The sequence below is a fragment of the Pseudomonas sp. NCIMB 10586 genome, assembly GCF_023127895.1.
GTDB lineage: Bacteria > Pseudomonadota > Gammaproteobacteria > Pseudomonadales > Pseudomonadaceae > Aquipseudomonas > Aquipseudomonas synxantha_A.
This window is the reverse complement of the sequence record NZ_SPKQ01000045.1, coordinates 334,471-390,424: the sequence shown is the minus strand read 5'-3', so window position 1 is coordinate 390,424 and position 55,954 is coordinate 334,471. Positions and strand designations below refer to the sequence as shown.

Genomic DNA, 55,954 nt, shown 5'->3' with positions numbered 1-55,954 from the left:
AAGTCGTTTGCCAACGGCACGGCGGTCAGCGGCGTGATTGAGCGCCCGAAAGAGTCGGTGGCGATCAAGGACGAAAGCAGCATCCAGCGCATCGTTGACCAGTGGGGCGAGAAGTTCTCCGGCGTCGACAACGCGAAAAAGGTCGCAATGCTCCAAGAGGGCATGACCTTCAAACCGCTGTCGATGAGCAACGTCGATGCCGAGCTGCTGGGCATTCTAAAGATTACCGGTACCGACCTGGCCAGGATCTACAAGATCCCGCCGCACATGATTAACGACCTGGAAAAGGCTAGCTACAACAGCCTGGAACAGTTGCTTATCCAGTACGTGATCTTCGCCCTGATGCCTTGGGTCAAGCGCCACGAAGAAGCAATGATGCGCGACTTCTTGCTGCCGGGGGAGCGCCGTCAATACTTCATCGAGTTCAACCTTTCAGGGTTGCTGCGCGGCGACCAGAAGAGCCGCTACGACTCCTACGCCGTTGGCCGTCAGTGGGGCTGGCTGTCAATCAACGACATTCGCCGGCTGGAAAATATGCCGCCGGTGGCCAATGGCGATATTTATCTGCAGCCGCTGAACATGACTGACGTCGCCAACGAGCTGCCCAATATGCACAACCCCAACGTCCGCGCCCAGCTGGAGCAGCAGCGCGACGACATCGTGAGGATGCTTGCCGCATGAAACGACACCTCAGGGCTGCCAGCCTGCTGTTCAATCAGCCGCTGTTAGTCACCCCGGACATGCTCGACTTGGGTATGCGCTGGGCCAACAACACCATGAGCCTGAACATCGTCAATCTGGATATGGGCGCACTGTCGGGCATGTCTGCCGAATCCAAGCTGTTCTATGACGATGATGACTACGAACGCCGAGTGATTGAGCGGGAAGAGCAACGCCGGGCGGCCATTGGGCAAACTGGTGTCGAAGTGATCCCCGTCTCTGGCGTACTGGTCAGTCGCGGCAGCCACCTGGCTGCTTGTGAAACCATGACCAGCTACGAAGATCTGCGGCGAATGATCAACACGGCAGTGGCCGATCCGATGGTCGAGCAGATCGTGCTCGATATCGACAGCCCGGGCGGCAGCGCGGTCGGGGCCTTTGAGTTGGCCGCCGATATCCGTGCGGCCACTCAGATCAAGCCCATCACCGGCCTGGTCAACTTCATGGCTTACTCGGGCGGCTATCTGTTGGCGGCGGCCTGTACGGAAGTGGTGGTTAGCCTGACTTCGGGTGTCGGTTCCATTGGCGTGATCGCCAGTCACATGGACCGTTCCCGCATGTTGGAAGGGGCGGGTGTGAAGGTGACCACCGTGTATGCAGGGGCTCACAAGAATGACATGAGCCCTGATGAGCCGCTCACCGATCAGTCGCTGCAGGTGCTCAACACGTTGGTGCAGGAGAGTTATCAGCTCTTTACCAGCCATGTTGCCGAGTATCGGAACCGCGATGTGGCCGACATCATCGCCACCGAAGCGGCCTGCTACCGAGGTCCGGCCGCGCTCGCTGCTGGTCTCGCGGATCGCTTGCAAACACCGCAACTCACCGTCGACAACCTGTCCCGCGCCGTCGCGGCCAGCCGCAGCCAACGCCAGAGCAGTGTGCAGGCCCGCCAGCGCATCAGCGTCCAGGCCGCCGCCATTAACATCCAGGCGCAGCTCTAACACCGACACACTCTGACCGCGTTCGCGGCAGTGATACCGACCGCCCTAGTGGCGGTTTTTTAATGCCCAGGAGGCAGCATGTCCTTAGTAACCCAACTGCGTAGCGAACGCGCCCAACTCAATGGACAGATCCAGGCCCTGGCCCAGATCGAGGCCGGTGGCGGCTCTCTCACCGCCGAGCAGCTCAGCCAATTCACTCAGCTCAGTGCTGACTTCAACAGCCTCGGTGACAAGATTGCCAGGGCCGAATCCGCCGAGCGTGCAGCGGCCAGTGCGGCAGTAGAGGTTGATGTCAGTGCCCAGGGTATTATCGGCCCACCCAAAACCCATATCAGCGGCCCACATGCCGCCAAGCCAGTGCTCGGCGCTAACATGGCACAGATGGTTCGCGTACTGGCAGCCACTCGTGGCGATCAACATGCGGCAGCCAAGATGGCCCACGACGCCGGTATGAATCCGGAAATTGCCATGGCCCTCAGCACCGTTACACCGGGGGCCGGTGGTGTACTGGTGCCCCAGGGTTTTTCCTCGGAGGTCATTGAACTGTTGCGACCCAAATCGGTGGTGCGCAACCTGGGCGCTGTGTCGCTGCCGCTGCACAACGGCAACCTGACCATTCCGCGTATCAAGGGCGGGGCAGTGGTGGGCTACATTGGCGGCGAAGATGACATGCTGACCACCGGTATGCAGTTCGACGATTTGAAACTGTCGTCGAAAAAACTCGCTGCCCTGGTGCCGATCAGCAATGACCTGCTCAGTTACTCTGGGGTCAACCCGAACGTAGACCGCATGGTGGTCAACGACCTGACCAGTTCTGTCGCCACTGCCGAGGACCTGTCGTTCATTCGTGGGGCGGGCACCGGCAACCTGCCGAAGGGCCTGCGCTTCTGGGCCCCTGCCTTCAACGTGTTTGCGGCGCCGGCCGAGATGACCTTGGCGGCGGTCGAGTTCGCATTGTCCGCGCTGATCCTGCGCTTGGAGAATGCCAACTCAAACATGATCGCCCCAGGTTTCATCATGGCGCCACGCACCAAGCGCTGGTTGGCTGCACTGCGCGACGGTAACGGCGCCAAGGCGTATCCCGAGCTGGACCTGAACATGCTCAAGAGCTTTCCGGTCGGTACCACCACTCAGGTGCCTATCAACCTGGGCACTGATGGCGATGAGTCGGAGATCCACTTTGCTGACTTCGGCGATTGCTTCATCGGCGAAGACGACGCCATGGTCATCGATTTCAGCAAGGAAGCCACCTACAAGGACTCCAGCGGCAACATGGTCAGCGCGTTCCAGCGCGACCAAACGCTGGTGCGTGTTATCGCCAAGCATGACTTCGGGCCGCGTCACGTCGAGTCGGTGGCGGTGATGACCGGCGTTAAGTGGGGCGCCACGCTCTAACACACCTTGGCCTGGGGAACCGGGCCAGTCTTCCATTGTTGTTTAGAGGTTTACTCCCCATGACCAAAGCAATCGTTGCTCTGATAATTGTCCTGTTCACGAAAAACTGGCGGGCTTACGCCGCTGGCGAAACCGCTGGTTTTGACGAGGCAACAGCCGAATCGTTGATCGAGGGCGGATACGCGGTCGAGTACGACGCCGATGCGCAGGCCAATGCGAAAAAGACCAAAACCGTCGCTCCCGCGTCGAAGCAGCCGGCTGTAAAAACAAAGAAACAGACCAAGGCCCCCGAGGCGGCTAAGTCTTCAGTGGTAGATCCCGAAAACCCTCCTGCAGACGATACTGATCTGCCCGAAGATGGAGATAATCCACCGCCTGCGGATGAAGTGCAGCAGGATGAGCCTGAAGAAGAGAAACCCTAGCCATGTCTCTGCTGCTCGCCCATACGGGCCCCGAGCCTCTGACCTACGAGGATGTGGTGATCCAGTGCCACCTCGACCCTGATGATGAGGACACAGCCGAACGCGACTTGATCGAGCGGATCATCATCCCGGCGGCACGCGGGCTGGTCGAACGGACCACGGGGGCTGCGATCCGAAAGGGGCGGTATCGCGATCACTTGCCGGTGATTCCTGCCAGCAACGTGTTTGCAATCACCACGGGCCAGGCTTATGAGCTGGAAAGCATTGTCTTGGGCGTTACACCGGGGGCTCCGGAGCTGGATGCTGCGCTCTGCTACCTGGTCAACATCGGCAAGGAATCGCTGCTTTACACCCAGCAAGGTCAACCGTGGCGAGATTTGGCGGGTAGCAGCCCCCAAGGGATGATGGTCACCTACCTTGCAGGCATCGATATCGACCAGCACCCCTCGGTACGCCATTACCTGTTGCTGGCTGCTGCCTGGGCTTATCGGCACCGTGAGTTGCTGTCCATTGGGCAGACGCTCCACGAATTGCCGGAACGCTATCTGCTGACACTGGTGGATGGCATCACCGTTCCGCCGAGGATCTGACATGGCGATCCGTGAACCAGGTGCCGGTGAACTGAATCGGCGGGTGAGGGTGCGACGCCGTGCAGACCTGCCAGCCGCTGATATGGGGCTGGACTCGGTGTTCTCCGAGCGCAAGGTGCGCTGGGCCAGGATCGAGCCGGTTGGCACGGCGGTGTATGCCGAGGGTGTCCAGACTGACAACAAGCTCACACACCGCATCACCTTGCGGTTCCTGAAGGGTGTCACCGATGCCCATGAAGTGGTGCATGGAAGCACCATCTACCGGGTCAAACGCAGTGCTGACATGAACGGCACCCACCGCTTCACCATGTTGGAAGTTGAGGAACAGGGTGAGTCCCTGGCGGGAGACAGCATCTATGGCTAACTCAGTGGGAGTGGACGGATACATTCATATCGAGGGCTTCGAGAAGTTCGAGCGCGAAGCCTTCGACAAGAAAAAGATCCGCGCCGCCATGCGCAAGGTCGGCAAGCTGGTACGGCAGAAAGCCCAGATGAACGTCGGTCTGGCTCGTGGACAAGACAGTTACCCGGTCAATCGAAGTGGAGCGCTACAGGACTCCATCAACTTCAAGCTTTCCCGTTCTGGCTTTTTGGTGAAGGTCGCGCCGTACTTGACCTCCGCCATGGGTAAGGAGTTTTACCCCGCCTATCTGCATTACGGGGTCCGGCAGGGTAATGCCCTCAAACCGTTAGCGGCCGGCGCGGGTCGGGGCAAGAGTAATCGCCGCGCGCGCGGGGAGCGGGCCAAGCATGTGGTGGCTCGCAAGGCAAACGGATGGCGGATTGAACCTCGGGCGAATTACATGAGCGATGCGCTGCAGGATGCTGGCTCCGATGTGCGGACGATTCTGTCCAGGGCATTTGCTGATGCGCTTGGATAGACGGTTCTTACCCTCTCAAAAACTCGCCGTGGCGAGTTTTTTTATTCTTGGATTTTGCCGATGAAGGTCACCCCGATAGTCGCGCACTTGCGCGAGTACTGCCCCAGTTTCGCCCAGCGCGTGGCGGGCGGGATTGATTTTGAGGCCGTTGCTGCGAGTGCAAAACTGAGTCGGCCTTCGGCTTATGTGATCCCAATCGGAGACAAGGCCGGGAGTAATGATATTCAAACGGGTGTGCGTCAGGACATCAGCGACAAGTTCGATGTAGTGCTGGTTCTCGACACTCAGGATGAGCGCGGCCAGGAAGCTGCCGACCTGGTGCACGTGTTCCGTGCCGAGTTGTGGCGGGCGCTGATCGGCTGGAAACCCGGGCCTGAATACGACTTGATCGAGTACGAAGGCGGCGAGCTGATCTCGATCAACCGCAATCGCACCATCTACCGCTTCACCTTCGCCTCGGACTTCCAGTTGGGGCGTAACAGCTCCGATCAGCCCGCCGAGACCTGGCACGAGTACGAGCTTGACGGCTTACCGCCGTTCACCGGCATGACCATCAACATGGACTGCATCGACCCAGCAGACCCCAACTTGAAATCCCCCGGCCCGGATGGGCGTATCGAAGTGAAATTCTCAGGAGATGTAACACCATGAGCAAGCGCATCACCGTGGTGCCGGCCGATGGCCGGGCCGTACCTGATCCTGAGGCGGGCGACCTGTTGCCGGCTTCGGGGCGGGAAGTTCCAGACAATGCCTGGTGGCGCCGCCGTCTGGCGGATGGCGACGTGACAACCAAGGCCGTGAAAGCGGCGAAACAAGAGGGGGCTAAATAATGTCCATCGGATTCAGCAATATCCCGGCCGATCTGCGCGTGCCGCTGTTCTATGCGGAGATGGACAACTCTGCGGCCAACAGTGCGTCGTCGACTATGCGCCGGCTGATTGTTGGCCAGGTCAATGAAGGGGCCGATAGTGCCGACATTGGTTCCCTGGTGTTGGTGCCCAGTTTGGCCCTGGCCAAGACCATTGGCGGCCAGGGTTCGATGCTGGCGGCGATGTATGAGGCTTGGCGCAAGGTTGATCCTGTGGGTGAGGTCTGGTGCTTGCCGTTGCAGAGTGCCGAGGGCGCAGCAGCCAAGGCCACCGTTACTCTGAGCGGCGCTGCCACGGAGGCAGGTTTGCTGACCCTGTATGTCGCGGGCGTGCGGGTCCAGACAACGATTACCAGTGCCGCAACCGCGACGCAGGCGGCGGCTGCGTTGGCTGTGCGAATCAACGCGACCCCAGATTTGCCTGTCACCGCTGCGGCGGTCGAGGCGGTTGTCACCCTGACCTGTAAATGGAAGGGCGAGAGCGGCAATGACATCAGCTTGCAGCTAAATCGTCTCGGCAAAACCAATGGTGAGGCAGTGCCTGCTGGCCTGACTGCAGTAGTTACCCCTATGGCCACTGGTGCGGGGGGCCCCGATCAGGTAGCGGCGCTTGCTGCCATGGGCGACGAACCTTTCGAGTTCATCTGCATGCCCTGGTCCGACACCACCAGCCTCAACGCCTGGAAGGCAGCGATGGACGACAGCGTGGGCCGCTGGAGCTGGGCCAAGCAGTTGTTCGGCCACGTCTACAATGCCAAACGTGGCACCCTCGGTACGCTGGTGGCGGCGGGCCAGGTGCGCAATGACCAGCACATGACCATCCAGGCCATGGAGGCGGGTGTACCGCAACCGTTCTGGGTACAGGCTGCATCGTTGGCTGCGCGTACGGCGGTTTTTATCTCGGCCGATCCTAGTCGCCCGACCCAGAGCGGCAGTATGCCGGGCCTGGATCCTGCACCGGCCAGTGAGCGTTTCACGTTGACCGAGCGCCAATCGTTGCTCAGTTACGGTATGGCGACGGCGTACTTTGAGGGCGGTTACGTTCGCATCCAGCGGTCTATCACCACCTACCAGAAGAACGCCTATGGGCAGCCGGACAACTCCTATCTGGACAGCGAGACGATGCATCAGTCGGCGTTCATCATTCGCCGGCTCCAAGGTGTGATCACCAGCAAGTACGGCCGCCACAAACTGGCGAACGACGGTACCCGCTTCGGTGCTGGGGCGCCCATCGTGACGCCTAGCACTATCCGTGGCGAACTGATTGCCCAGTACGCCAAGTTGGAGCTGGAGGGGCATGTGGAGAATTCCGAGTTGTTCGCCCAGCACCTGATTGTCGAGCGTGATGGCAACGACCCTAGCCGGGTCAACGTGCTGTTTCCGCCGGACTATATCAACGGCTTGCGTGTCTTCGCGCTGCTCAACCAGTTCCGCCTGCAGTACGACGCTGCGGCGTAACGTTGCCCCTGAACACCAGGCCCGCCCAGCGCGGGCATTTTTATGCGCGGAGATAAACCATGGGACAAAAAGTAGCGGGTACCGCCTACGTCAAAGTAGACGGCTCCCAGTTGACTATCAACGGCGGCGCCGAGGCGCCTCTGATGGAGGTCAAGCGCGAGACAGTGGTGCCTGGATTCTTCAAGGAAGAAGACGTGGCGCCTTGGGTCAAGTTCACGGCGGTGCATACGTCGGACCTGGACATCAAGAAGCTGGTCAACGGCACGGACATGACGGTGACCGTTGAGTTCAAGAACGGCAAGGTCTATGTGCTGGCCGGTGCCTATCTGGTAGACGAGCCCAGTTCCAAGGGCGACGACGGCAGCATTGAGCTGCAATTCGATGGAATCAAGGGGACATGGCAATGAGTGAAGCAATCAAGCTGGACGTACCGATTGAGGCTCACGGCGAACAGTTGACTGAGCTGACTCTACGCCGGCCCACCGTGCAGGAAGTGCGGGCGATCAAGGCCATGCCATACAAACTCGACAAGAACGAAGACGTCTGCCTGGACATGGAGGTCGCCGCTAAATACATCGCCGTATGCGCAGGCATTCCACCGTCCTCGGTCAATCAATTGAGTCTTCCGGATCTCAACCAGCTGGCTTGGACGGTGTTTAGTTTTTTCATGCCATCGGCGTAACCAGGGCCGACGACTTGATAGCCCTCAGCTACGACCTGGCCTGGTTCTGGAAGGTCGATCCCGAACAGATGATGTCCAGGCCGCTGGACCTCATCGTCGAATCGCTGGAGCAAGCACAGCGAATTAACAAAATCCAGCAGGTTCAGTGATGGCAGATAAATTTCAGCTCAAGGCGTTAATCACTGGCGTCGACAAGTTGTCGCCAAAATTAGCCGGCATCCAGAAGAATGTTGGTTCGTTCAGGAAAAATCTCGAAAAAAACGGTTTGGGAAAAATCGGTATCAAGGATCTGGTGACCGGCGGTGCAATGGCCGCCCCATTCGCGGTCGGTATCAAATCGGCGGTTGCCTTTGAGTCTGAGATGGCCAACGTCAACAAGGTCGTTGACTTCAATACCCCAGAGCAATTTAAGCAGATGGGTGAGGACATCACCCGCATGTCCGAAGTGCTGCCCATGGCGGCGGGTGATATCGCCAAGATTGTCGCTGCTGGTGGCCAGGCGGGTTTTGCGCAAAACGAGTTGCTGGGGTTCGCTGAAGCGGCGGTCAAAATGGGCGTTGCCTTTGACCAGACTGCCGATCAAAGCGGCGACATGATGGCCACATGGCGCACGTCATTCAAAATGACTCAGGGCGATGTGATTGGCCTTGCCGATCGCATCAACTATCTGGGCAACACTGGCCCGGCGAATACCAAGAAAATCTCCGATATCGTCACCCGGATCGGCCCTCTCGGTGAGGTGGCCGGCCTCGCTTCGGGGCAGATTGCGGCGTTGGGCGCAACGATGGCTGGGGTGGGGGTGGAACAGGAAGTGGCGGCCACCGGCATCAAGAACTTTATGTTGGCGATGACCAAGGGCTCTTCGGCCACCAAGGCTCAGTCGCAAGCGTTCAAGGCGATCCGCCTGGACTCCAAAGAAGTCGCCAAGTCGATGCAGACAGATGCACAGGGCACGATCCTGAACATCCTTGAGCGGATCGGTAAGGTTGACGCCTCATCGCGGGTGGGGTTGTTAACGCAACTGTTCGGGTCGGAGTCGGTGACCTCGATTGCCTCGCTGCTCACCAACCTCGACTTGCTCAAGGGCAACTTGAACAAGGTAGGTGATGCATCCCTGTATGCGGGCTCAATGGAGAAAGAGTATGCGGCTCGTGCAGCTACCACCGAAAACAATCTGGGGCTGTTGCGCAATGCAACCAGCAACGTATCCAAGGCCATTGGCAATGCGCTTTTGCCTGCGGTCAACGCGGTGGTGGATGTGGTGCGGCCTATGGTGGTGCAGTTTGGCAAGCTGATCGAGGCCAACCCGGATGTGGTTCGTGGCGTGGCGGCAGCGGGTATTGCGTTTACCGCGCTACGGCTTGGGATCGTCTCCACCATCGTGGCGACCAAACTGTTGTCGTTCGCCATGAAAGCCAACCCCATCGGGCTTGCTGCCACCGGCATTGCTCTTGCAGCGGGTCTTATTGTGGCGAACTGGTCCGCAATTGCGCCTTACTTCAACGCCATGTGGGACAAGATTCGAGGCCCCACGCTTGCGGCGTGGGAGGTATTCAAAACCTTTGCCTCGTATACGCCTATTGGGTTGGCCGTAGCCAACTGGGGGCCGCTGACGGAGTTCTTCAAGGCTCTTTGGGGTGTTGTCGTGGCGTTGTCGACCCCGGTGATAGGCTTCCTCAAAACAATGTTTGATTGGTCGCCGTTGGGGTTCATCGTAAAAAACTGGGAGCCGATAAGTGCCTGGTTCAAGAACCTTTGGGAGAGGCTGCGCCCAATCATTGAGCCAATGATGAAGTTCTTCGGCGGTGGCGAAGGCGGTGATGGACTTGTCCAGACAGCTACGGCGAAGGCAAATGAATTCGCTGAAGCGCAGCGGAAACGAAATGCCGGACCCGGAGGTGGCACTGGAGCCTTTGTAATGGCCGGTGCACCGCTGCTCGCTCAAAATCGGCAGGCGCTAAACAACATTGGAACTGGCGTTGATACGGAAAAACTGTTGCGGCGCCCGGATCAGGCCGCGCCAGGAAGTTTGCTTACGACCACTACCCCAGGATCATTGCTGGCCCGGCCTGCGCAGTTGGCAGCGCCCGGCAGCCTGCCTCAGCAAGCGGCCCAAAACAATCGCACGCAGTTGAACGGTGAGATGAACATCCGCTTCACTGACGCACCGCCCGGGTTACGGGTGGACCCACCGAAAACCAATCAGCCCGGCCTGAGCGTCAAGCCCAGTGTGGGCTATCGCACACTGGGCTCTGGAGGAACGCAGTGACAAAGACCTGGCGCGACGACTTGTTGCCTGCATCCTTCAGGGGAATCAAGTTCCTGATCGAGCAGGCAACGGTCCCGGTTGGCCGCAAAGGCCAGTTGCACGAATACCCCCAGCGCGATGAGCCGTTTTTCGAATCGCTGGGCAAGCAATCCCAGGTGCACAAAGTAAGCGCCTTTGTCATCGGCGACGACTGCTTTGAACGCCGTGACAAGTTGCTGGAAGCGCTGGAGAAGGAAGGTCCCGGCGAGTTGGTGCACCCCTGGCTGGGCCGGATGCAGGTCGATGTGGGCGAGTGCGACCTTTCTCACAGCCGGCCCGAAGGCGGTATGGCGCGGTTGGAGTTGACGTTCTACCCCAGCAAGCCGCGCAAGTTTCCCACGGGCACCGCGAACACCCAGCAGCAGGTGGTCAAGTCGTCGGAGACGCTGCTGCAATCGGCGCTGCGCCGTTACAAGGCGGCGATGGCGCTGGTGGATAAGGCACGGATCAACATGATCGGCCTGCGCAATGGATTGTCGAATGTCTACGCGATCATCCAGCGGCAATTTACGCCGTTCCTGGGGCTGTTCACCAACCTCAGCGGGTTTATCCAGTCCCTGGTGAACTCGCCGTCGGCGTTGAGTGCGTTGTTTTCCAGCTACTTCAGCGACTTCTCCACGTCGGGCCTGTTCCGCACTGGCGTCAGTCGCTCCAGCAGCTCCAGCGGGCAGGGTACGAGCGGAGCCGGCATGGTGACTGCGCCGAGCTACCGCAACTCGGTCGCGGTGGCTTCGCAGCACGCCGAGGCAGTGACCAGTATCAATACAGTCCAACAGGGCGGTGGGGTGGACACCACCAACGCAGCCCAGGCGGTGGCAGATCTGGTACAGGATGCACTGCTGGTACAGGTGGCCTTGATCATCAGCGAAATGCCAGTGGCCACCCAGCCGGTGACGGTGGAGTCCACACCGTCGATTGACCATCAGGCGGTGCAGCCGGTCGAGCGGCCCGAAGTGCCGGTGGCTGATGACGTGATTGAGCTGCGTGACGCCCTGAGTGAGGCCATCTGGGAAGCCTCCCTCAAGGCGGATCCAGAGCATTACCAGGCGCTCAATACGCTGCGCCAGGCGCTGGTCAAGCACCTGACCGCCGTAGCAGCCTCGGGCGTGCGGCTGGTGGATATCACGCCGGCTGAAACCTTGCCGGCCCTGGTGTTGGCCTACCGCCGCTTCGGTGACGCCACGCGCGCCGGTGAGGTGGTTCAGCGCAATCGCATTCAACACCCGGGCTTTGTGCCGGCGGTACCGCTGAAAATCGCTCAGGAGTAACACATGCTTGATACTGCGAATGCCGTCAGCCTGACCGTTGACGGCCTGGATTATGGTGGCTGGAAATCGGTGTCGATATCAGCGGGCCTGGAACGTCAGGCCCGTGACTTCAATCTGGCGATCACCTGGCGTTGGCCAGGGCAGGCGGTTTCGATCCCCATCCGCCAGGGTGCCAAATGCATGGTGCGTATTGGTGGGGATCTGATTCTCACCGGCTGGGTGTTCGCCACGCCCATCAGCTACGACGATAAACAAATCACTCTGTCGATCTCCGGCCGGTCCTTGACCGCTGACCTGGTGGACTGCGCGGCCGTGAACAAGCCAGGGCAGTGGAAGAATCAAGGCGTCCTCAGCATCGTCAAGGCCCTGGCTGCGCCCTATGGGTTGGCCGTGCGCAGCGAGATTGCCGAAACCGGCAAGCTCTCGGATCACACTATCGAGCCTGGTGAGACCGCGTTTGAATCTATCGACCGTTTGTTGACCCTGTTTCGGGTGTTCTCCACGGACGATGCCAAGGGCATGGTGGTGTTGGCCAAGCCTGGAAGCGAGGGCAGGGCAGTGGACGCCCTGGAGCTGGGCAAGAACGTACTGAAGGCCAATGCAGAACTGGACTTCTCCACGGTGTTCTCGGAATACCGGGTATTGGGCCAGCGCAGCGGGACCGACGACGAGTTCGGTGAACAGGCCGCCGAAGTGGCAGCAACGGTCAGTGATGACCGCACCACACGCAAGCGCGTGTTGATCATCCACGAAAGTGGACAAATGACCACGGCCCTGGCCCAGAGCCGGGCCAACTGGGAGCGTGGCCAGCGGATGGGCAAGGCGCTGGGCACCACCTACACGGTGCAGGGTTGGCGGCAATCGAACGGTGCACTGTGGCGTCACAACATGCTGGTGCGTGTTGTCGATCCGGTGATCGGCTTCGACCGCGACATGTTGATCGCCGAGGTGACTTACTCCCTGGGCCCCGAAGGCACGATCACCACCATGCTGGTGGGCCCGCCGGATGGGTTTGAGCCCGAACCGCACGACCCGCACAAAGACAGAAAACTCAAGAAGGGCGGCAAGGCCGACAACTTCGAATACCTGCTACCTGCTGATTGGAAGCCCACCGAATGAGCCTACTCAACCGAATGCTGGTGCGCGGCACCGTGGTCCTGGTGGACTCAGCCAGAAAGCTGCAAGCCCTGCAGATGCGCCTCACTGCTGGGGAGGTCAAGGATGGCCTAGAACATTTTGAGCCCTATGGCTTCACCAGCAACCCGCTGGCGGGTGCAGAGGGGATCGCCGCGTTCATCGGCGGTGACCGCTCCCATGGGGTGCTGCTGGTGGTCTCGGATCGCCGGTACCGGATACAGGGACTGGCGCCGGGGGAGGTGGCCATCTACACCGACGAAGGCGCCAAGATACATCTCAAGCGCGGGCGCATCATCGACATCGAGGCGGACGTCATCAACTTCAAAGCCGCTACGGCGGTGAACTTTGATACGCCGGCAATCACCCAGACCGGCACGATCACCTCAGATGGCGATCAGATGGCCGGTGGCGTCAGTCAGATCAATCACCCGCACGGCGGGGTGCTGCGTGGCGGTGACCAGTCAGGGGCTCCTATAGGGGGTGGTGGATGATCATCGAGCCCAGCCTGGAGGCTTCACTGATCCGCGCCGTGGTGATCAGCCTGTTCACCTGGCGCCGCGCCGCGACCGATGACCCGGTGGATGACGATGAGCGGTTTGGCTGGTGGGGTGACAGCTATCCAACGATCGCCGACGACCGTATTGGCTCGCGCCTTTGGCTCCTGCAGCGAGTCAAGCTCACGGCTGACACCCAGCGTGATGCCGAATTCTACGCACGGGAAGCGCTGCAATGGCTGCTCGATGATCAGCAGGTACTGGAGGTCGACGTGCTCAGTGAGCGTGCTGACAGTCACCGCCTCAATCTGCGCGTGATTATCACGGTGCCCAGCGGCGCCCGTCTGCAAATCAACTCAAGCCAACTATGGCAGGTGATCTATGCCGTTTGATACTCCTTCGCTCCCGGTGCTGGTCAACCGTACCCAGAGTGACTTGGCTGGAGACGCGCTCCGGCGCTCCGATGCCCAGGTGCTAGCCCGTGCGGTGAGCGGTGCAACCTATGGGTTGTATGGGTATCTGGACTGGATCGTCGACCAGATCCTGCCTGATACCGCTGACGAAGTAACTTTGGAACGCATGGCGGATCTGCGCCTGAAACAGCCCCGCAAAACGGCACAACCCGCCGAGGGCAGAGTCAGCTTCACGGCAGCGGCAAACGCTGTGGTGGATGTCGGCACCGTGCTGCAGGCCGATGACGGGCGCAGCTACAAGGTTACCACCGGCAAGACCACCGTGGCCGGCACTAACACGGTTGCCGTTGAGGCTGTTGATGCGGGCGTGATGGGTAACGCTGATCCGGGCTTGGTGCTGACCCTGGTGCAGCCCGTTGAGGGTGTGGCTGTGACTTTTACGGTCCTGGCGCCGGGCCTGATTGGTGGGCTCGCGCAGGAAAGCGTGGAACTGTTGCGGGCGCGGGTTTCCCGTTCATACCGCGTGCTGCCCCATGGGGGCAACAACGACGACTATGAAACCTGGGCATTGGACTGCCCGGGTGTGACCCGCGCTTGGTCCCGTCGCAATTACATGGGGCCTGGCACAGTCGGGGTATTCGTCATGCGTGATGGCGACCCCAACCCGATCCCCAGCGCTGCGCAATTGGCGGAGGTATACGACTACATCGAGGCGCTGCGGCCAGTTACCGCCGAGTTGTACGTGATCGCGCCGGTGCCCAAGCCTGTTCAGTACCGCATTCGCTTGACCCCTGACACTGGGGTGGTACGTGCCGCCGTCGAAACGCAGTTGATGGACCTGCACAGCCGTGAATGTGGCTTGGGCGATACCTTGCTGCTGACTCATATCGCAGAAGCCATCAGCAGCTCGACCGGCGAGACCGACCATAAGTTGTTGGGACCGGTCACAGACGTGGCACCCGCTCCCAATCAGCTTCTGGCCTATGGGGGTTGCGTATGGCTGGCATAAGGGACGCGGCCCAATACCAGGCGCAACTGCGAGCGCTATTGCCTGCTGGCCCCGCGTGGGATCCAGAGCGGGTGCCGGAGATCGAAAGTATCTTGGCTGGCGTTTCCCAAGAGCTGGCCCGTTTTGATGCACGGGCGTTCGATTTGATCAGTGAGCTGGATCCGGCGGGCGTCAGTGAGCTGGTGCCCGAGTGGGAGGCAGTGATGGGGCTGCCGGATCTGTGCCTTGGGGATTCACCCGCCTTTGAAGATCGCCGCTTGGCCGTTCGTCAACGGTTGACCGCTATCGGTGGCCAGAGCCGCGCCTACTTCATCGAAGTCGCAATCCGCCAGGGTTACCCCTCGGCCAGCATCGTTGAGCGCCGTGCGCCACGGTTTGGGCGCTCGCACTTTGGCTCCGCACACTTCGGTACCTGGACAGCACAGTTCATGTGGACGCTGGAGTCAGGCCCGCGCCGCCGGCTGGGCCGGCGCTTCGGTGCGAGCTTCTGGGGCGAACGTTTCGGTGCCAATCCCAGTGGCGCGCTGGAGTGCATTATCAGGCGTAGCGCCCCTGCTCACACACTCGAATTTATCAACTATGGGGATCAAGAGTAATGGACTTTCCTAAAAGCGTGCCCAATGCGGGCTTGGTCAATGGCCGGTTCGTTGACGAGAATGTGGGCACCGGTCAACCGGGGTCGTTGATTCCAGCGACCTGGGGAAACGCAGTCACCTTAGAGGTCATGAGCGTCCTGGACCTTGCCGGCATACTTCCTGATGAAGCGAAGTATGACCAGTTAGCCGTTGCGATCTCAAAGATCGTTACTGAAAAAACCCAGAACGCTCTGCGTAGAGGGGACTATGGCTTAGGAGGGGTGGATCTTAGCGAGTCCGGGAGTGATGTCATTGGGCGCCCAGGCGGATTTTACTTTTTTGGAGAGAGTCAGAATTCATTTGTAAGTTACGCAAGTGTTCTCAATCTCCCTTATGGCGCGGGAAACTCGGCTCAACTCGCTATTCGCCAGGGCGCAACTAAAGCATCTGCAGCTATTCGCTCGGTCAATGCCCAAGGTGGCTGGACGCCGTTGGCGGAGCTTTGGACGAACGCGAACTATAATCCCGCCCTCAAAGCAAACTTAGCCAGCCCGGTGTTCACCGGCATCCCAAAAGTACCGACCCCAGCTACAGACACAAACACGGATCAGGCTGCCAGCACCGCTTTTGTCCGTGCCGCTATTGCTGCACTTGTAGGCTCTTCACCTGAGGCATTGGACTCCTTAAATGAGTTAGCGCAGGCGTTAGGAAACGATCCGAACTTTGCTACAACCATGAATAACGCGCTGGCAAGTAAAGCCGCGAAAGCCGATTCGCTTGATGGATACGGTATTAAAAATGCCTATACCAAAATAGAGATGAATACAGCGCTCGGTGGGAAATTTGATAAATCGGGCGGCACCATTGATGGTTCGCTGTATGTGACGTCGCCGCAAAGTTTGTCATCGCCCGCCTTCAGCGTGAATTCCGATACGCCCGGTAGCGCTTTGAGTGCAATGCGAATTCGGTGCCTCAATACTGGGGTGCTGTTGACCCACACCAATGGGACGAACGCTCTTTCCGTGATAACAGCAGCCGGTACCGCTGCCACTATTTCAGCTGGCGAGGTTTTGGCATCGGGCTCTCCATGCCATACAGCCGCAAGCTTTATGAAGCCTGTTGCCGGTCAGTGGATTTCGCTGACAGGTGGAGCAACGCTTCCTGCGGGCGGGACGTGGGCCTATCAGGTTTCAACCTTCAATAATACCGGCACTTTAATTGCGGGCAGCACTGCTGGATTGGCGGCTGGCGGCACGCAATTAGGTCACGCTACTTCTATTGGCTTTGCCTGGAGAATCCAATGATGGATGCGAACGTTAGCGATGCAACAAAGATGGAAACCTCAGGGGCGCATCTACCTGAGATTGAAAATATCCAACGACGTGCGGATGGCACCTACGTTATCGCTTACGGCGGGGCGCCATACCACGCAACGGAAGATGTAACGCCAGACGTTTATGATCGAGTGCTGACCGAAATCGAGGGCGGGGCAGTTGTCACTGAGTACGTCGAACCTGAGGCCCCCAAGGCTGATCCGCTGGCCGAAGCCGTTGCGGAATATAATCGCCTGCGCGGAGTAACTGACTTTGTGATTGCTCCGCTTCAGGATGCTGTTGATGTAGGGGAGGCCACTGAGACTGAATTCGCAGCGCTGAATGCTTGGAAGAAATACCGCGTAGCGCTGAGTCGTGTGCCTGATCAACAAGGCTACCCGCTGAGTATTGATTGGCCAGCCGCGCCGGTGTAATGCCGGCGGTATAGCGAAACCCGCCGAGAGCGGGTTTATTTTTGCCTGGAGAAAAGTATGTCAATCACTGAGCAGCAATTGCTGCGCATCCTCCCCAACGCCGGCCGCCAAGCCGGCGTTTTTGTTCCTGTACTGAACACGGCCATGAGCAAGTACGGAATCGTCACCGTGCCGCGTATTGCCGCGTTCATTGCCCAGGTCGGACATGAGTCCGGCCAACTGCGTTACGTGCGGGAGATTTGGGGGCCTACCTTACAGCAGGCCGGATATGAAGGCCGCGCTGATTTGGGCAATACCGTGAAGGGGGACGGCTCCAAGTACCGTGGCCGGGGGCTGATCCAGATTACCGGGCGAGCGAACTACGCGGCGTGCGGCGAAGCGCTGGCCTTGGATTTGATCAACCACCCAGAGTTGCTGGAGCAGCCGCAGCACGCCTCGATGTCGGCGGCGTGGTTCTGGTCGACGAAGGGTCTTAATACCCTTGCGGACGAAGGCGAGTTTGTGAAAATCACTCGGCGGGTTAATGGTGGATTGAATGGCCTTGAGGATCGCCAGCGGCTGTACGTCCAGGCGCAGAAGGTGCTGGCATGACCCTCGGGCAGGTCCTGGCTGCAGTGCTGCTGGCAATGGCCATCAGCGCCGCCGGCACCTGGCAGGTACAGGACTGGCGCATGGGCAAGCAGTTGGAAGAGCAGGGGGCTCAGTTTCAAACAGACCTTGGGTTGGTCAGCGCGGCGGCCGCCAAGCAAACGAGCGACGAGCAGAGTAAGCGCCAGGCCCTGGAAAAGACGCTGGCCACGTCCGATCAACAACATTTTCGAGAGCTTTCGGATGGACAACGTAATCAGGCCCGCCTGCGTGATCGCCTTGCTACTGCTGATCTGCGGCTGTCAGTCCTTCTCGACGCCACGGATTCAGCCAGTGGTTGCAACATGTCTGCCTCCACCAGCACCGGCGGCGTGGTTCATGGAGCCCAGAGAGCCAAACTTGACCCGGCGCATGCTCAACGAATTATCTCCATCACCGACGAGGGCGATCAAGGACTAATTGCACTACGAGCTTGCCAAGCCTATGTTGATGCGATAACTACTCGGGAGTAATTATCGATAGGTTCTAATCGGTGCGCTCAACCGTGCTCTTGCATCATTTTTTCTAGTCGCTGACGCCTTTCTACAATCTGTCTAATTTCATCTCTAAAGTCAAAGGTTAGCATGTTGTTTTTATAGTTGATTGGGTTTGGTCTGATGGAGAGGTAGTTAAATTGGGAAAGCGCTATAAGTAGTTCTGGCGGTTTGGCTGTTTCGTCAAATTCTAATGCGGCAATAAGAGATTTTGCGAAATCATTGATGATGCTTACTAGTTGGCTGCTCTTTTCGTGGCTTCCAAATTCGTGTTTGTTGTCATTATATATTTCTGGGATGTTGAAGTTATACTGGGTAATGAGGCTGCCAAGTATGCTGTGTAGATTTCTCGTCCCTGTTGCCATTGTCTCTCTATCAGAGAATACTGTCGAAGTTTTTAAGATGCTCTCGATGTGAGTGTTGATTTTTTCAAAGGTTTTCTCGCTTACGTGGTAAATGCCTTTTTTGGCATCAGGAAATAAAAATCTATGAAGGTGTCGATAATTTGCTGAGAATAGTTTTTCTAAGGATTTGCGGTTTGTTAGGTATTTATCAAATTCTTCTGAGTGCTTGAAGTAATTTGAGAATGCGTTGTTTTCGGTGGTGATTTTTATTTGTGTTTGAGTGTGCTTAATTTGTTCTTGTGTTAAGTACATTTGTTCTTTTGTTTGAGCGGATCTATGATTGGCTGCCAAGACTGCAATTGCCGGGATTAGTACTGCCAGCAGGCCAATTGGAAGTCGAAAAACTACTAGGAAATGGTTGAAGCCTTCATATGAAAAATTGAACGAGAGTTTTGATGTGAGTGCAATTGTTACGAAGGATAGCGCTGCGAGGATAAATATGGTGCTAGCAGTTTTTTGTACAATTGGTAGATCAAAGAAACGAGTATGTGGGTCGAAATGGTTTTTTTTTAAACTCAAATCATTATTCAATTTCATGCATCCCTGACTGTTTGTTTTATATGAGTTAACATTGAGCCCTTGAGTAGACAGACTTCAACGGACTCCTCCTGATACCGATATAACCTTTTTATGCGCCGTGCTTTCTAACGGTGAAACGCTTCAATTTGGATGTGCATAAGAGCGGCCTTAGTGCCCCTCTCCGCAAGGTATCTCATCAGTTGTCTTTTGATCGCCTCGGTATTTTCCAACATCTGCATCAGGCCGTAAATGTCCTCTCTAGATTTTTTTGCAGTTGTAGCTCTTTGGCTGGCCGTGGGCCTGACCTCACGCGACTTGGGTAGACTTCCCGGCTACCGCTCAAGTGCTTGAACAGCACCGGCAGGCCTAATCATCTTCCGGAGATAAGGGAAGCAATAATTCAGCTCCCTGATTTTTCACGTTCCCCACCTCTTTGCCAACCGCATACCACTCAAAATCCTCAGTGGGTTGGCAGCATTCATTGGCTATTTCTTCGGCCCTCTCTGGCGCAAGACTTGGATCCAGCCACTCCCTGGCATGCTCAGGTGTCAGTACCAAAGGCTTGCGGTCATGAATGTCCACCATCCCCTGGTCACTGGCGGCGGTTATGATCACGAAACCGTCGCCTTCGCGGGGCTCTAGGCCGAGGCTCACTTGGGCGAGCGCTCCGAAAAACATGGGGTTCTGGCTTTTCAGGCGAATGAAGTAAGGCTGTTTTTTCTTCGGATCATCTGGGTCTTTGACCCACTCATACCACCCTTCACTCGGCACCACGGCTCGGCCATTCGGCCACAGTTGCTTGAAGAACTTACCCGTGGTGACCTTCTCCACGCGAGCGTTGATCGGGTCCGGGCGTTTACCCTTGGCCCAGAACGGCGCCCATCCCCATTTGACTGCATCGATATGCAGGCGATCCTTTACGGTGTGCAGCAGTTGCACCCGTGTCGATGGAGCGACGTTGTAGCGATCGATCGGCGCGACGTCATACCCACTGAATAGCTCTATCTGTGGGTTCAGCTCTTCGATAAAGATCGCCATCCCCTCGTACTGCACGAATCTCCCGCACATACGCACCCCTCCGCCTGTCGAAATATCCCACAGAAAAATTGACCGCAAGCGGCCTACAAAGTTAACTGTACATTCGTACAGTACTTGTAGAAAGGCGCACCATGAGCTTTACCATTTTAGGTCCCATCGCCGAAGTCGGCGCAAAACTTCCTCTGTGTTCCTTTCAGGTTCCGGCTGGCTTTCCATCGCCGGCAGCTGATCACATCGAGCAGCACATCTCATTGGATGAGGTCCTGAATATCCGTGCGCCTCATGTGTACCTGGTAGTGATTACTGGCGAGAGCATGCAAGGGGTGGGGATCTTTGAGGGCGATCTGGCCGTGGTGGATCGCGCCATCGAGCCGGCCCACGGGCATGTGGTCGTAGCCTTGCTGAACAATGAGCCTATCTGCAAACGCCTGTGCAAGCGTGGTAAAGAGGTGATCCTCCTTTCGGAAAACCCCAAGTACCCGGCGCGGTACATCCTTGAGGGGGACGAGCTTTCTATATGGGGCGTGATCACCAGCACAGTGCGCAGCCATGTCTAAGCAAGAGCCGACCTTCGCCCTAATCGACTGCAACAGCTTCTACGCCAGCTGTGAGCGAGTATTCCGGCCAGACCTGGCGAAGGTACCCATCGTGGTTCTGAGCAACAATGACGGCTGCGTCATTGCCCGCAGCTACGATGCCAAGCCCTTTATCAAAATGGGCGAGCCGTATTTTCAGATAAAGCACAAGCTCAAGCAGCTCGGTATTGTCTCGTTCTCGTCGAACTACGCGCTCTACGGCGACATGAGTGAGCGGGTGATGAGCCTGATCGAGGCGATGGTGCCAGCGGTCGAGGTGTACAGCATCGATGAGGCGTTCGCCGATCTGACGGGTATTGGTGGATTGGATTCTTTGGGTAGAGAGATTCGTGCCAGAGTACTTCGCTGCACGGGGATACCAGTTGGTGTTGGCATCGCTCACACAAAGACCCTCGCCAAGCTGGCAAACCACACAGCGAAACGGTTGCAGGCCCAGACTGGTGGCGTGGTCAACATCACGGACCCGGTTAAGCGCGACTGGGTGCTGCGAAATACCGACGTGGCGGAAGTGTGGGGTGTTGGTCGCAAGATGAAACTCCACCTCGGTGCTTTGGGCATCAAGTCCGCAATGGACCTGGCTAAGGCTGACCCCTGGACGCTCCGCAAGAAGTTCAGCATTGTGATGGAAAAGACGGCCAGGGAGTTGGCTGGCACGCCCTGCCTGGAGTTGGACGAGCCTGATCCTCCCAAGCAGGGGATCTGCTGCAGCCGTATGTTCGGCAAGCGATTGACGGAACTGCCGCCTATTAAAGAGGCGGTGGCCACCTACATGATGCGAGCCTCGGAAAAACTCCGTGCCCAGAACTCGCTATGCCGGAAGGTGCGCGTGTGTATACGTACAGGCATGTTCCACCCGGAGGAGGCGAAATATGCCAATGGGGTGGTGGTGGACATGCCATACCCCACTAATGATGTGCGACTTCTCACCCAGGCTGCAGTAGGAGCGCTAAACATCATATTTAGAACTGGCTTCAAATACAGTAAGGCTGAGGTGATGTTGCTCAACCTATGTCAGCCTGGTGAGTACACCGATGATCTGTTCGTAACATCGCAGCCTGAAGATGCAACTCGGGTGATGACGGTACTGGACCAAGTCAACGAACGATGGGGTAGAGGGACCTTGCGATCCGCTAGCGCACCATTTGCTCCTGCTTGGGGTATGCGTCGCGAGCTCATGAGCCGAAGCTACACAACCAAGCTCGATCAGCTATGGTCCGTTGCTTGTGAGTAATTGCTGATTTCTATTGGAATCGCTGGCTCGGAGGATCAGCTTCACGCTAAAAACCTCTCTCATTACTAAAAACAGTGATGGCTTTTTGGGCATCATGGCATGTAAAGTCACTATTAATAGCATATGGATTTTTTGCGAATATAGTTTCTATAAAGTTTTCGCAACTATTAGGTGAGGGATTATTAATGAAATTAGTACGTGCAAAAGTTGGCCCATTCAGATCTATAAATACCCCGCAGGAAGTTGAGATCGACCCCAGTATAACCGGTCTAGTTGGAATGAATGAGGCAGGGAAAACTGTTTTTCTTAAAGCATTACATAAAGCTAGAGATGCGTTAGAAAACGAAAAATTTGTTATGCAAGAGGACTATCCTCGTAAAGACTTAGCAGCATATCGTAAGCGCCATGAAAAAAATCCTGATCAAGCTGTAGTGCTTACGTACATGCTATCAGATGAGGAAGTTGAAGACGTTAACCAAAGCATAGGGACGGAAATTCCAAAAGGGTTCGAATTCAAAGTTTATCATATGTATGATGGTGAAATAAATATAGGAATAGAAGTAGATGAGACGCCAGTTCTAAGAAAGCTCAGCGAGGAAGAAGGGTTAAGTCCGGAGGCAGTAAAGGCTATTAAAAGCTCCAGCGCAATTAAGAAGGTGTTTGAGCTTCTCCAGAAGATCTCGTTGCCGACAGACTGTGAGGTTAATCTAGTTGAAAGGCTCAAAGTTAAGATAGATTTAGAAAAAAATTATAGTGGCTGGGATAATATAGCTGCATTAGAAGTGTGGGTGCACCTAAGCCAAAAAGTTCCGCAGTTTTTGTATTTTAGTGATTATGATCTGCTACCAGGCAAGCTCAATCTAAATGACCTTAAACGTCGACAGACGGCGGTTAGTGGTGGCTCCCCAAGTGATCAAAAACAGATCGAGCCTAAGCACCAAGCCATTCTAGCTTTGCTAAGGATGGCAGAAGTAGACCTGGATGATTTCTCTAATGGTCCTGGATATGATCAGCTTAAATCACAAATAGAATCAGTTTCTATCAGTCTAACAGATCGAGTTCTTGAGTTTTGGAAGCAAAATGAGGATATCGAAGTTGAAGTTGATATTCGACCTGATCCTTCAGACTCGGCGCCGTTCAATGAAGGTCCTAATTTATACTTGCGGATTAAAAATAAAAGACACAGAGGGGTTTCTACTTCCTTCGATCAGCGCAGTAGAGGGTTTATTTGGTTCTTTAGTTTTCTAGTGTGGTTTGACAGTATCCAATATCAGCTGGATCTGGTTGGGAAATCTTCGGGCAGAAAACAGATATTACTGCTTGATGAGCCAGCGCTGGCACTTCATGCGTTAGCGCAAAAAGATTTTTTGAAATATATTGATCAATTAGCTGAAGATCACCAGGTCTTATATACTACTCACTCACCATTCATGGTCCATGCGGATCGCTTGCATCAGATACGTGTGGTAGAGGATAGAGGGGATGAGGGGACTATTATATCATCAAATCTATCTGGATCTGACGCAAGAACTATTTTTCCTTTGCAGGCCGCACTTGGATGGAATATTGCGCAAAATCTATTTATTGCAAAGCATAACTTGCTCGTTGAAGGTGTTAGTGAGTTGGCACTTCTCCAAGCCATGTCAAAGGTTGTAGAGGATAATGGAGAGAAAGGTCTAAATGACTCCATTACAATTGTTCCAGTTGGTGGTCTAAATAATGTAGCAACCTTTGTCTCTTTGCTTGGCAGTAACGGGCTTAGCTTTGCTGTACTTCATGACTATAGTGGGAATCCAGAGCAAAAGTTGGATTTGATGATAAGCCAAAAACTACTATCAAAAAAATCAGTTTTTAATTTTTCCCAATTTAGAAACTGTGAAGCCTTGGGTGTAAATACTATTGCTTCAGATTTAGAGGATTTGATTGATCCTGACGTTTATCTGGAATATTTTAATATGGTGTTTCAAAAGGAGCTAGGTGGGGTTTTACTTGATGAGAAAAAAATTCCTGCGGGGGATCGGATTGTTCAGCGTGTCGAACGCTTTCTAAATGAGAACAAACTAAAAATGAGACCTTCTGGCGGATACAACCATTACTCAGTCGCCGCAAGTATTGCCATGACGCCAAATAAAAATTTTTCAGAAGATACGGTTAAGCGGTTTTCTGCGTTATTTAAAGCTGTAAACTCAGCTTTAAAGTAGAAATAAATGGCGATTCAATAAGCGTCTTCGCGTCATCCAGGTTTGCTGGTTGTGGGCCGCGGGCTGTAGATACCTGCACGATCAATCAGGGGGTATTGAGAACGGCCAAGGTTAGCTTGATGAACTCTTCGTTCCTGTCGATGGTGTCCAGTGCACCGCGCACGTTGTCGGCGATTTCGGTGCCGCCTTGCTGCTCAACCCAGGTCGTCAGTTCCATGATGGCCGCTTCAAGTGCGAGTTGGTTTTCGTTGATTTTGGACAGCAAGAAAGGGAGTAGGTCTGAGTTCGGCATGTCTGTTCCTCTGTGGAGCATAAAGAGTAGCAGCAGGTTTGCAACGGGGGGGGCATATTTGGTCGGCAGGAGACCGGGGAAGGGGGAACAGTTCCGAAACAAAAAAACACCCCTTGTGGGATGGGGCCTCCAGCCTGGTCACTACTGCTGAATAATGGAACTCCGTAAGCCCTCAAGGCCTCAGCTCGCTGGTGTTTAAATAGCGGTCTTGAAAACCGGTGAACGCGGGCGCCCAAAGGGGCGGCTCCATGTTTTAGGTAAATCGTTCTGTACTTGAGGGCTCGTTCTAGGGCATTGGGGGATCAAGGAGGCGCACAAAAGTAGTTCCGCAACTCAAAACGGCAAGCTTGGCCTGCCTGCGTTACAGCCTCTTGAGAGTAGCGGCGGTGCGGAATTTTTATCGTTTCAAGTTGTTGATTTATAGATAAATTATTGTGGATTGCAAATCCGCCTACGCCGGTTCGATTCCGACCTCGGCCTCCACTCTTAGAAACCCCGTAGATTAACGTCTACGGGGTTTTTTATTGCCTGTGATTTGAGAAGTGTTCCGCAACCCTACTCATTGTTGATCGCAATGAGGGGGCAGAACAATGCCAGGGGATGGTGTGGTTGGCCTTTTGCTCCAGCAGATTGATCCATGTCGAAAGCAGCCTCCAACTCCCCCCAGCCCTGCATACAACGGAGGGGAAAGAGAGAAAGTTCGGTTCTCATGCAGGCCAGCGCTTCGTTTGCTCAGATGGAACTCGACCGTAGTCTGAAGTTAGTCTGAGATGACCGCTGGCTGAGTTACGACAGGTCGGCGTCTTTCTGCCTCGTCGACGATCAGTGCGATGGTTTTTCTGGCGATGGGTGACAACGTGCGGCCGGCATGAAACACGATGGTTTCCGGGATATAGCGCAGATGTGTGGGGATCGCGGGCTGGATTTTTTGGATTAGATCAATCAGCACCCCACTCCCCAGATCAGGCGCTAGCCAAGATTGCCAAGTGAGCAGTAGGGCGTCGCTAGTCAGCGTGGCCTGACGCAGGCAGTTCAGCTCATTGCACACCAATGTCCACGGCAGCAGTGTCGTCGAGGGCATTCCGAACAGCGCCCGGGCGTGCACGTCGTCCGTGGTCACGGCAGCCCACGGGTAGGCGAGTAGCTGCTGATACGTCACTGGCTCGACCTGTCGAGCCAGTGGGTGCTCATGGCGACAGAAGATAGAGGCCGGTTGTGGCGGCAAACTCCGAACGTCAAAGCGTGGGTCCACCCCCTGTTCGACCCGCACGCTCGCTACGACAAACTCGATGTCTTCCCGTGCCAGTTGGTTGGCCAGGTGATGCCAGTAATTGACCTCAGGGGTCACCACCAGCTTGGGCGAACTCTTGCGCAAGGCCAGCAGCACGTTGGGAAGGGTGGTGTTGGCGGTCATCATGCCGACGCCGAAGTTGAGTTCACCTCCCTGCCCCCCGGCGATGTCGCTGGCCTCCGCGACCAGCTTGTCGGCGCACGCCAGCATCTCGCGTGCCCGAGCAATGAGCTGGTGACCGGCGAATGTCAGCGTCACTGAACGGGTGTCCCGATCAAACAGGCGTACCCTCAGGTCTTTTTCCAGCGACTGGATGCTACGGCTGAACGCCGTCTGCGAAAGATGGGCTCGCTCTGCGGCCCGGGAGAAGTGTAGTTCCTCTCCAAGCAAGACCAGGTGACGAATTCGCTTCAAGTCAATTAAGTCGCTCAATGCATCAATCACTCTTCATATTTGCATTGGACGGTTGTACCTCACTCCCAGAAACTTCGCCAGAGTTTGCGCTTGGTTGGCAGCCTGTCCGTTTGCGTTTCGATGTCCTGAAACGATGACGGCCGGCTCAACTTTAAAAAAGAGTGAGACCTTCTCGAAGATCTTCAAAGGCATTCACGATCTGCAATTGAGTACAGAGCTCCGTGGTGATCTTGCGGCCTTAGGCCTAATTGGTTGCCGTGAATGGAAAAGGCCTGCCGGCCACCCGATTGCGACGCAATCCGAGTAATCAAGCGTGCGAAGGAGACAAACATGCAAGTGAAAAAAGACGCTCTGCAAACCTTGCTGGGCAGCGCGACCCTGTCATGTTCCCAGGCTCAGGCTGACGTCCAGCCGCAGTTCCTCAGTGCCGACGCCAGCGATCCACAGGTCATAGGCTGGATGCAAGGTTCACCGCCGGCGCCGGAAAAGGTCGTGGGGTTCAGCAGCATCCTGCAGTTCCCGCAGACGCGCTGGTCGTTCTCGCATCTGCGCGAGCTGTTGCCAAGCGTGCAGGTCGCGCGTGGAAAGGGAGCAGCCAGCCCGTTACCTCGCGCCGAACGCGAAGACATCGACGCCCTGGTCTTCACTCCACTGGGCAGCGACCGCACTATGACCTGGGAACAGTCATTGAAGGCCAACTACACCGATGGGATCCTGGTACTGCACCGTGGGCAGGTGGTCTATGAACGCTACTTCGGCGCGTTGACTGATCAGGGCCAGCACATTGCGATGTCGGTCACCAAATCTTTTATCGGCACCTTGGGGGCGATGCTGGTCGAGGAAGGTAGTATCGACCCACAGGCGAAGGTCAGCCACTACGTTCTGGAGTTGAAGGACAGTGCATTTGGCGATGCCACGGTACGCCAGGTAATGGATATGACAGTCGGTGTTCGCTACTCGGAAGACTACGCCGACCCCAAAGCGGAAATCTGGGAGTACTTGCGAGCCGCCCATATGACGCCGCGGCCGGAGGGGTACGCCGGCGCTACCACGGTGACCGAATACCTGATGAAACTGCGCAAAGAGGGCGAGCACGGTCAGGCCTTTGCTTACAAGACGGTCAATACTGACGTTTTGTCTTGGGTGATCCAGCGCGCAACGGGGAAACCCATCGCGGTCAATCTACAAGAGCGCATCTGGAGCAAGCTGGGCGCCGAGCAGGACGCCTACTTGATCGTCGATGAAGTGGGTACCGCGTTTACCGGTGGCGGTTTCAACACCTCGTTGCGCGACTTGGCCCGTTTCAGCGAGATGATGCGCCTGGGCGGCAAGTTTAACGGCCAGCAGATCGTGCCCAAGAGCGTGATCGCGGATATTCGCGGGGGCGCCAGCCAGCAAGACTTCGCGAAGGCGGGCTATGAGCTACTGCCAAACTGGAGTTATCGCGACATGTGGTGGGTGTCCCACGACACTCATGGCGTCTACTCGGCGCGTGGGCTTCACGGACAAAGCATGTATATCGACCCCAAGGCGAAAATGGTCATTGTGCGTTATGCCTCGCATCCCCTGGCTCGCAGTTTGAACTTCGATCCGACTACCTTGCCCGCCTATCGAGCGGTGGCCAATCACTTGATGGCCAACTCACTATAGTGCGATGAAAAGCGGTAATAGCAGGCATTGGAGAGTGGGCGGCAGTGTTCCGCGATGTACCGTTCGCCAATGCTGACTCGTTGATCAGCGCAGGTCTGAACGATTACTTATTTAACTTTTATATTTATACTGGGTGATACTGTGGGCTCGCTAACTAATCCTCAAAAGCCTAGTTTTAGAAGTCGCGCACTGATAGCCTATCTTTTGTTGATCAGGCGAAAATCAGTTTATGGCTCCTTGGACAAAGTGCTCAAGAGTTTTCGAAAATCACGAGAGCAGGGTCCTGCAAGACCAACTATTAAAATGCACAAAAAAATCTCTATCGAACTCCAGATAGTTGATGGTATCGAAGTCTACAGGCTAGCCCCTAAAAATGACCAAGCAAACTCAAAACATATTTTCTATCTTCATGGTGGTGCTTACGTTTGGCCTATCACATTTTTGCACTGGCGCTTCCTTCAAACGTTAGTCGAAAGATATGGCTATATTATCATAGTGCCGCTTTATCCTCTTGCACCAGAGACTAAATGTAAAATCGTTATTTTTCGCATGTTGTCTATATATAAGCTTGCTTGCTTTAACGCTCGATGTCACGCAATGAATGTAATGGGCGATTCAGCTGGCGGCGGCCTTGCAGTTGCCCTCTGCTACGCGTTGACGGACATCGGATGTATTCAACCTACAAAACTAGTATTGATCTGCCCATGGATGGATGTCACTTTGAGTAACGAGTTGATATCAAGAACGGAGAAGTCAGATCCAATGCTCTGCGCGAGAGGTTTAAGAGCGGCCGGCATGATGTATGCGGGAGGTCTCGGCACGGACCACGACTACGTAAGCCCGATTAACGGAGATCCAGAAAATCTACCTCCGATCCTTATTTTCGCTGGCACGCGCGACATTGCTCACCACGATGCAATCAATTTCTCTGAGAAAACGTTGGCACTCGGAGGTGAGGTTCAGTTGCATATAGGGCGAGGAATGATTCACGTATGGCCAATCTTCCCGATACCTGAAGCGAAACAAGCCATGGATAAAATAGCTTGTTTCCTTTAGCGTTAGTGCGAATGCCAACTGTCGGTTAAATTTGGCGTTCATGCAGGAGGTGGGAAAGTACACGTGAAAAAGTTCATTTTATCGCGGCGTGAGTTTGGCGCTTTAATGGCGCCCGTGTAGATCGGGTTTTCACCAATCGCTGTACAGCTTCCACATGGAATACCTTATAAGATGATGACTATTCATCGTGCATCGCCGGCACCAATTTGGCAGCAATCAAAGAACGCACAGGCATTGTTCGCGTTGCCGATAAGCTTGCCTTTGAGATGCAAAGAGTGAGCGCTTTTAATAAATATCCCCCTGGCTAAATAGCTTTATTTAGACACTAAGATCTCGCGGCTAACGACGGCATTGAAATTGCGATGCTGACTTCATGCTGCAGAGCGAACGGAGGGCGGTTCTTCGTAACGTAAAGCACGGTAATTGTAATATATGGTAGGTATCCCAAGCGCGGTAGGTTCGTCATGCGATTAGCGGCGGTGATGTTGTCGTGCTATGTCTGCGTGAGCGTTCTTTCACCATGCGCATCTGCGGACAATGTAATGCTGAAAAATGGTGACCATATCAGCGGAGACATTATTTTGATGGAGGGCGCAAATCTTGTTCTAAGTACGAGTTACGGAGGCGATATAACGATCAGTAAGGATCAGATTCAGACTTTGGAAAGCAAGCAGCCGCTCATGGTAAGGCAAGTGGGCCAGTTGCAAGGATCGGTTGAATCGATTCGGGCCGGTCCGCGAGGTAATGTGCAGCCTGCTGTAGGCGTTGGTTTGAATTTCGTCGACCTTAATAATATCGATCAGATTATGAAACCCCAACCCAACCTCAAGGCTGCAATCTGGAAGGGGAATATTGACCTTGCGCTTCATGCTGAAAAGGTTAAGACAGAGAAGGATAATGTTAACCTGGCAGCACAAACAAGTTTTGTCAGTGGCCCTTGGCGCCATAGCGCGATTGCTCACGTCCGCGAAGACGACGATGAGGTTGCAAGTACGGCAAACTGGAGTGCCGAGTACTCTGTGATTCGTTTCCTCACCGATAGATGGCTTTGGGAAGGCGGCTTGAGTTACAAAAAAGACCAGATCGAAAACCTACAAACTAGGCGAAAAATTGGCACCGGTCCCGGCTACCAATTCTGGGACGATCAATTAGGCAATCTTACCGTTGTTGCACTGCTAAATCGTATGCGATTCGGGTACTCAGGCGGTGGCAGTAATACGTTTTACTTCACATCTGCCCGCTGGGACTTCAAACGATATCTAGTCGGAAGAAAGTTTGAATTTTTCACATCGGGTGAGCTGGGAAGGCCGCTCAGTGATATAGCATACTATGCTTATGACTCTGAGCTAGGTTTGCGCTACAGCGTCACAGAATGGGCTTCCTTAAATTTGAAGTACGAACACGCGGTAGTCGCGGGTAAGTCCGATAATAGCAACTTGGACAGTGCTAGATATACAGCCGGTTTTGGTGTGAACTGGTGATGTATATTTTGGCTGCATCCACGATGCTGAGGCCGGGCGTACTATTTCCTAGCGGCTTAGATACAAAAATTTAGATCCGCCTATGCAGGCGAGCGATGCCTGTCCATTTCAATATCGGGAGATGAAGCGTGAGTCGTAGCAAAAAAATGTTGGGCTGTGCATTTGTTATTGCAGTGGTGGCAGGGGCGCTCTGGGGGGCATGGAAATTTTCATCACCCTCGGTTCAACCCTTTGCTTCGCTAAGACCGCAAGGCGGTCAAGGATCTCCGGACTTGACGGTGCGTTTTCTGGGGGCTGGCACATTGAGCTTCGATGATGGGGAGACAGCAATCATGGAGGACGGTTTTTTCTCACGGCCCAGTATTTTTTCGGTGCTACTGACGCCTATACAGCCTAATGAGCAGCGCATCGATGCGAGTTTGCGCAGCGCTGGCATTTCCAAGCTTGCAGCGATATTCGTCGCGCACTCGCATTACGACCATGTCCTGGACAGTGGCTTGGTGGCTCTCAAAACAGGCGCTACCGTATTGGGTACAAAATCGACTGCCAACGCCGTTCTGGGTGCCGGATTACCTCCTGAGCGTATCAAGGTGATCAAAGACGGAGATTCTTTTTTGTTTGGTCAATTTCAAATCAAAGCCTTCGAGACCCCGCATTCACCACATCCCACCTCCCCAGGCTTCATAGATCATCCGCTGCACACCCCTGTCCCGGAGGGGGATTTCAAAGTTGGCGAAAACTTCTCATACCTGATCACTCATGGCAGCCGCCGTCTTCTGGTGATCGCCAGTGGTAATTACAGTCCAGGCAAGTTCAAGGATGTCAGGGCAGATGTGGTGTTTCTCGGCATCGGAACTTTAGGTAAACAAACCCCGGAGTTTGTCGCTCAATATTGGCAAGAGACGGTTGTCCAGACGGGCGCTAAAATCGTGATCCCGATCCATTGGGATAATTTTTTTGAGCCCTTGGACCAACCGTTGACCGCTATGCCGCGCATACTGGACGCTTTCGATCAGAGCATGGCCATGTTGCTCCCCCTGGCACAACGGGACGCTGTGAAGGTGCAACTGCCTGTCGCTTTCGCCCCTATCGATCTAGATGCCCGGTAGACATCGAATAGGCCCGCCACACGGTTGGCCTACGGAAGCCACCGCCAAATTATGAGAACGCAAGGACCTAATTTTCCTGGAGAAATACGGGGGCGTCCAAAAAATAGCCCTATGTGCTCGCCCTTGTGTCGGTTGCAGGCAGCAGTAATCAGCCGATGCCGAGTTGTGGGAGAAACCCGGCGCCAGTCACCAGGATGTTGTTGCGTCCATGTTGGCGTGTGGTGAAAAGAATGGCTCCGGCGTTGATCCCAAGGCCAGCTTCCAAGAGATGGCCCAGCGATTTGTATGTATGAAGCGTGCGGGCTATACCCGGCGTGACGGTTTTGACATCTGTGCATTGCACCCCAAGGAGCCGTTGAAGGCCTGTGAGTCGGCGCAATGAGGCCACGGATTTTTATTGCCTGTGATTTGGCAGCGCTTCCAGCGCCCTTATTCAGTGCGTATGGTGGCAAGCGCAGGACTATGTCCGTACTTATCAAAGCTGACCGAGACAACCATGAAACAGAACATTCTTCTTGCAGCCGTTTGCGCTGTACTGATCCAGGGCTGTACCTCCACCTCCAAAAGCCATGAGGACTCGCCCTCCATGCTCACGACTACCTCGGCTGCTGTAGCCCAGCCAGCTTTACCTGCCTATTACTGGAACCTGGTTTCGGCCAATGATGCTTCGGGTAAACCACTCGTCGCTCTGAACAAAGGCATCGAGCGCAAGCTGCGCGTTTCCTTCGGTGACAAGAATCTGAATATCAGCGGTGGCTGCAACGGCCAGTTCGGCGGCTATCAGTATCAGGATGGGGTGTTGAAAGTGCAGTCACTGGCTTCAACGCTTATGGCTTGCGACAAGAGCCTGATGGACCTTGACGCAGAGGTCGCTCGACTGTTCAAGGGCGACCTGCGCGCCGTCATCACCGGCGACAACACGGCGCCGATGCTGCAACTGACTACCGCCAACGGCTCGGTGCTCAAGCTGCAGGGCGAGGCTACGCCGCAGACGCGTTACGGGAGCAAGGGTGAGGTCAAATTCCTGGAGGTGGCCGCCAAGACCGTCAAGTGCAGTCACCCGATGATTCCTGACTATCAGTGCCTTCAAGTGCGCGAGCGACGCTATGACGACGCCGGCCTGCAACTTGCGACCCAGGATGCGTGGCATCCGCTGTATCAGTCTATCGAAGGCTTCGAGCATCATGACGGCGTGCGCACTGTACTGCGGGTCAAGCAATACGAATGGAAGAATCCGCCCGCAGACGCGCCTTCGAAGGTCTACGTACTGGATATGGTGGTCGAGCAGGACGCTTCCGGGACTAGTCAGTAACCGAGACCTAAAGCCGGTGACGTTCGGGAAAATGGCCGGTTTTCGACGAGTGACAGGTCTAGATCAACGGTTCCAGCTCGGTTGGGGTTGTCACGTGTGTGTTTGCCAACTACCCTGAAAATGTTTGAATTATTACAAATAATTTCGGTTTGGCTTTTTTCGGTCAAACGACTTCAGGATGAGGGACGAAAAAATGTTTTCACACGAAGGCACCGCAATAGAGCTGTTGACCCTGGTTTTCGCCGTGACGGGCGTGCTGTTGATTGCCTGGTTTATTCACCATCAATACGAGCTCAGGTCACGCAAGCGTGTAAAAAAACAACAAGGTGGTAATCAGCAGCCTTCCGCTCAAAACCGCTGATTGAGCATAAATCCGGGCCAGCCATTCGCGCCGGTTTTAGTTCGATGCTCCGAGGCTCGGCGTCAGCCACTGGCCTCGGATCTATTGATTCTCTGGGCCTTGACTTCACTTGCGTAGGCTTCAAGCCTTTGCTGCTGAGCTGTGAGTAGCGCGCAGACTTTCGTTAACGTCGCTACGTTATTGGATGCGCCGCCAGCTGCCAATGCCGTCAGTTGCACCACCGACCAGCCGATAACCGCGCTGGCGTCTTCAAGGTCGTAGAACAGTTCCTGTTGCGCTGTCCTGGGGCCGTCGAGGTCGTCTATCAAAAGCGTGCACTCTGTGTGGGGTAAAAAGCTTAAGCGTTTACGACAGGGTAGTCATACCGGTGCACAAGGGAAATTACAGACAAAGAAAAGCCCGCGATGGGGGGCGGGCTAAAGGGGATGTTTTCAGGAGCTGTAGGCACAATAGGCGCACGTCTGTGAAAGCTTTGTGAAACGCGCTCCTGAATTGAAATGCGTCTACACCGGCGAAATAGTCGCCAGCATCCCGATACCAATGGTCAGCACCAAAAAGCCGAACAGGAAAATTGCCATCTTGGTCATAAGGCCTCCGAAGGGAAGGGGGGACGACAGGAATGTCGGGATGGGGCTATTGTCCGCCTGGAGCGGTTTTCAATACAGGCGCAGATAGAAAAGAAAAAACCGTATCAGATTGCCCGTTAGCGCCTGCGCCGGGGCTTTTCAAGCCAACAGTTTTTATAAAGATCAGCGCCGCCCCTGAGACAGCCACCGCATTTGCCCCTAAGATAGCGCCCACTGCATCAACAATAAGAGTGGGTCCACCCTCGATGGAAAGACGCCAGTTCAGCGGTGGCATGCAAGGCAAGAACCTGCGCTACCTCAACGATCCCTCCCGGCAAGCAGCGTTGGTGACCCGCGTCGGTTTCCTGCTACTTGAACACTTCTCTCTGCCCGCTTTCACCCAGACCCTGGACACGCTGGTGACCGCCAATCTGTTGCGCCCCGAGCTATTTGCTTCGCGCACCTTCGGTTGGGGTGAAGGCGAAGTCATCAGTGACCTGGGCCTGGTCATCCGCCCCGATGCCAGCCTGGAACCTGCGGTCTTGCCGGACTTGGACCTGCTGGTCATTTGCGGGGGCTTTCGCACCGAACTCAAGGCCTGCGAACCCTTTATCCAGCTGTTGCGCAGCGCGGCCGAGGCGGGTGTCAGCCTGGCGGGTTTGTGGAACGGTTCGTGGTTTCTCGGTCGCGCCGGCCTGTTGCAGGGCTATTGCTGCGCCATTCACCCCGAGCACCGTCCGGCGCTGGCGGAAGTATCCAAAGGCGCCCAGGTCACCAGCGAGCCCTATGTGATCGACCGTGATCGCCTCACTGCGTCCAGCCCCTCCGGTGCTTTCCACATGGCGCTGGACTGGATCAAGAGCCTGCATGGCAAAGCATTGGTCGAAGGTATCGAAGATATCCTGGCGTTCGAAGAGTCGCGCTATCGCCGTATCAAACCCACCGAAAACGTCTGTGTCAGCGCACCGCTGCGTGAAGTGGTGAAGTTGATGGACGCCAACCTCGAAGAACCCCTGGAACTCGACCAACTCGCCGTCTATGCCGGTCGCTCCCGCCGCCAACTGGAGCGCCTGTTCAAGGAGCAACTGGGAACTACGCCACAACGCTACTACATGGAACTGCGTGTGACCGAAGCGCGGCGCCTGTTGCAGCATACGGAGCTGTCACAGGTGGATGTGCTGGTGGCTTGCGGGTTTGTCTCGCCGAGCCATTTCAGCAAGTGCTACAGCGCGTATTTCGGATATCGCCCCTCCAAGGAGAAGCGGTTGGTCAGGTAACGTGGCAGGAGTTGAAGCGCCTTCTGAAGGAATGTAAATGGTCATAACGCTTATGGATCGTTATCGCGGCAGCTTGCTTGGGCTGGCGTGCGGCGACGCAGTAGGAACCACGGTTGAATTCATGCCCCGCGGCAGCTTTTCTCCCGTCACAGATATGCTTGGAGGCGGGCCGTTCAATCTCAAGCCTGGCCAATGGACGGACGACACGTCCATGGCGCTGTGTCTGGCCGAAAGCTTGTTGCACAAGGGCGGCTTCGATGCGAACGACCAGATGGGACGTTATCTGAATTGGTGGAAGTGCGGGTATCTGAGCTCTACCGGTGAGTGTTTCGATATCGGGATGACGATTCGCGATGCGTTGGCGATGTTTCAGCAAACTGGCGACGGTTTTTCGGGCTCAACGAATCCCTATTCCGCCGGTAATGGATCAATGATGCGCCTTGCGCCTGTGGTGTTGTTCTATTTCCCAGACTTGGAGAACATCCGCCGTTTCACTGCGCAAAGCTCACGCACAACCCATGCTGCCCAGGAAGCCATCGAGTGTTGCCAACTGCTGGCAGAAGCCATCGGTAACGCACTGAGCGGTGTTTCGAAAGGTGAAGTGCTGAGCTTCTCAAACACCTCTTTGTCAGCTCCAAAGGTCACGGCTATCGCACGCGGCGAATACCGCGATAAAACGCACACCGAAATCGTCGGCTCAGGTTACGCGGTGGCTTCCCTGGAGGCCGCATTCTGGTGCTTCGATCACACTGCCAGTTTCGCTGAGGCTGTGCTTGCTGCCGCAAATCTGGGGGATGACGCTGACACCACCGCCGCAATCGTAGGTCAATTGGCAGGTGCATATTATGGTGTGCACGCTATCCCTATCGGTTGGCTGGACAAGCTATGGATGCACGATGAAATCCAAGACACCGCTGATGCCTTATACAGTGCCTCGCTCATGCAGCGACAAGGCTTAGAACCGCTCCAATCGATAGGGCCGTAACTCAGCCACCCGCTCTCCCGTCGCGAGTTGCCCAACCCTTTCGGCGGTCACCGCCGCCTGTGTCAGCCCCAAATGCTGGTGCCCGAACGCAAGCAGTACTTTGCCGTCGCACACCCGGTCGATGATCGGCAGCGAGTCGGGCAGGGACGGCCGAAACCCCATCCACGGCGTGGCGCCACGGTCGCTGAGGTCGTGACGAAACAGTCCTTTGCTCAAGCGATGCAGCTGCCAGGCCCGTTGCATATTGGCCGGGCGGTCGAGGCCGGCGAATTCGACTGTGCCGGCCAGGCGCAAACCGCCGGACATGGGGGTCATGATGAACTTGCGCTCCAGCGAGGTGACGGCAAAGGGCAGGCGCTGATGCTCGTGGGGCAGCATCAGGTGATAACCGCGCTCGGTGTCCAGCGGCACCTGTTTGCCGGTCAGTGCGGCGGTGAGTTTGGCCGAGTGCGCACCGCAGGCGATGAGTACTTGGCGCGCTGTCAGTACACCTTGGTCGGTCATCAATGAAACGCCGTTGCCCTCCAGGCGTCCATCCAACACGCGCTGCTTCAGAAATTGCACACCCTCGGCCTTGGCCGCGTTCACCAGTTCGCCCACCACGGTGTACGGGTCGAGAAAGTGCCCGGTAGTGGGGAAGAACAATCCGCCTTGTATCGCGTCGCTCAGTTGTGGCGCGGCCTTGCGCACCGCATCGCCGCTCCAGAAGTTCACCGCTACGCCTTGCTGAGTCATGCGCTGCTGCAACGCATCGATGGCAGCGCGGGATTCGGCGCGCTCAAACACCAGCAGTGAACCGTCTTCACGCAACAAATGCGCTTGCCCAATGGAGTGCAGCAAGCGCTGCCACGCACCCAGGCTGCCTTCGTTCAATGCACGCAGGCCGGCCACGGTGCGCTGGTAGCTTGCCGGTCGCAGATTCAACAATAGGCGAATAAACCAGGGCAGGGCGCGGGGCAGGTAGGTCCAGTCCAGGCGCAGTGGGCCCATGGGGTCCAGCAGCATGGCCGGCAAGCGCTTGAGGATCGACAGGTCAGCAATGGGAAATACCTGCTCTGTCGCCAGGTGACCGGCATTGCCGTAGGAGGCGCCCATGCCCGGCGCCTGCGTGTCGACCACCAGCACTTGGCGGCCCTGGCGCGCCAGCTGCAAGGCACAGGCGACGCCGATGATGCCGGCGCCGACCACCACAATGTCTGCTTGATTGGGCTGAGCCATGGCTACGCCTCTCTCTGGCCGTCAAGCAGGCGCCGCAGCCCTAGCGGGTTGTCGTGCCCGAGCGCAGCGGGCAGCAGCGCATCCGGGAAATCCTGATAGCACACCGGCCGCAGGAACCTTTGGATCGCCGCCGTGCCCACCGAGGTGCTGCGCGCATCCGAGGTCGCCGGGAACGGCCCGCCATGCACCATCGCATCGCAGACTTCCACGCCGGTCGGCCAGCCGTTGACCAACAGGCGCCCGGCCTTGCGTTCCAGTACCGGCAGCAGTGCGCGGGCCTGTAGCAGATCCAGGTCATCCATATGCAAGGTCGCGGTGAGTTGACCTTCCAGGTGTTCGGATACCCGTCGCACTTGCTCGGCATCGCCGCATTCCACCACCAGCGAGGCGGCGCCGAAGACCTCGGCCTGCAGGTGTTCGTTGCTCAGGAATGCCTGGGCCTGAGTTACGAACAGATGGACCTGGCCTTGATTCGGCCCAGCTCCCGCCAGGCCCTTGGCGGCGACTTGGGCGTGCCGGGACAATGCACTCACGCCGGTTTCGTAGGCGCTGAAAATGCCCGGGGTGAGCATGGTCTGCGCCGGGCAACGTGCAAGCAGATCACTGGCGACCTTGATAAATCGGTCCAGGGCGCTGCCTTTCACGGCGATTACCAAGCCAGGGTTGGTGCAGAACTGGCCGGCACCTTGGGTCAGTGACGCGACGAAACCTTCGGCCAATGCCTCGGCCCGTGCTTCAAGCGCGGCAGGAAACAGGTACACAGGGTTGATCGAACTCATTTCCGCATACACCGGGATCGGCTCCGGGCGTGCCTGGGCAGCCTGGCACAGCGCGACACCACCACTGCGCGAACCGGTAAAGCCTACGGCCTTGATGCGCGGGTCGGTCACCAGTGCGATACCCAGCTCGTTACCCGCGCCATAGAGCAGTGAAAATACCCCTTCGGGCAAACCACACTGTTTGACCGCCTGGGCAACGGCGCGGCCCACCAGTTCGCTGGTGCCGGGGTGGGCGCTGTGGGCCTTGACCACCACCGGGCAACCGGCTGCCAGTGCCGACGCGGTATCGCCGCCCGCCACGGAGAAGGCCAGGGGAAAGTTGCTTGCCCCAAACACTGCGACCGGGCCCAGGGCGATATGTCGCTGGCGCAGGTCGGCGCGGGGCAGCGGTTGGCGCTGGGGTTGCGCGGTATCGACTCGTACGTCGAGCCATTCACCCAGGCGTACAGTGCGGGCAAAGGCGCGCAGTTGCCCGCAGGTACGACCGCGTTCACCTTGAATGCGTGCGCGGGGCAGGCCGGTTTCGGCGCTGGCGCGTTCGATCAATTCATCGCCCAGGGCTTCGATGTTATCGGCAATGGTTTCAAGAAACCCGGCGCGGTCTGCCAAGGTGGTTTCGCGGTAAGTATCGAACGCGGCCCATGCCAGTGCGCAGGCCTGCTCGACCTGCTCGCCATCGCCGCCGGCATAGGCGGGTTCCAGTGGCGTGTCGGTGGCGGGGTTGATAGCGCGGATCGCATCGCGATGGCCGCAAAGGGATTGCTGACCAATCAGCATCTTGCCTGTCAGAGTCATTGGGCATCCTGAAAAACAGAGGGGTGTTGTAGGAGCGAGCAAGCTCGCTCCTACAGAAAATCAAGCGACGTTCTGTTCCGCCGACCAGTTGGCATACCACTGGCGGAACAGCGCGTACTGCTGCTCGGCATAGCGGCGCTGGGCAGCGCTGAGCACATCGGTTTCGTTGAAGTGCAGGGCGTACTCCTGGTCACCGTTGAGCACCATCAGGTGCTTGTAATACAGCACCAGGTCGCAGCCTTCGTCGAACGACGACAGCACCGCCAGCGCGGCTTCCAGCTCGCGCGCCTGGCGACGGGCCTTGGCATCGCCCTTGGCGGCTTTTTTGCTCAGGGCCACCAGTTGCAGGACTTCCCGTGGCAGCGCGTTGCCGATGCCGGTGATCGCGCCGGTGGCGTTGCAGTTGACGAAACCGTGCACCACCTGGGTGTCGACACCGACCATCAGGGTCACGTCATCGTCCTGGGAGGTGATGTTTTCTGCGGCGTAGCGCAGGTCGGCAGCGCCGCCGAACTCCTTGAAGCCGATCAGGTTCGGGTGCTCGCGGCGCAGTTCGAAGAACAGATCGGCGCGGGTGGCGAAGCCGTAGTAGGGACTGTTGTAGATCACCGCCGGCAGGTTGGGCGCAGCGTTGAGGATCGCCGCGAAGTGGGCCTTTTGCGCGGTGACCGAAGCCCCACGGGACAGCACGCGGGGAATCACCATCAAGCCATGGGCGCCGACCTTGGCGGCATGGGCCGCGTGGGCCACCGCCTCACGGCTGTTCACCGCGCCGGTGCCGACGATGGTCGGCACGCCGGCCGCGACCAGACGCGCCACGCCTTCCTGACGCTGAGCCTCGGTGAGCAGCGGCCAATCGCCCATGGATCCGCAATACACCACCGCACTCATGCCGATATCAATCAGCTCGCGGCCTTTGGCGACCAGTGCGTCAAAGTCCGGTTGGCGCTCGGCGGTGCAGGGGGTCATCAGGGCGGGCATGCAGCCGGTGAAGATGTTGTCGCTCATGGTGCTAACTCCATTCAGGTTAATAAATAAAAGGCTCAGATGCCCCAGGCAAACGGGTCCTGCTCGTCGATCAGCAAGGTGCTGTCGGCAGTCATGTACGCGCGGCCGGTGATGAAGGGACGCACGCGTTCGCCGTCCCATTCATAGCGGCCCTGGAACTGACTGCCGGTGATGCTGGCTTGTACCCAGGTCTGCCCCGCAGCGAGTTTTCCATCGGCGGCCAGGCACGCGAGCTTGGCGCTGGTGCCGGTGCCGCAGGGGGAGCGGTCATAGGCTTTGCCGGGGCACATCACGAAGTTGCGGCTGTCGGCGTGGGCGTCGTCGGCGAACAGTTCGACATGGTCGATCAACGCGCCGTCTGCGCCGTGAATACCTTGGGCCTCAAGGGCCTTGAGCATCGCCCAGGTGTAGTCGGTCAAGACGTCAACGTTGCTCATCTGCAGGGCCTGGCCGTGGTCCGACACCAGAAAAAACCAATTGCCGCCCCAGGCAATGTCGCCCAGCACCACGCCATACCCAGGCACCTGCACCGGTACCTGCTGGCGGGAGCGGTAGGCGGGCACGTTGCGCAGGGTTACGCCACCGTCTTCGTGCAGCGTGGCTGCCACCGGGCCTACCGGGGTGTCGATGGTGTGGACACCTGGCGCGATAAGGCCGAGGTAATGCAGGGAGGCGACCAGGCCGATAGTGCCGTGGCCGCACATGCCGAGGTAGCCGGCATTGTTGAAGAAAATCACTCCACAGGTGGCGCCCGGCGTGACCGGCGCGCAGTACAGTGCACCGACCAGCACATCGTTGCCCCGTGGCTCCAGCAGGCAGGCGCGACGCCATTGATCGTGATGAGTGCGCAGATCTTCAAGCTGCTCGGCGACGGTTGTGCCTGCCAAGGCCGGGAAGCCGTTCATGATCAGGCGCGTGGGTTCGCCACCGGTGTGGGAATCGATTACATGCAGTCGCTTCATGGAAGGTTCCATCAGTGAGTGGCCGCCGAGAGGGGAGTGTCGTAGTGGCTGTCAGTGACCGCTTCGCTTTCATCGTCTTCGGTCTCCAGGCGCACCAGGTGGGCCGGCACACCGGTGGCGGCGCCCCAGTAGTAGATGCCCAGGGCGCAGGCCGCTACGACCAGCGTGTCAAACGGGTGGCTGATCACGCCGATACCGCCAAAGCTGCCGAGCTTGGAGAGCAAAATGGTCACGGCGTAGAAGCCGATCAACCAGGCCGAGGAGCGTACTTGCTGCTTGAGATTGAGGTGCGCGGTCGGTACCCAGCGTGCACACAGCAGGTACACCACAAACATCAGGATTTGCAGGCCCAACAGCCATGACACCGTGTTCCAGCCTGACCAGTACACGATCAGCGCGGCGATGATGAATGACAGCGGGCCCAATACCGCCATGCCCTTGACCCGGAACGGCCGCGCCATGTCCGGTGCATTGCGGCGCAGAGCGGCGACGGTCACCGGGGCCACGGCGTAGCTCAGGATCAACGCGGCGGATACCACGTTGATCAGCGCTTCCCAGGAAGGGAACGGCAGGGTCCAGAACACCGACAGGCCAAAGGTCAGCCACAGCGCCGGGCGCGGGATGCCGGACTTTTCATCGATGCGCGTGAAGATCTTGAAAAAGGTGCCGGTCTGCGCCCAGCCATACACCACGCGCGGGGTGGCATTCATGTAGATATTCCCGCATCCGCTGGGGGAGATCACCGCATCGGCCACCACCAGATAAGCCAGCCAACCTACACCCAGCGCCAGAGCGATATCGCGATACGGCAGGGCCAGCTCCTTGCTGATGCCGGCCCAGCCATTGGCGAGCATTTCGGTGGGCACACCGCCGAGGAACGCGGTTTGCAGCAGCACATAGATGGCAGTCGACAACAGTACGGAGAGGATCAACGCGATGGGAATGGTGCGCTGCGGGTTTTTGACTTCGCTGGCCACCGAAATGATCGGCGTCAGCCCCAGGTAAGCGAAGATCACCCCGCCTGCCGACACCGCCATCTCAATGCCCGAGAGGCCGAACGGTGCAAAACCATGCATCTGGAAGTTCGCCGGTTTGAAGAAGGTGAACAGCACGCCGATCACCAGCAACGGCACGATGAACTTGAACACGCTCACCAGGTTATTGGCGATGGCGAACGTCTTGACGCTGCGGTAGTTGAGGATAAAGAACAGGCATAGCAGCGCGAACTGCACCAGCCAGCCCAGGGTGGTCGGGTCGCTGGAACCAGCCTTGGTCAACTCCGGAAACCACGCTGCGGCGTATTGGCGCGAGGCAACCACTTCAATCGCCACCAGGCTGGAAAACGCGATCAGCGTAATAAAGCCCATCAGGTAGCCCAGCAACGGGCCATGGGAGTACACCGGGTAACGCACTACGCCACCGGCGCGGGGCAGGGCGGCGCCGAGTTCGCAATAGACAATGCCCAGCAACAGCACGGCGAACCCACCCAGCAACCAGGAAAAAATCCCCGCCGGGCCGGCGATGGCCGACACATGACTGGCGGCGAATAACCAACCCGAACCGAAGATGGCTCCCAGCCCGATAAAGGTGAGGTCCATCAGTGACAACTGTTTCTTGAACTTGCCTTGGCCTGACATAGCGGCGCCTTCTTGTGAGTTATTGGATAGGCATGCAGTGGCGCTATCGTGAACCCGCCAGCCCGGCGGCGATTGATGTTTTACGTGGGGATGAATGACGAATTCAGCACAATTTCCCGCACTCGACAGCGCCCGGCACATGGCGCAATCTGCTGGCCGTCGATCAATAAAAGGGCGGTGAAAGTCATGTTGCACAGCGCGTTTGCGAGCCTTCTCCACGGCAGCCGCCCCGACAGCATCGAGCAGCTATTGAACGGGGTAGAGCAGTTATTACCGATGTTCGACGTGCTGCCCAACGCCGCGATTTTTATCAAGGACATCGACGCCCGCTACGTGCTCGCCAACCGCACCCTGGTGCAGCGCTGCGGCCTGAGGCAGTTGCAACCGCTGCTGGGCAAGACCAGCGCCGAGGTGTTCCCTGCGCAACTGGGGCCGGGCTATACCGAGCAGGATCGGCGTGTGCTCGAACGGGGGCAGGTGTTGGAAGACCAGCTTGAATTACACCTCTACGGCACCCGCGAACCCGGCTGGTGCCTCACGCACAAATGGCCGCTGTACAACCGGCTCGGTGCAATCATTGGCTTGGCCGGGATTTCGGTAGACCTGCAATCGGCCAGCGAAACCCATCCGGCTTATCAACGCCTGGCGGCGGTGGATGAACACATCCGCACCCACTTCAACCGCCGCGTCACCTTGGGTGAGTTGACCCGTATCGCCGGGATTTCCGTGGCGCAGCTGGAGCGTTACTGCAAGCGTGTTTTCCACCTGACACCCCGGCAGATGATCCAGAAGGTACGCCTGGAACATGCCCGGCGGTTGTTGCATAGCGAGCTGCCGATTACCGAGGTGGCGCTGCAATGCGGGTACACCGACCACAGCGCGTTTACCCGCCAGTTCAAGGCATCGACCGGGTTCACCCCCAGGCAGTATCGGCAGACAACGCCAAGAGACAAGACAGACGAAAATCCAGTGTGGGAGGGGCGGTGCGACGATTCGACTTGCTCCCGATAGCTGTGGGTCAGATAAACATATGCTGACTGACACACCGCTATCCACATTTTAGATTGCTGCCGGCCCTGGCTCTATTTCAATGCAACGAATGGCGCGCAGGCCCCTCATATGCTTACGAGTAACCTTTAACGACCACAGGTACCGAGCTTATGACCGCGGCGAACAACGATCATGTGAACTGGCTGGTGCAACAATCGATGCTGCACGCGGCGCGGCAGCGAGCCAAGCTCTACTCCGGGCAAGGGCGCTTGTGGCAGCAGCCCTACGCGCATACCCGGCCGCGTGATGCGTCAGCCTTGTCGTCAGTGTGGTTCACCGCCTACCCGGCGTCGATTGTCACCCGCGAAGGCGGCACGGTGCTCGAAGCGCTGGGGGATGAAACCCTCTGGCATGCCTTGTCGAAAATTGGCATTCAAGGCATTCACAACGGCCCATTGAAAAAGTCCGGTGGCTTGGCTGGCACCGAACATACCCCGACCATCGACGGCAATTTCGACCGCATCAGCTTCGACATCGACCCGCAACTGGGCACCGAGGCGCAGTTGCAGGCGTTGACGCGCATGGCCGCCGCGCACAATGCGGTGATCATCGACGATGTAATCCCATCCCACACCGGCAAGGGCGCGGATTTTCGCTTGGCGGAGATGGCCTACGAGGACTACCCCGGGCTGTACCACATGGTGGAAATCCGTGAGGAAGATTGGCCGTTGCTGCCGGACGTGGTCGAGGGCCGTGATGCACAGAACCTCAGCCCGGTGCAGGTGGACGCACTGCGCGACAAGCACTACATCGTTGGCCAGTTGCAGCGGGTGATCTTCTTCGAACCCGGGGTAAAGGAAACCGACTGGAGCGCCACGCCAGAGGTGGTCGGCGTGGATGGCAAACCACGGCGATGGGTGTACCTGCATTACTTCAAGGAAGGCCAGCCGTCGCTCAATTGGCTGGACCCCTCGTTCGCCGCGCAGCAGATGATCATCGGTGATGCGTTGCACGCCATTGATGTGATGGGCGCGAAGATCCTGCGCCTGGACGCCAACGGTTTTCTCGGCGTGGAGCGCAAGCTGGACGGTACCGCCTGGTCGGAAAGCCATCCGCTGTCGATCACCGGCAACCAGTTGCTCGGCGGCGCAATTCGCAAGGCCGGTGGTTTCAGCTTCCAGGAACTCAACCTGACTGTGGATGACATTGCCTCCATGTCCCACGGCGGCGCCGACCTGTCATACGACTTCATCACCCGGCCAGCCTACCAGCACGCGTTGCTGATGGGCGACACTGAATTCCTGCGCCTGATGCTGCGCCAGATGCACACGTTGGGCATCGACCCGGGTTCGTTGATCCACGCGCTGCAGAACCACGACGAACTGACTCTGGAGTTGGTGCACTTCTGGACGCTGCACGCCCATGACACCTTCCTGTTCCAGGGCCAGACCTTTCCCGGCAACATCCTGCGCGAGCATATCCGCGAGCAGATGTACGAACGACTGACCGGTGAACATGCGCCGTACAACCTCAAGTTCGTCACCAATGGCGTGTCCTGCACCACGGTCAGCATCATCACTGCTGCCCTGGGCATTCGTGACCTTGAGGCGATTACCGCTGCGGATATCCAGCAGATTCGCCAGATCCATTTGCTGCTGGTGATGTATAACGCCATGCAGCCTGGGGTGTTCGCGTTATCCGGCTGGGACCTGGTGGGCGCGCTGCCGTTGGCGGCCGAAGACGTGGCGCACCTGATGGCCGATGGTGATACCCGCTGGATACATCGCGGCGCTTACGATCTGGTCGACCTGAACCCCGAGGCCGAGCTGTCGGCCGGGCAGATGCCGCGCTCCAAAAGCCTGTACGGCAGCCTGAACCACCAGTTGCAGGACCCGGACTCATTCGCTTCGCAATTGCAGAAAATCCTCAGCGTACGCCGCGCCTACGACATCGCCGCGAGCCGTCAGATCCTGATACCGGATGTCGAGCATCCGGGGTTGCTGGTCATGGTTCACGAACTGCCGGCGGGCAAGGGGACGCAGATTACTGCGCTGAACTTTGGTGCCACGCCGATCACCGAATCCCTGCACCTGCCTAACATCGCACCGGGGCCGGTGGTGGATATCATCAATGAGCGCGTGGAAGGCGATTTGACAGAGGAGGGCACGTTCACGATTACGCTGGATGCCTATGAAGGGCTGGCGTTGCGGGTAGTGAGCAGCACGCCGATGTAAATGGATATTGGCCCGACGTAGGAGCGAGCTTGCTCGCTCCTACACCTGGCATTATGGCAAGCCGATCAATGATGCTTATTCTTGTGCTTATGCTTGTTGCCTTTGTGCTTGGCGCCGCCTGAGCGATGATTGCTTTCGTCGTCGGCCAGGTTATTGCCCAGCGCGCCTCCGGCTGCACCACCGACGCCTGCGCCGATGGTCGAACCGGTGGTGCCGCCCAGGCGATTGCCAATCACCGACCCGCCTGCCGAGCCCAAACCGCCGCCAATCGCCGCTTCGGTTTTATTGCCCTTTTGCGCGCCGACCGCGCCACCCGCTGCGCCACCCACACCTGCGCCGATGGCCGCACCGGTGGACCCGCCGAGCTGTTGGCCTACCACATTGCCCAACGCGCCGCCGACACCGCCGCCCAGTGCGGCAGTGCCATCTCCGGCGGCCAGGGCCCCTTGGGAAATCAAGATGCCCAATGCCAGGGCAGGGAATGTCATTTTCATTTTTTTGTACCTCAAGGGCTGTCTCAGGCGCTCACGGGTTAAAGCACGCCTGGCATTCAGATTAGAGCACATGCGGTATCACTGCGGTTTTTGCGATAGTCATTGGCGCAAGAAAAAATTTCTTGCAGCCCTCTTGAATTCCGTTTCCTCGTCCATAAATTTTTGATCACGCGATGCCGAATGCGGGTCGCGTACTAAATCACTTGGAGAAACTCAGGAGATTTTAAAATGGCTACTACCCTTTCGTTGGCCCCACTGTTCCGTCAATCGGTGGGCTTTGACCGCTTCAATGACCTGTTCGAGTCGGCGCTGCGTAGCGAGGCTCCGAATTCCTATCCGCCTCATAACGTGGAAAAGCACGGTGACGACGCGTACCGCATTGTCATCGCCGTCGCTGGCCTGACCGAGGAGGATCTGGATATCCAGGTCGAAAGGGGCGTCTTGACGGTTTCCGGCGGTAAACGCGAAACCGACGATAAGGTCGCTTACCTGCACCAAGGCATTGCTCAACGTGCCTTCCGGTTGTCGTTCCGCCTGGCGGACCACATCGAAGTGCGCGGCGCAGCCCTGACCAATGGTTTGCTGAGCATCGACCTGCAGCGCGAGGTGCCTGAAGAGGCCAAGCCCAAACGCATCACGATTGGTGGCGAAACCAGGCCTGAACTGCGTCAGGTAAGTGTGCAGTAAAGCAAACGGCGGTAAAAAGGCGCTCTACGGAGCGCCTTTTTTGTGGGCGTTAACCCTCGCCCTTGATCGCAAACAACTTCCTGGCTTCGGCAAAACACTTCTCGGCAATGGCCGAGCGTGGTTCGGTCTTGCGCATCACCATGCCCAGGGGCGCGAGGACGCTGGCGTCCGGCAGGTTGATGAACGCCAGGTTCTCGATCGGGCTTTCCAGGCCGCTGTCCAACGGCATGATCGCGCAGCAGAAGCCTTCGTGGATCGCCTGAAACAGTTGATAGGTGGAATCGCTTTCGAGGATGGGCTGCGGATCCAGGCCACGGCTGCGGAAACTCAGGTCGATGGATTTGCGGTAGTGCATACCGTTACTGATCATCCCCAGTGGCAGTTCGGCGGCGTCTTCCCAGCTCATTTGGGTGCCTTCGAAATGGAAGTGGCGGGTGTCGTAGAGCAGCCCGACACGGGTCTCGCCCATTTCGAAAAAATCCAGATAGTTGGGATTGACGTGGTCCAGGTAGCACACACCCAGGTCCAGCTGGTTGGTGCCCAGCGCTTCGATGATCCTGTCCGAACTCATGGATGTGAGGCTGAACTTCAGTTCCGGGAAGGTGTGGGACAAGTCCTGAATGAAACGGATCGGGTTGAAGCCGCTCAGGGGCACCAGGCCCAGGCGCAGGTTACCGACCAGTTGACCACGGCATGCGGCGGCTTCGGCAAACAGGCCGTCATGGGCGGCGAGCAGCGTCCTCGCCCAGGCCAGCACACGCTCGCCGGCCTCGGTGAAACCTTCGAAGCGCTGGCCGCGGGTGACCAGCTCCAGGCCAAGCTCATCTTCCAGGTTGCGCAGGCGCATCGACAGGGTCGGCTGGGTGATATGGCAGCGTGCGGCAGCCTGGCCGAAGTGCCGGGTCTGCTCCAGCGCGATCAGGAATTTGAGTTGCTTTATGTCCATTAATGCACCTGCCTGGGAATAAGTGAAAAGCCGTTCATGGCGCAAGGTGCTGGAACCCCGCGCAACCCGGCGAATGAATGAGCAGACGATCTCATTGTAACGGCAGGCACGTCCAATCACCTGTATTGACAGAGTGATTGATGCACTCGATAGCAGTCCAGGGCCGGCAGTAAAAGCCGTGATAGAAACGCTCGATAACCCGGTCAGTCGTAACGATTAGACAGCCATCGTTTCAGCGCTTTAGCCTCAGGCCATTGTTTTGATAATTGCCTGCCGGAGAATCACATGAGCGTCACGTCGGATGCATTGTTTGTACCCCTGAATATTGCCGTGTTGACGGTCAGCGATACCCGCGAATATGCCAATGACACCTCCGGGCAATTGCTGGTCAGTCGCCTGCTGGAAGCTGGGCACAGCCTGTTGGAGCGCAACCTGCTCAAGGATGACCTGTACAAAATTCGCGCCCAGGTGGCGGCCTGGATCGCCGATGAGCGCGTGCAGGTGGTGTTGATTACCGGCGGCACGGGGTTTACCGGCCGCGACAGCACCCCCGAGGCGGTGGGCTGTTTGCTGGATAAGCACATTGATGGTTTTGGTGAGCTGTTCCGTGCGATCTCGATTCTTGATATTGGTACGTCCACGGTGCAGAGCCGCGCCTTGGCCGGGTTGGCCAACGGCACGCTGGTGTGCTGCCTGCCGGGCTCGACGGGTGCTTGTCGTACTGCCTGGGAAGGTATTCTGGCCGAGCAGCTCGATGCGCGCCACCGACCATGTAACTTCGTGCCGCACCTCAAGCCGGTGGCTCTGTGCGGCACGCGAGGATGAGCCGCGCCGCGCTGATGTCGGTGGAGGAGGCCATTGCTGCGTTGTTGGCCCTGGCCGAGGAGCACCGCCTGCACGACAGCGAGCCGGTGCTGCTCAGCGATGCCCGGCAACGGGTGCTGGCCAATGACCTGGTGGCGAGCCTGGACCTGCCGCCCTGGCCCAACAGTGCCATGGACGGCTACGCCCTGAACCTCACAGACTGGCACGGCCAGCCACTGCCGGTGTCGCAGCAGATCTTCGCCGGTCAAGCGCCTGAACCGCTGCAGCCCGGTACCTGTGCGCGCATCTTCACCGGCGCACCGGTGCCGGACGGGGCCAACTGCATCGAAATGCAGGAGAACGCCGAGGTGCTGGACGATGCGCGTGTGCGCTTTACCCAGCCGCTGCGCGAGGGCCAGAATATCCGCACCCAAGGCCAGGAAAACCGCGCCGGTGAGGTATTACTGCAGGCCGGCAAGCGACTCGGCCCTTTCGAGCTGGCCATTGCGGCGGCCCAGGGCTGTACCCATGTGTCGGTGGTACGCCGGCCACGGGTGGCGCTGCTGTCCACCGGCGATGAACTGGCCGAGCCGGGCACACCGCTCAAGCCTGGCTGCATCTACAACAGCAATCGCACTTTGCTCAGCCATTGGCTGGGGGCACTGGGTTGTGAGGTCATCGACGGCGGCATTCTGCCCGACCAGTCGCAACTGACTCGGCTCAAGCTGGAGCAGCTGCAACAGGCGGCCGACCTGATTCTGACCACCGGCGGCGTGTCGGCCGGCGATGCCGATTGCCTCGGCCAGGTACTGCGTGAATGCGGCAAGCCATTGTTCTGGAAACTTGCGATCAAACCGGGCAAACCCCTGACCGTCGGTTCGTTTGGCCGAGTACCGGTGATTGGCCTGCCCGGCAACCCGGCCTCGGCACTGGTGACCTTCGGCTTGCTGGCCCGGGCTTATCTACTGCGTATCCAGGGCGTCGATGATGTCACGCCGATGAGCTTTGAGGTGAATGTGGGGTTTGACTGGCCCAAGGCCGGCAGTCGCCGCGAGTACCTGCGAGCCAGGATCGAGGCGGGCAGGGCGGTGCTGTATCCGAACCAGAGTTCCGGAGTGATGCTGGGGGCGTCGTGGGCGGATGGGTTGGTTGAAATTTGCGAGGGCAGCAGGTTGCAGATGGGTGATACGGCGCGGTTTATACCGTTCTCTGAGTTGTTCTGATTCGGGCACGCTAATGCCAGTTGTAGGAGCGAGCAAGCTCGCTCCTACACAGGGCGATGTACGCTTCCACATTCAGATCTAAAGCGCCCACCGCTCCTGCGCCAGTCGATCACTTTCCCGTCCTTCTACCCAACGCTCTCCAGCTGGCGTTTGCTCCCGCTTCCAGAACGGCGCCCGAGTCTTGAGGTAGTCCATCAGGAACGCGCAGGCCTCAAAGGCCGCCTGGCGATGTTGACTGGCGACGCCGACGAAGACGATGGCCTCACCCACTTGCAACGCGCCCACACGATGAACGATGCTTACCCGCTGCAACGGCCAGCGTTCGTGGGCTTGATCAACGATCAACTGCAGTGAGCGCTCGGTCATGCCCGGGTAGTGCTCAAGGAACAACGCGCTGACCTGATCGCCCTGGTTGATATCGCGTACATAACCGACGAACGTGGCCACGGCGCCAACGCCGGGGTCTTCGGCGTGTACGCTGCGGGTCAGTTCACCCAGGTCCAACAGTTCGGTCTGCACCTGAACCGGCATGGGTCAGCCTCCGGTCACTTGGGGGAAGAACGCAATTTCGTCGAAGTCTTCGATCAGCGCTTGCGGTGTGCAGAGTTCCTGGTTCAGCGCGCACATCAGGCTGGTTTCACCCAGCACCTGCTGCCAGGTCTCACCGCGGGCGCATAGCAATTGCCTGACGTCTGCAATGGTGCGCAGGGACTCATCCAATACGAGCTTTTCACCGCCAACGCCCAGTTGTTCACGGTAGCGCGCAAAGTAGTTGATCAGAATCATTGGGCGTCTCCTGCAATGAAGGTGCCTGACTTGCCGCCGTGTTTTTTCAGCAGCTGGATTCGGTCGATGACCATGCCCCGATCCACGGCCTTGCACATGTCATAGATCGTCAAGGCTGCCACGCTGGCGGCGGTCAGGGCTTCGAGTTCGACGCCGGTCTGGCCGTTGAGCCGGCAGGTGCTGAGGATCTGCACTCTGTCAGGCTCGATGGCGCGCAGTTCGAGGTGGATCGAACTGAGCATCAGCGGATGGCACAGCGGAATAAGCTCATGGGTTTTCTTCGCGGCCATGATCCCGGCGATACGTGCCACGGCAAACACGTCGCCCTTGGGATGGCCGTTGGCCTGGATCAGTTGCAAGGTGGCCGGCAACATGTGCACCCAAGCCTGGGCCTGGGCTTCGCGGGTGGTGGCGGCTTTGTCGGTGACGTCGACCATGCTGGCTCGGCCTGCGGCGTCCAGATGGGTCAGGGTAGGCGAGTGTTTTTGCATGGGGTACCTCGGGTCAACTGAGTACAAAGAAAGAGAAGCCGGCCAGCTAGCCGCCGGTCATGTTCATGAAACGCACCACCTGCACGTCATCGTTGAGCTCGAAGTTGTGTCGGTACGGCTTGATCTTCATCGACTCGAGAATGGCGTGCTCCAGCCGTTGCGGTTCACCCGGGTAACGGCGCAGCACCTCCTTGAGGTCGACCGAATGCTCGTTGCCCAGGCACAGCAGCAAGCGGCCTTCAACGGTCAGCCGCACGCGGTTGCAGGTGCCGCAGAAGTTGTGGCTGTGGGGGGAAATAAAGCCCAGGCGAATATGCGGTGCTTCGGCCAGGCGCCAGTAGCGTGAAGGGCCCTGGGTCGATTCGGCCGAGTCGATCAGGGTGTAGCGTTCGGCGATGCGCTCGCGCACTTGCGCGCTGGAATAGAAAGCCTCGGCACGGCTGTGTTCGCTGATCACGCCCAGGGGCATTTCCTCGATAAAGCTGATATCCACGCCGCGCTCGATGGCGAACGCTACCAGGTCGTTGATCTCGTGATCGTTGCGGCCTTTCATCACCACGCAATTGAGTTTGGTGTGTTGAAAACCCGCAGCATTCGCAGCGTCAATACCGGCGATGACTTTGGCTAGGTCGCCGGTGCGCGTCAGTTCGCGAAAGCGCTGGGGATCAAGGCTGTCGAGGCTGATATTCAGGCGCTTGAGGCCGGCGTCGAACAAGGGGGCTGCGAGCTTGCCCAACTGCGAGCCGTTGGTGGTCATGCACAGCTCGCGCAGGCCGGGGAGGGCGGCGATGCGCTGGCACAGGTCAACCACACCTGGGCGAATCAGCGGCTCGCCGCCGGTCAGGCGAATTTTGCGAGTGCCCAGGGTGACGAAGCTTTCAGCCAGTTGATACAGCTCTTCCAGTGTGAGGATGCGTTGGCGCGGCAGGAACTGCATGTCCTCGGCCATGCAATACACACAACGGAAATCGCAGCGGTCGGTCACCGACATTCTGAGATAGTCGACCCGGCGAGAAAAACTATCCATCAGGATTTTATCGGTCATGGAAACCTCCGGCTGCGACTCAATAAGAGCGTAGCCATGGCGTTGTTTTTGAGCGCTCGACAGAGATGGGAGCCTTATTTGATTCAAGCCTAAAGTTGTTTTTCAAGGGCGTCTAATCACTATTAACAACTGAGTGATCGATGAAATCTATAACGATTTTATTGGGGCTTTCCAGGTTCGTATCACTATGAAAAATAAAGATTTTAATCTTGATAGATGGTGTCGATGGCGTGGTCGTTATTTGTGATTAGACAGATGTTTTTGCAGGGCCTAGCCTGAATATGTAAACCGATTTCTAGACCGTGGAAAGATCGGTGCAAACACTGTTTGCGTTCTGCAATGCCTGAAAATAACCATCAATAAAGGCTTTAAGTTAGGCGCTGCCTATGCGTGAAGTCCTGGAGAAACATCATGAGCGAAGTTGAACGTTATAAACCGTACAAGGGGGCCGCCGCCGGTTGGGGCGCGCTGATCGCGGTGACGAAAAACTGGCTGGGCAGTGAAAACGTGCTCAAGAACATTCGTGCGATGCTCAAGACCAACCAGAACGGCGGTTTCGACTGCCCCGGTTGCGCCTGGGGCGAGTCGCCGGAAAGCGGCATGGTCAAGTTCTGCGAGAACGGCGCCAAGGCGGTCAACTGGGAAGCCACCGGGCGCCTGGTCAATCCGGCGTTCTTCAACAAATACACGGTGTCGTCGCTGGCAGCGCAAAGTGACTATTGGCTCGAATACCAGGGCCGCCTGACACACCCGATGCGCTATGACGACTCCCTGGACCGTTATGTCGAAATCACTTGGGATGATGCCTTTGCCCTGATCGCCAAGCACCTAAACGAACTGGAGTCGCCGGACCAGGCCGAGTTCTATACCTCGGGCCGCGCCAGTAACGAGGCGGCTTATTTGTATCAGCTGTTCGTTCGCGCCTACGGCACCAACAACTTTCCCGACTGTTCGAACATGTGCCACGAAGCCAGCGGCCTGGGCATGGACGACAGTGTTGGCGTGGGCAAAGGCACGGTGACCTTCGATGACCTGGAAGAAGCCGACGCGATTTTCGTCATCGGCCAGAACCCCGGCACCAACCACCCACGTATGCTCGAACCGCTGCGCGAGGCGGTAAAGCGCGGAGCCCAGGTGATCTGTTTCAACCCGCTCAAGGAGCGTGGGCTGGAGCGTTTCCAACACCCGCAGCATCCCCTGGAGATGCTCACCAACGGTTCCGAACCTACCTCGTCGGCGTACTTTCGCCCGGCCTTGGGCGGCGACATGGCGGCCTTTCGTGGTATCGCCAAGTTCCTGCTCAAATGGGAACGTGAAGCCCTGGAGAACGATGGCGAGGCAGTCTTCGACCGCGCTTTCATTGCCCAGCACACCTCGGGCCTGGAGCACTATCTGGCGCAAGTGGACGCCACCTCATGGGAGCATATCGTCGCGCAATCGGGCCTGAGCCTTGAGGATATCGAGCTGGCCGCACGCATGTACCGACGCGCCAAGCGGGTGATCATGTGCTGGGCGATGGGCGTGACCCAGCACACACACTCGGTGCTGACCGTGCAGGAAATCATCAACGTGCAACTGTTGCGCGGCAATATCGGCCGGCCAGGGGCGGGGCTATCGCCCGTGCGTGGCCACAGCAACGTGCAGGGCGACCGCACCATGGGCATCAACGAACTGGCGCCGCCGGAATTGATCAACGCATTGGAAGCACGCTTTGACTTCAAGGTCCCGCGCCGCCATGGTCACAACACGGTCATGGCGATTGCGGCCATGGAAGAAGGGCGCGCCAAGGTCTTCATCGGCCTGGGCGGCAATTTTGCCCAAGCCACGCCGGACACCCCGCGCACCCACGCGGCACTGCGCAAGTGCGACCTCACCGTGCATATCGCCACCAAGCTCAACCGTAGCCATCTGGTGACGGGGCGCGAAGCCTTGATCCTGCCGTGCCTGGGCCGCACCGATATCGACATCCAGGAACAAGGCCCGCAAGGCGTGACCGTTGAAGACACCTTCAGCATGGTGCACATCTCCCACGGCCAGCTGAAACCCAAGTCACCGCTGATGCGTTCGGAACCCGCCATCATTGCCGGGATCGCCAATGCGACCCTGGGTAAGCACCCGATCGACTGGCTGTGGACGGTGGCGGACTACGGCCGCATCCGCGACTTGATTGCCGACACCATTCCCGGCTTCAAGGACTTCAACACCAAACTGCTGCACCCGGGCGGCTTTCATCTGGGCAACGACGCAGCGCGACGCATCTGGAAAACCAACAGCGGCAAAGCCCAGTTTGTCTCCAGCGTGTTGCCGGCGCACCTGGTCAGCGAAGGCGTGCGCAACCTGGACGTCAAGCCGGAGCTGATCCTGCAGACCATGCGTTCCCACGACCAGTACAACACCACCCTGTACGGGCTCGATGACCGCTATCGCGGCGTCTATGGCATGCGCGATGTGGTGTTCGTCAATGAACAGGACATCCGCAAACTGGGCTACGAGCCGGGGCAGAAAGTCGACATGGTCTCGCTGTGGGGCGATGGCCGTGAGCGTCGGGTCAGCGGCTTCACCTTGATCGCCTATGACATTCCCGCCGGGCAGGCCGCCGCCTATTACCCCGAAACCAACCCGTTGGTGCCGCTGGAAAGCTATGGCGACCGCACCTTTACCCCGACGTCGAAGTTCATCGCCATCCGGCTTGAACCCGCGCCGGTCAGCAATCTGATCCAGTCCCACGGCGCTTGAGTCGTACCGGGGCGGCCAGTATGGCGCCCTGGTTTTCCCTGATCACTGCACATCCGTTTGCCCCAGGCCACCAGGCCTGAGGCACGCCGGGCCGGGTGCGCGTGAGCATCGTGTTTCAATAAGGGTATTGCCATGTTAAATTTCGAGGCGCTGGACCTTGCGCGAATTCAATTCGCCTTCACGGTCTCGTTTCACATTATTTTCCCCGCTATCACCATCGGCCTGGCCAGTTTCCTGGCGGTGCTCGAAGGCTTGTGGCTGAAAACCAACAACGCGGTCTACAAGGACCTGTATCACTTCTGGTCGAAGATCTTCGCCGTCAACTTCGGCATGGGCGTGGTCTCGGGCCTGGTCATGGCCTACGAGTTCGGCACCAATTGGAGCCGCTTCTCGGACTTTGCCGGCAGCATCACCGGGCCGTTGCTCACCTATGAGGTGCTGACGGCGTTCTTTCTGGAAGCGGGTTTCCTCGGGGTCATGCTGTTTGGCTGGAACCGGGTGGGGCGGGGTTTGCACTTCTTTTCCACGGTGATGGTCGCCATCGGGACGTTGATCTCGACGTTCTGGATCCTGGCGTCCAACAGCTGGATGCAAACGCCCCAGGGCTTCTCCATCGTGGATGGCCGGGTGGTGCCGCTGGACTGGTTCGCCATCGTCTTCAACCCGTCGTTCCCGTTCCGCCTGGCGCATATGGCAATCGCTGCCTTTGTTGCCACGGCGTTCTTCGTCGGCTCATCGGCGGCCTGGCACTTGCTGCGTAAAAACGACACCCCGGCAGTGCGTAAAATGCTCTCGATGGCGTTGTGGATGGCGTTGATCGTGGCTCCGATCCAGGCGGTCGTCGGTGATGCCCATGGTTTGAACACTCTGGAGCACCAGCCGGCGAAAATTGCTGCGATTGAAGGGCATTGGGAAAACGTCGGTAACGGCGCGACGCCGCTGGTGCTGTTCGGTATCCCTGACATGGAGGCCGAAAAGACCCGCTACGCGATAGAAGTCCCGTACCTGGGCAGCCTGATCCTCACCCACAGCCTGGACAAACAGATCCCGGCGCTCAAGAGCTTCCCCAAGCAAGACCGGCCGAACTCGAGCATCATTTTCTTCAGTTTCCGGATCATGGCCGGGCTGGGGATGTTGATGATCCTCACTGGGATACTGGGCTTGGCGTTGCGCCGTAACGGCGCGCTGTATCGCAATCGGTTATTCCTGCGCCTGGTGCTGTTCATGGGGCCGACCGGGCTGATCGCCATGCTGGCCGGCTGGATCACCACCGAAGTAGGGCGCCAGCCGTGGGTGGTCTACGGGCT

The 55,954-nt window shown here is 57.6% G+C and carries 58 protein-coding genes (2 of these 58 running past the window's edge); 42 read left to right on the top strand and 16 right to left on the bottom strand.

Annotated elements, in window-relative coordinates; translation table 11 throughout:
• The 24 genes from E4P01_RS21720 to E4P01_RS21610 all read left to right on the top strand — a co-directional run.
• On the top strand, positions 1-681 hold the 3' portion of the coding sequence (locus E4P01_RS21720; RefSeq protein WP_216091464.1) for a phage portal protein. It extends 591 nt beyond the left edge of the window; the window shows 681 of its 1,272 coding nt (coding positions 592-1,272); the start codon falls outside the window, past its left edge; the stop codon is at positions 679-681.
• Positions 678-1,661, top strand: a complete 984-nt coding sequence (locus E4P01_RS21715) for a S49 family peptidase (protein WP_216091463.1) — start codon at positions 678-680, stop codon at positions 1,659-1,661. Before E4P01_RS21720 ends, E4P01_RS21715 begins: the two co-directional genes overlap by 4 nt.
• Positions 1,662-1,739: 78 nt before the next feature.
• Positions 1,740-3,056: a phage major capsid protein gene (locus E4P01_RS21710; protein WP_216091462.1), complete on the top strand. Its 1,317-nt coding sequence runs from the start codon at positions 1,740-1,742 to the stop codon at positions 3,054-3,056.
• A 59-nt stretch (positions 3,057-3,115) separates the two neighbouring features.
• Entirely contained in the window at positions 3,116-3,478 is a 363-nt protein-coding gene (locus E4P01_RS21705; protein WP_216092242.1) for a hypothetical protein, read from the top strand.
• Positions 3,479-3,480: 2 nt separating this feature from the next.
• Positions 3,481-4,068 (top strand): hypothetical protein, encoded by a 588-nt coding sequence (locus E4P01_RS21700; RefSeq protein WP_216091461.1) that lies wholly within the window; start codon positions 3,481-3,483, stop codon positions 4,066-4,068.
• A gap of 1 nt (position 4,069) precedes the next feature.
• Complete coding sequence (locus tag E4P01_RS21695; protein WP_169990316.1) at positions 4,070-4,432, top strand: phage head closure protein; 363 nt, start codon at positions 4,070-4,072, stop codon at positions 4,430-4,432.
• Positions 4,425-4,949, top strand: a complete 525-nt coding sequence (locus tag E4P01_RS21690) for a hypothetical protein (RefSeq protein WP_216091460.1) — start codon at positions 4,425-4,427, stop codon at positions 4,947-4,949. Before E4P01_RS21695 ends, E4P01_RS21690 begins: the two co-directional genes overlap by 8 nt.
• 60 nt (positions 4,950-5,009) lie before the next feature.
• Positions 5,010-5,600 carry a hypothetical protein gene (locus E4P01_RS21685; protein ID WP_216091459.1) on the top strand — a complete coding sequence of 197 codons (591 nt, stop codon included), beginning with the start codon at positions 5,010-5,012 and terminating at the stop codon, positions 5,598-5,600.
• A complete protein-coding gene (locus tag E4P01_RS21680) occupies positions 5,597-5,779 on the top strand; it encodes a DUF2635 domain-containing protein (protein WP_169990319.1) in 183 nt (60 codons plus the stop codon). Before E4P01_RS21685 ends, E4P01_RS21680 begins: the two co-directional genes overlap by 4 nt.
• Entirely contained in the window at positions 5,779-7,275 is a 1,497-nt protein-coding gene (locus E4P01_RS21675) for a phage tail sheath subtilisin-like domain-containing protein (protein ID WP_216091458.1), read from the top strand. The genes E4P01_RS21680 and E4P01_RS21675 overlap by 1 nt, the downstream gene beginning before the upstream one ends.
• Positions 7,276-7,334: 59 nt before the next feature.
• Positions 7,335-7,682 carry a phage tail tube protein gene (locus E4P01_RS21670; RefSeq protein ID WP_169990321.1) on the top strand — a complete coding sequence of 116 codons (348 nt, stop codon included), beginning with the start codon at positions 7,335-7,337 and terminating at the stop codon, positions 7,680-7,682.
• A complete protein-coding gene (locus E4P01_RS21665) occupies positions 7,679-7,957 on the top strand; it encodes a phage tail assembly protein (protein ID WP_216091457.1) in 279 nt (92 codons plus the stop codon). The genes E4P01_RS21670 and E4P01_RS21665 overlap by 4 nt, the downstream gene beginning before the upstream one ends.
• Positions 7,958-7,971: 14 nt before the next feature.
• A complete protein-coding gene (locus E4P01_RS28270) occupies positions 7,972-8,106 on the top strand; it encodes a hypothetical protein (protein WP_282443008.1) in 135 nt (44 codons plus the stop codon).
• Positions 8,106-10,226 (top strand): phage tail tape measure protein, encoded by a 2,121-nt coding sequence (locus E4P01_RS21660; RefSeq protein WP_216091456.1) that lies wholly within the window; start codon positions 8,106-8,108, stop codon positions 10,224-10,226. Before E4P01_RS28270 ends, E4P01_RS21660 begins: the two co-directional genes overlap by 1 nt.
• Positions 10,223-11,533, top strand: a complete 1,311-nt coding sequence (locus tag E4P01_RS21655; RefSeq protein ID WP_216091455.1) for a DNA circularization N-terminal domain-containing protein — start codon at positions 10,223-10,225, stop codon at positions 11,531-11,533. Before E4P01_RS21660 ends, E4P01_RS21655 begins: the two co-directional genes overlap by 4 nt.
• A gap of 3 nt (positions 11,534-11,536) precedes the next feature.
• On the top strand, positions 11,537-12,652 hold the full coding sequence (locus E4P01_RS21650) for a phage baseplate assembly protein (RefSeq protein WP_216091454.1): 1,116 nt from the start codon (positions 11,537-11,539) through the stop codon (positions 12,650-12,652).
• Positions 12,649-13,161, top strand: a complete 513-nt coding sequence (locus E4P01_RS21645) for a phage baseplate assembly protein (RefSeq protein ID WP_216091453.1) — start codon at positions 12,649-12,651, stop codon at positions 13,159-13,161. Before E4P01_RS21650 ends, E4P01_RS21645 begins: the two co-directional genes overlap by 4 nt.
• Complete coding sequence (locus E4P01_RS21640; RefSeq protein ID WP_216091452.1) at positions 13,158-13,556, top strand: phage GP46 family protein; 399 nt, start codon at positions 13,158-13,160, stop codon at positions 13,554-13,556. The genes E4P01_RS21645 and E4P01_RS21640 overlap by 4 nt, the downstream gene beginning before the upstream one ends.
• Positions 13,546-14,586, top strand: a complete 1,041-nt coding sequence (locus tag E4P01_RS21635; protein ID WP_216091451.1) for a baseplate J/gp47 family protein — start codon at positions 13,546-13,548, stop codon at positions 14,584-14,586. The genes E4P01_RS21640 and E4P01_RS21635 overlap by 11 nt, the downstream gene beginning before the upstream one ends.
• A complete protein-coding gene (locus E4P01_RS21630) occupies positions 14,574-15,182 on the top strand; it encodes a putative phage tail protein (RefSeq protein WP_216091450.1) in 609 nt (202 codons plus the stop codon). Before E4P01_RS21635 ends, E4P01_RS21630 begins: the two co-directional genes overlap by 13 nt.
• The gene (locus E4P01_RS21625; RefSeq protein WP_216091449.1) at positions 15,182-16,465 is read left to right on the top strand and encodes a hypothetical protein; all 1,284 of its coding nucleotides are present in this window, start codon (positions 15,182-15,184) and stop codon (positions 16,463-16,465) included. Before E4P01_RS21630 ends, E4P01_RS21625 begins: the two co-directional genes overlap by 1 nt.
• Positions 16,462-16,908 carry a tail fiber assembly protein gene (locus E4P01_RS28265; RefSeq protein WP_282443007.1) on the top strand — a complete coding sequence of 149 codons (447 nt, stop codon included), beginning with the start codon at positions 16,462-16,464 and terminating at the stop codon, positions 16,906-16,908. The genes E4P01_RS21625 and E4P01_RS28265 overlap by 4 nt, the downstream gene beginning before the upstream one ends.
• A 57-nt stretch (positions 16,909-16,965) precedes the next feature.
• A complete protein-coding gene (locus E4P01_RS21615) occupies positions 16,966-17,499 on the top strand; it encodes a glycoside hydrolase family 19 protein (RefSeq protein WP_216091448.1) in 534 nt (177 codons plus the stop codon).
• Positions 17,496-18,008, top strand: coding sequence for a lysis system i-spanin subunit Rz (locus E4P01_RS21610; RefSeq protein WP_216091447.1), 513 nt, complete (start codon positions 17,496-17,498; stop codon positions 18,006-18,008). Before E4P01_RS21615 ends, E4P01_RS21610 begins: the two co-directional genes overlap by 4 nt.
• Positions 18,009-18,034: 26 nt before the next feature.
• Here E4P01_RS21610 and E4P01_RS21605 read toward each other — a convergent pair whose 3' ends face one another.
• Together E4P01_RS21605 and E4P01_RS21600 are read right to left on the bottom strand one after the other, a co-directional pair.
• Positions 18,035-18,964 carry a hypothetical protein gene (locus E4P01_RS21605; protein WP_248130130.1) on the bottom strand — a complete coding sequence of 310 codons (930 nt, stop codon included), beginning with the start codon at positions 18,962-18,964 and terminating at the stop codon, positions 18,035-18,037.
• A 354-nt stretch (positions 18,965-19,318) separates the two neighbouring features.
• On the bottom strand, positions 19,319-20,020 hold the full coding sequence (locus E4P01_RS21600; RefSeq protein ID WP_216091445.1) for an SOS response-associated peptidase family protein: 702 nt from the start codon (positions 20,018-20,020) through the stop codon (positions 19,319-19,321).
• A 101-nt stretch (positions 20,021-20,121) separates the two neighbouring features.
• On the opposite strand from E4P01_RS21600, the gene E4P01_RS21595 reads away from it, so the two are divergent.
• From E4P01_RS21595 to E4P01_RS21585, 3 genes are all read left to right on the top strand, one after another.
• Complete coding sequence (locus E4P01_RS21595) at positions 20,122-20,547, top strand: S24 family peptidase (RefSeq protein ID WP_216091444.1); 426 nt, start codon at positions 20,122-20,124, stop codon at positions 20,545-20,547.
• Positions 20,540-21,817: a translesion error-prone DNA polymerase V subunit UmuC gene (gene umuC / locus E4P01_RS21590; RefSeq protein WP_216091443.1), complete on the top strand. Its 1,278-nt coding sequence runs from the start codon at positions 20,540-20,542 to the stop codon at positions 21,815-21,817. Before E4P01_RS21595 ends, umuC begins: the two co-directional genes overlap by 8 nt.
• A 185-nt stretch (positions 21,818-22,002) precedes the next feature.
• On the top strand, positions 22,003-24,018 hold the full coding sequence (locus tag E4P01_RS21585) for an AAA family ATPase (protein ID WP_216091442.1): 2,016 nt from the start codon (positions 22,003-22,005) through the stop codon (positions 24,016-24,018).
• 85 nt (positions 24,019-24,103) lie between these two features.
• On the opposite strand, the gene E4P01_RS21580 is transcribed toward E4P01_RS21585, so the two are convergent.
• Positions 24,104-24,310 (bottom strand): hypothetical protein, encoded by a 207-nt coding sequence (locus E4P01_RS21580; protein WP_216091441.1) that lies wholly within the window; start codon positions 24,308-24,310, stop codon positions 24,104-24,106.
• Between the two features lie 760 nt (positions 24,311-25,070).
• A complete protein-coding gene (locus tag E4P01_RS21575) occupies positions 25,071-26,033 on the bottom strand; it encodes a LysR family transcriptional regulator (RefSeq protein ID WP_005788061.1) in 963 nt (320 codons plus the stop codon).
• A gap of 312 nt (positions 26,034-26,345) precedes the next feature.
• Between E4P01_RS21575 and E4P01_RS21570 the strand changes: the two genes are divergently transcribed.
• The 6 genes from E4P01_RS21570 (at position 26,346) to E4P01_RS21545 (ending at position 32,984) form a co-directional block, all read left to right on the top strand.
• The gene (locus E4P01_RS21570; protein WP_216091440.1) at positions 26,346-27,665 is read left to right on the top strand and encodes a serine hydrolase; all 1,320 of its coding nucleotides are present in this window, start codon (positions 26,346-26,348) and stop codon (positions 27,663-27,665) included.
• 303 nt (positions 27,666-27,968) lie between these two features.
• Positions 27,969-28,721, top strand: coding sequence for an alpha/beta hydrolase (locus E4P01_RS21565; RefSeq protein ID WP_005788065.1), 753 nt, complete (start codon positions 27,969-27,971; stop codon positions 28,719-28,721).
• A 542-nt stretch (positions 28,722-29,263) separates the two neighbouring features.
• Positions 29,264-30,202 (top strand): DUF481 domain-containing protein, encoded by a 939-nt coding sequence (locus E4P01_RS21560; protein WP_248130129.1) that lies wholly within the window; start codon positions 29,264-29,266, stop codon positions 30,200-30,202.
• Positions 30,203-30,330: 128 nt separating this feature from the next.
• Positions 30,331-31,311 (top strand): MBL fold metallo-hydrolase, encoded by a 981-nt coding sequence (locus E4P01_RS21555; protein WP_216091438.1) that lies wholly within the window; start codon positions 30,331-30,333, stop codon positions 31,309-31,311.
• 586 nt (positions 31,312-31,897) lie between these two features.
• A complete protein-coding gene (locus E4P01_RS21550) occupies positions 31,898-32,623 on the top strand; it encodes an META and DUF4377 domain-containing protein (protein ID WP_248130128.1) in 726 nt (241 codons plus the stop codon).
• A gap of 193 nt (positions 32,624-32,816) precedes the next feature.
• A complete protein-coding gene (locus E4P01_RS21545; RefSeq protein ID WP_216091436.1) occupies positions 32,817-32,984 on the top strand; it encodes a hypothetical protein in 168 nt (55 codons plus the stop codon).
• Positions 32,985-33,046: 62 nt separating this feature from the next.
• Here E4P01_RS21545 and E4P01_RS21540 read toward each other — a convergent pair whose 3' ends face one another.
• Positions 33,047-33,292 carry a hypothetical protein gene (locus E4P01_RS21540; RefSeq protein WP_032875609.1) on the bottom strand — a complete coding sequence of 82 codons (246 nt, stop codon included), beginning with the start codon at positions 33,290-33,292 and terminating at the stop codon, positions 33,047-33,049.
• 551 nt (positions 33,293-33,843) lie between these two features.
• On the opposite strand from E4P01_RS21540, the gene E4P01_RS21535 reads away from it, so the two are divergent.
• Positions 33,844-34,827 carry a GlxA family transcriptional regulator gene (locus E4P01_RS21535; protein WP_216092165.1) on the top strand — a complete coding sequence of 328 codons (984 nt, stop codon included), beginning with the start codon at positions 33,844-33,846 and terminating at the stop codon, positions 34,825-34,827.
• 37 nt (positions 34,828-34,864) lie between these two features.
• Positions 34,865-35,812, top strand: a complete 948-nt coding sequence (locus E4P01_RS21530) for an ADP-ribosylglycohydrolase family protein (protein ID WP_078821293.1) — start codon at positions 34,865-34,867, stop codon at positions 35,810-35,812.
• Here E4P01_RS21530 and E4P01_RS21525 read toward each other — a convergent pair.
• From E4P01_RS21525 to E4P01_RS21505, 5 genes are read right to left on the bottom strand one after another with little or no spacing between them, the layout of a single operon-like run.
• On the bottom strand, positions 35,783-37,030 hold the full coding sequence (locus E4P01_RS21525; RefSeq protein ID WP_078821294.1) for an FAD-dependent oxidoreductase: 1,248 nt from the start codon (positions 37,028-37,030) through the stop codon (positions 35,783-35,785). The genes E4P01_RS21530 and E4P01_RS21525 overlap by 30 nt on opposite strands.
• A 2-nt stretch (positions 37,031-37,032) precedes the next feature.
• Positions 37,033-38,604, bottom strand: coding sequence for an aldehyde dehydrogenase (NADP(+)) (locus E4P01_RS21520; RefSeq protein WP_248130127.1), 1,572 nt, complete (start codon positions 38,602-38,604; stop codon positions 37,033-37,035).
• 60 nt (positions 38,605-38,664) lie between these two features.
• A complete protein-coding gene (locus E4P01_RS21515) occupies positions 38,665-39,612 on the bottom strand; it encodes a dihydrodipicolinate synthase family protein (protein ID WP_032875598.1) in 948 nt (315 codons plus the stop codon).
• Between the two features lie 35 nt (positions 39,613-39,647).
• Positions 39,648-40,574 carry a 4-hydroxyproline epimerase gene (locus tag E4P01_RS21510; RefSeq protein WP_216091434.1) on the bottom strand — a complete coding sequence of 309 codons (927 nt, stop codon included), beginning with the start codon at positions 40,572-40,574 and terminating at the stop codon, positions 39,648-39,650.
• Positions 40,575-40,585: 11 nt separating this feature from the next.
• Positions 40,586-42,211: an APC family permease gene (locus E4P01_RS21505; RefSeq protein WP_005788090.1), complete on the bottom strand. Its 1,626-nt coding sequence runs from the start codon at positions 42,209-42,211 to the stop codon at positions 40,586-40,588.
• 186 nt (positions 42,212-42,397) lie between these two features.
• Here E4P01_RS21505 and E4P01_RS21500 point away from each other — a divergent pair, with 186 nt between their 5' ends.
• The gene (locus tag E4P01_RS21500) at positions 42,398-43,222 is read left to right on the top strand and encodes an AraC family transcriptional regulator (protein WP_216091433.1); all 825 of its coding nucleotides are present in this window, start codon (positions 42,398-42,400) and stop codon (positions 43,220-43,222) included.
• A gap of 149 nt (positions 43,223-43,371) precedes the next feature.
• The gene (gene treS, locus E4P01_RS21495) at positions 43,372-45,435 is read left to right on the top strand and encodes a maltose alpha-D-glucosyltransferase (protein WP_216091432.1); all 2,064 of its coding nucleotides are present in this window, start codon (positions 43,372-43,374) and stop codon (positions 45,433-45,435) included.
• 65 nt (positions 45,436-45,500) lie between these two features.
• Here the strand turns inward: treS and E4P01_RS21490 are convergent, their stop codons facing one another.
• The gene (locus tag E4P01_RS21490; protein ID WP_043047676.1) at positions 45,501-45,929 is read right to left on the bottom strand and encodes a glycine zipper domain-containing protein; all 429 of its coding nucleotides are present in this window, start codon (positions 45,927-45,929) and stop codon (positions 45,501-45,503) included.
• 228 nt (positions 45,930-46,157) lie between these two features.
• Here E4P01_RS21490 and E4P01_RS21485 point away from each other — a divergent pair, with 228 nt between their 5' ends.
• Positions 46,158-46,616: an Hsp20 family protein gene (locus tag E4P01_RS21485; RefSeq protein ID WP_078821298.1), complete on the top strand. Its 459-nt coding sequence runs from the start codon at positions 46,158-46,160 to the stop codon at positions 46,614-46,616.
• A 49-nt stretch (positions 46,617-46,665) separates the two neighbouring features.
• Here the strand turns inward: E4P01_RS21485 and E4P01_RS21480 are convergent, their stop codons facing one another.
• Positions 46,666-47,562, bottom strand: a complete 897-nt coding sequence (locus tag E4P01_RS21480) for a LysR family transcriptional regulator (RefSeq protein WP_005788099.1) — start codon at positions 47,560-47,562, stop codon at positions 46,666-46,668.
• 285 nt (positions 47,563-47,847) lie between these two features.
• Between E4P01_RS21480 and moaB the strand changes: the two genes are divergently transcribed.
• On the top strand, positions 47,848-48,387 hold the full coding sequence (gene moaB / locus E4P01_RS21475) for a molybdenum cofactor biosynthesis protein B (protein ID WP_005788101.1): 540 nt from the start codon (positions 47,848-47,850) through the stop codon (positions 48,385-48,387).
• Positions 48,384-49,589, top strand: coding sequence for a gephyrin-like molybdotransferase Glp (gene glp / locus E4P01_RS21470; RefSeq protein WP_216091431.1), 1,206 nt, complete (start codon positions 48,384-48,386; stop codon positions 49,587-49,589). Before moaB ends, glp begins: the two co-directional genes overlap by 4 nt.
• A 78-nt stretch (positions 49,590-49,667) precedes the next feature.
• On the opposite strand, the gene moaE is transcribed toward glp, so the two are convergent.
• Genes moaE through moaA form a run of 4 tightly spaced genes read right to left on the bottom strand, consistent with a single transcriptional unit; the run spans position 49,668 to position 51,911 of the window.
• A complete protein-coding gene (moaE, locus tag E4P01_RS21465) occupies positions 49,668-50,120 on the bottom strand; it encodes a molybdopterin synthase catalytic subunit MoaE (RefSeq protein WP_078821300.1) in 453 nt (150 codons plus the stop codon).
• 3 nt (positions 50,121-50,123) lie between these two features.
• Entirely contained in the window at positions 50,124-50,375 is a 252-nt protein-coding gene (moaD, locus tag E4P01_RS21460; RefSeq protein ID WP_078821301.1) for a molybdopterin converting factor subunit 1, read from the bottom strand.
• On the bottom strand, positions 50,372-50,866 hold the full coding sequence (gene moaC, locus E4P01_RS21455) for a cyclic pyranopterin monophosphate synthase MoaC (protein ID WP_216091430.1): 495 nt from the start codon (positions 50,864-50,866) through the stop codon (positions 50,372-50,374). Before moaC ends, moaD begins: the two co-directional genes overlap by 4 nt.
• 46 nt (positions 50,867-50,912) lie before the next feature.
• The gene (gene moaA, locus E4P01_RS21450) at positions 50,913-51,911 is read right to left on the bottom strand and encodes a GTP 3',8-cyclase MoaA (RefSeq protein WP_078821303.1); all 999 of its coding nucleotides are present in this window, start codon (positions 51,909-51,911) and stop codon (positions 50,913-50,915) included.
• Between the two features lie 411 nt (positions 51,912-52,322).
• On the opposite strand from moaA, the gene E4P01_RS21445 reads away from it, so the two are divergent.
• Positions 52,323-54,647, top strand: coding sequence for an FdhF/YdeP family oxidoreductase (locus E4P01_RS21445; RefSeq protein ID WP_248130126.1), 2,325 nt, complete (start codon positions 52,323-52,325; stop codon positions 54,645-54,647).
• Positions 54,648-54,779: 132 nt separating this feature from the next.
• A protein-coding gene (locus E4P01_RS21440) for a cytochrome ubiquinol oxidase subunit I (RefSeq protein ID WP_216091428.1) crosses the window boundary here: on the top strand, positions 54,780-55,954 show its 5' portion. Its footprint extends 247 nt past the window's final position; only the first 1,175 of its 1,422 coding nucleotides appear in the window; its start codon is at positions 54,780-54,782; the stop codon falls past the right edge of the window.

What these genes read in the sequence shown, in the direction of transcription:
- E4P01_RS21715 (WP_216091463.1), top strand. Translation starts at nt 678, where the DNA reads ATGAAACGACACCTCAGGGCTGCCAGCCTGCTGTTCAATCAGCCGCTG.
- E4P01_RS21710 (WP_216091462.1), top strand. Translation starts at nt 1,740, where the DNA reads ATGTCCTTAGTAACCCAACTGCGTAGCGAACGCGCCCAACTCAATGGA.
- E4P01_RS21705 (WP_216092242.1), top strand. Translation starts at nt 3,116, where the DNA reads ATGACCAAAGCAATCGTTGCTCTGATAATTGTCCTGTTCACGAAAAAC.
- E4P01_RS21700 (WP_216091461.1), top strand. Translation starts at nt 3,481, where the DNA reads ATGTCTCTGCTGCTCGCCCATACGGGCCCCGAGCCTCTGACCTACGAG.
- E4P01_RS21695 (WP_169990316.1), top strand. Translation starts at nt 4,070, where the DNA reads ATGGCGATCCGTGAACCAGGTGCCGGTGAACTGAATCGGCGGGTGAGG.
- E4P01_RS21690 (WP_216091460.1), top strand. Translation starts at nt 4,425, where the DNA reads ATGGCTAACTCAGTGGGAGTGGACGGATACATTCATATCGAGGGCTTC.
- E4P01_RS21685 (WP_216091459.1), top strand. Translation starts at nt 5,010, where the DNA reads ATGAAGGTCACCCCGATAGTCGCGCACTTGCGCGAGTACTGCCCCAGT.
- E4P01_RS21680 (WP_169990319.1), top strand. Translation starts at nt 5,597, where the DNA reads ATGAGCAAGCGCATCACCGTGGTGCCGGCCGATGGCCGGGCCGTACCT.
- E4P01_RS21675 (WP_216091458.1), top strand. Translation starts at nt 5,779, where the DNA reads ATGTCCATCGGATTCAGCAATATCCCGGCCGATCTGCGCGTGCCGCTG.
- E4P01_RS21670 (WP_169990321.1), top strand. Translation starts at nt 7,335, where the DNA reads ATGGGACAAAAAGTAGCGGGTACCGCCTACGTCAAAGTAGACGGCTCC.
- E4P01_RS21665 (WP_216091457.1), top strand. Translation starts at nt 7,679, where the DNA reads ATGAGTGAAGCAATCAAGCTGGACGTACCGATTGAGGCTCACGGCGAA.
- E4P01_RS21660 (WP_216091456.1), top strand. Translation starts at nt 8,106, where the DNA reads ATGGCAGATAAATTTCAGCTCAAGGCGTTAATCACTGGCGTCGACAAG.
- E4P01_RS21650 (WP_216091454.1), top strand. Translation starts at nt 11,537, where the DNA reads ATGCTTGATACTGCGAATGCCGTCAGCCTGACCGTTGACGGCCTGGAT.
- E4P01_RS21645 (WP_216091453.1), top strand. Translation starts at nt 12,649, where the DNA reads ATGAGCCTACTCAACCGAATGCTGGTGCGCGGCACCGTGGTCCTGGTG.
- E4P01_RS21640 (WP_216091452.1), top strand. Translation starts at nt 13,158, where the DNA reads ATGATCATCGAGCCCAGCCTGGAGGCTTCACTGATCCGCGCCGTGGTG.
- E4P01_RS21635 (WP_216091451.1), top strand. Translation starts at nt 13,546, where the DNA reads ATGCCGTTTGATACTCCTTCGCTCCCGGTGCTGGTCAACCGTACCCAG.
- E4P01_RS21630 (WP_216091450.1), top strand. Translation starts at nt 14,574, where the DNA reads ATGGCTGGCATAAGGGACGCGGCCCAATACCAGGCGCAACTGCGAGCG.
- E4P01_RS21625 (WP_216091449.1), top strand. Translation starts at nt 15,182, where the DNA reads ATGGACTTTCCTAAAAGCGTGCCCAATGCGGGCTTGGTCAATGGCCGG.
- E4P01_RS28265 (WP_282443007.1), top strand. Translation starts at nt 16,462, where the DNA reads ATGATGGATGCGAACGTTAGCGATGCAACAAAGATGGAAACCTCAGGG.
- E4P01_RS21615 (WP_216091448.1), top strand. Translation starts at nt 16,966, where the DNA reads ATGTCAATCACTGAGCAGCAATTGCTGCGCATCCTCCCCAACGCCGGC.
- E4P01_RS21610 (WP_216091447.1), top strand. Translation starts at nt 17,496, where the DNA reads ATGACCCTCGGGCAGGTCCTGGCTGCAGTGCTGCTGGCAATGGCCATC.
- E4P01_RS21600 (WP_216091445.1), bottom strand. Translation starts at nt 20,020, where the DNA reads ATGTGCGGGAGATTCGTGCAGTACGAGGGGATGGCGATCTTTATCGAA.
- E4P01_RS21595 (WP_216091444.1), top strand. Translation starts at nt 20,122, where the DNA reads ATGAGCTTTACCATTTTAGGTCCCATCGCCGAAGTCGGCGCAAAACTT.
- umuC (WP_216091443.1), top strand. Translation starts at nt 20,540, where the DNA reads ATGTCTAAGCAAGAGCCGACCTTCGCCCTAATCGACTGCAACAGCTTC.
- E4P01_RS21585 (WP_216091442.1), top strand. Translation starts at nt 22,003, where the DNA reads ATGAAATTAGTACGTGCAAAAGTTGGCCCATTCAGATCTATAAATACC.
- E4P01_RS21580 (WP_216091441.1), bottom strand. Translation starts at nt 24,310, where the DNA reads ATGCCGAACTCAGACCTACTCCCTTTCTTGCTGTCCAAAATCAACGAA.
- E4P01_RS21570 (WP_216091440.1), top strand. Translation starts at nt 26,346, where the DNA reads ATGCAAGTGAAAAAAGACGCTCTGCAAACCTTGCTGGGCAGCGCGACC.
- E4P01_RS21565 (WP_005788065.1), top strand. Translation starts at nt 27,969, where the DNA reads ATGCACAAAAAAATCTCTATCGAACTCCAGATAGTTGATGGTATCGAA.
- E4P01_RS21560 (WP_248130129.1), top strand. Translation starts at nt 29,264, where the DNA reads ATGCTGAAAAATGGTGACCATATCAGCGGAGACATTATTTTGATGGAG.
- E4P01_RS21550 (WP_248130128.1), top strand. Translation starts at nt 31,898, where the DNA reads ATGCTCACGACTACCTCGGCTGCTGTAGCCCAGCCAGCTTTACCTGCC.
- E4P01_RS21545 (WP_216091436.1), top strand. Translation starts at nt 32,817, where the DNA reads ATGTTTTCACACGAAGGCACCGCAATAGAGCTGTTGACCCTGGTTTTC.
- E4P01_RS21535 (WP_216092165.1), top strand. Translation starts at nt 33,844, where the DNA reads ATGCAAGGCAAGAACCTGCGCTACCTCAACGATCCCTCCCGGCAAGCA.
- E4P01_RS21530 (WP_078821293.1), top strand. Translation starts at nt 34,865, where the DNA reads ATGGTCATAACGCTTATGGATCGTTATCGCGGCAGCTTGCTTGGGCTG.
- E4P01_RS21525 (WP_078821294.1), bottom strand. Translation starts at nt 37,030, where the DNA reads ATGGCTCAGCCCAATCAAGCAGACATTGTGGTGGTCGGCGCCGGCATC.
- E4P01_RS21520 (WP_248130127.1), bottom strand. Translation starts at nt 38,604, where the DNA reads ATGACTCTGACAGGCAAGATGCTGATTGGTCAGCAATCCCTTTGCGGC.
- E4P01_RS21515 (WP_032875598.1), bottom strand. Translation starts at nt 39,612, where the DNA reads ATGAGCGACAACATCTTCACCGGCTGCATGCCCGCCCTGATGACCCCC.
- E4P01_RS21510 (WP_216091434.1), bottom strand. Translation starts at nt 40,574, where the DNA reads ATGAAGCGACTGCATGTAATCGATTCCCACACCGGTGGCGAACCCACG.
- E4P01_RS21505 (WP_005788090.1), bottom strand. Translation starts at nt 42,211, where the DNA reads ATGTCAGGCCAAGGCAAGTTCAAGAAACAGTTGTCACTGATGGACCTC.
- E4P01_RS21500 (WP_216091433.1), top strand. Translation starts at nt 42,398, where the DNA reads ATGTTGCACAGCGCGTTTGCGAGCCTTCTCCACGGCAGCCGCCCCGAC.
- treS (WP_216091432.1), top strand. Translation starts at nt 43,372, where the DNA reads ATGACCGCGGCGAACAACGATCATGTGAACTGGCTGGTGCAACAATCG.
- E4P01_RS21490 (WP_043047676.1), bottom strand. Translation starts at nt 45,929, where the DNA reads ATGAAAATGACATTCCCTGCCCTGGCATTGGGCATCTTGATTTCCCAA.
- E4P01_RS21485 (WP_078821298.1), top strand. Translation starts at nt 46,158, where the DNA reads ATGGCTACTACCCTTTCGTTGGCCCCACTGTTCCGTCAATCGGTGGGC.
- E4P01_RS21480 (WP_005788099.1), bottom strand. Translation starts at nt 47,562, where the DNA reads ATGGACATAAAGCAACTCAAATTCCTGATCGCGCTGGAGCAGACCCGG.
- moaB (WP_005788101.1), top strand. Translation starts at nt 47,848, where the DNA reads ATGAGCGTCACGTCGGATGCATTGTTTGTACCCCTGAATATTGCCGTG.
- glp (WP_216091431.1), top strand. Translation starts at nt 48,384, where the DNA reads ATGAGCCGCGCCGCGCTGATGTCGGTGGAGGAGGCCATTGCTGCGTTG.
- moaE (WP_078821300.1), bottom strand. Translation starts at nt 50,120, where the DNA reads ATGCCGGTTCAGGTGCAGACCGAACTGTTGGACCTGGGTGAACTGACC.
- moaD (WP_078821301.1), bottom strand. Translation starts at nt 50,375, where the DNA reads ATGATTCTGATCAACTACTTTGCGCGCTACCGTGAACAACTGGGCGTT.
- moaC (WP_216091430.1), bottom strand. Translation starts at nt 50,866, where the DNA reads ATGCAAAAACACTCGCCTACCCTGACCCATCTGGACGCCGCAGGCCGA.
- moaA (WP_078821303.1), bottom strand. Translation starts at nt 51,911, where the DNA reads ATGACCGATAAAATCCTGATGGATAGTTTTTCTCGCCGGGTCGACTAT.
- E4P01_RS21445 (WP_248130126.1), top strand. Translation starts at nt 52,323, where the DNA reads ATGAGCGAAGTTGAACGTTATAAACCGTACAAGGGGGCCGCCGCCGGT.